Source organism: Demequina sp. NBRC 110053 (assembly GCF_002090095.1).
Classification (GTDB): domain Bacteria; phylum Actinomycetota; class Actinomycetes; order Actinomycetales; family Demequinaceae; genus Demequina.
Window position 1 is genome coordinate 1,457,049 of sequence record NZ_BBRJ01000002.1, and the last position, 57,671, is coordinate 1,514,719.

The 57,671-nt window shown below is 69.7% G+C and carries 46 protein-coding genes (2 of these 46 cut by a window edge); 38 read left to right on the forward strand and 8 right to left on the reverse strand.

The genetic code is table 11. From position 1 onward, the window contains the following. On the forward strand, window positions 1-964 hold the 3' portion of the coding sequence (locus tag B7K22_RS06910) for a sugar transferase (RefSeq protein ID WP_159448794.1). It extends 527 nt beyond the left edge of the window; only the last 964 of its 1,491 coding nucleotides appear in the window; its start codon lies off the left edge, out of view; its stop codon occupies window positions 962-964. A gap of 21 nt (window positions 965-985) precedes the next feature. On the opposite strand, the gene cysC is transcribed toward B7K22_RS06910, so the two are convergent. The 5 genes from cysC to B7K22_RS06935 all read right to left on the reverse strand — a co-directional run bounded on the left by cysC (window position 986) and on the right by B7K22_RS06935 (window position 6,678). Next, window positions 986-2,101 (reverse strand): adenylyl-sulfate kinase, encoded by a 1,116-nt coding sequence (gene cysC, locus B7K22_RS06915; protein WP_084039214.1) that lies wholly within the window; start codon window positions 2,099-2,101, stop codon window positions 986-988. After that, window positions 2,098-3,057, reverse strand: a complete 960-nt coding sequence (locus tag B7K22_RS06920; RefSeq protein WP_084039215.1) for a sulfite exporter TauE/SafE family protein — start codon at window positions 3,055-3,057, stop codon at window positions 2,098-2,100. Before B7K22_RS06920 ends, cysC begins: the two co-directional genes overlap by 4 nt. 33 nt (window positions 3,058-3,090) lie before the next feature. Beyond that, a complete protein-coding gene (locus B7K22_RS06925; RefSeq protein ID WP_084039216.1) occupies window positions 3,091-4,338 on the reverse strand; it encodes a sulfate adenylyltransferase subunit 1 in 1,248 nt (415 codons plus the stop codon). Continuing rightward, window positions 4,338-5,246, reverse strand: a complete 909-nt coding sequence (gene cysD / locus B7K22_RS06930; RefSeq protein ID WP_084039217.1) for a sulfate adenylyltransferase subunit CysD — start codon at window positions 5,244-5,246, stop codon at window positions 4,338-4,340. The genes B7K22_RS06925 and cysD overlap by 1 nt, the downstream gene beginning before the upstream one ends. A 235-nt stretch (window positions 5,247-5,481) precedes the next feature. Beyond that, entirely contained in the window at window positions 5,482-6,678 is a 1,197-nt protein-coding gene (locus tag B7K22_RS06935) for a homoserine O-acetyltransferase (protein WP_084039218.1), read from the reverse strand. A gap of 172 nt (window positions 6,679-6,850) precedes the next feature. Here B7K22_RS06935 and B7K22_RS06940 point away from each other — a divergent pair, with 172 nt between their 5' ends. The 4 genes from B7K22_RS06940 (at window position 6,851) to B7K22_RS06955 (ending at window position 16,343) form a co-directional block, all read left to right on the forward strand. After that, complete coding sequence (locus tag B7K22_RS06940) at window positions 6,851-8,299, forward strand: C40 family peptidase (RefSeq protein WP_084039219.1); 1,449 nt, start codon at window positions 6,851-6,853, stop codon at window positions 8,297-8,299. A 111-nt stretch (window positions 8,300-8,410) separates the two neighbouring features. Next, window positions 8,411-8,935: a hypothetical protein gene (locus B7K22_RS06945; RefSeq protein WP_084039220.1), complete on the forward strand. Its 525-nt coding sequence runs from the start codon at window positions 8,411-8,413 to the stop codon at window positions 8,933-8,935. A 284-nt stretch (window positions 8,936-9,219) separates the two neighbouring features. Next, on the forward strand, window positions 9,220-12,978 hold the full coding sequence (locus tag B7K22_RS12340) for an S-layer homology domain-containing protein (protein ID WP_234983340.1): 3,759 nt from the start codon (window positions 9,220-9,222) through the stop codon (window positions 12,976-12,978). Continuing rightward, on the forward strand, window positions 12,975-16,343 hold the full coding sequence (locus B7K22_RS06955) for an S-layer homology domain-containing protein (RefSeq protein WP_084039222.1): 3,369 nt from the start codon (window positions 12,975-12,977) through the stop codon (window positions 16,341-16,343). The genes B7K22_RS12340 and B7K22_RS06955 overlap by 4 nt, the downstream gene beginning before the upstream one ends. Before the next feature lie 195 nt (window positions 16,344-16,538). On the opposite strand, the gene B7K22_RS06960 is transcribed toward B7K22_RS06955, so the two are convergent. Beyond that, window positions 16,539-17,063, reverse strand: a complete 525-nt coding sequence (locus B7K22_RS06960; RefSeq protein ID WP_084039223.1) for an inorganic diphosphatase — start codon at window positions 17,061-17,063, stop codon at window positions 16,539-16,541. Between the two features lie 64 nt (window positions 17,064-17,127). Here B7K22_RS06960 and dacB point away from each other — a divergent pair, with 64 nt between their 5' ends. The 22 genes from dacB (at window position 17,128) to B7K22_RS07070 (ending at window position 44,247) form a co-directional block, all read left to right on the forward strand. After that, window positions 17,128-18,546 (forward strand): D-alanyl-D-alanine carboxypeptidase/D-alanyl-D-alanine-endopeptidase, encoded by a 1,419-nt coding sequence (gene dacB / locus B7K22_RS06965; RefSeq protein ID WP_144276278.1) that lies wholly within the window; start codon window positions 17,128-17,130, stop codon window positions 18,544-18,546. Window positions 18,547-18,576: 30 nt separating this feature from the next. Further along, window positions 18,577-19,578 carry a tRNA lysidine(34) synthetase TilS gene (tilS, locus tag B7K22_RS06970; protein ID WP_084039225.1) on the forward strand — a complete coding sequence of 334 codons (1,002 nt, stop codon included), beginning with the start codon at window positions 18,577-18,579 and terminating at the stop codon, window positions 19,576-19,578. A 21-nt stretch (window positions 19,579-19,599) separates the two neighbouring features. After that, window positions 19,600-20,136 carry a hypoxanthine phosphoribosyltransferase gene (gene hpt, locus B7K22_RS06975; protein WP_084039852.1) on the forward strand — a complete coding sequence of 179 codons (537 nt, stop codon included), beginning with the start codon at window positions 19,600-19,602 and terminating at the stop codon, window positions 20,134-20,136. A gap of 206 nt (window positions 20,137-20,342) precedes the next feature. Then, entirely contained in the window at window positions 20,343-21,233 is an 891-nt protein-coding gene (locus tag B7K22_RS06980) for a type IV toxin-antitoxin system AbiEi family antitoxin domain-containing protein (RefSeq protein WP_159448795.1), read from the forward strand. 154 nt (window positions 21,234-21,387) lie between these two features. Then, window positions 21,388-23,520 carry an ATP-dependent zinc metalloprotease FtsH gene (gene ftsH, locus B7K22_RS06985; protein WP_084039227.1) on the forward strand — a complete coding sequence of 711 codons (2,133 nt, stop codon included), beginning with the start codon at window positions 21,388-21,390 and terminating at the stop codon, window positions 23,518-23,520. Between the two features lie 141 nt (window positions 23,521-23,661). Then, window positions 23,662-24,318 (forward strand): GTP cyclohydrolase I FolE, encoded by a 657-nt coding sequence (folE, locus tag B7K22_RS06990; protein WP_084039854.1) that lies wholly within the window; start codon window positions 23,662-23,664, stop codon window positions 24,316-24,318. 4 nt (window positions 24,319-24,322) lie between these two features. Continuing rightward, a complete protein-coding gene (folP, locus tag B7K22_RS06995; RefSeq protein WP_234983341.1) occupies window positions 24,323-25,171 on the forward strand; it encodes a dihydropteroate synthase in 849 nt (282 codons plus the stop codon). Window positions 25,172-25,175: 4 nt separating this feature from the next. Continuing rightward, window positions 25,176-26,918, forward strand: a complete 1,743-nt coding sequence (gene folK / locus B7K22_RS07000) for a 2-amino-4-hydroxy-6-hydroxymethyldihydropteridine diphosphokinase (protein WP_084039228.1) — start codon at window positions 25,176-25,178, stop codon at window positions 26,916-26,918. Window positions 26,919-26,920: 2 nt separating this feature from the next. Next, window positions 26,921-27,394 (forward strand): DUF3180 domain-containing protein, encoded by a 474-nt coding sequence (locus B7K22_RS07005; protein WP_159448796.1) that lies wholly within the window; start codon window positions 26,921-26,923, stop codon window positions 27,392-27,394. Between the two features lie 209 nt (window positions 27,395-27,603). After that, the gene (locus B7K22_RS07010) at window positions 27,604-28,083 is read left to right on the forward strand and encodes a PH domain-containing protein (RefSeq protein WP_084039230.1); all 480 of its coding nucleotides are present in this window, start codon (window positions 27,604-27,606) and stop codon (window positions 28,081-28,083) included. A gap of 10 nt (window positions 28,084-28,093) precedes the next feature. Then, a complete protein-coding gene (locus B7K22_RS07015) occupies window positions 28,094-29,785 on the forward strand; it encodes a PH domain-containing protein (protein ID WP_234983342.1) in 1,692 nt (563 codons plus the stop codon). Further along, a complete protein-coding gene (locus tag B7K22_RS07020) occupies window positions 29,782-30,681 on the forward strand; it encodes a Rossmann-like and DUF2520 domain-containing protein (RefSeq protein WP_084039231.1) in 900 nt (299 codons plus the stop codon). The genes B7K22_RS07015 and B7K22_RS07020 overlap by 4 nt, the downstream gene beginning before the upstream one ends. Further along, window positions 30,678-31,538, forward strand: coding sequence for a pantoate--beta-alanine ligase (panC, locus tag B7K22_RS07025; RefSeq protein WP_084039232.1), 861 nt, complete (start codon window positions 30,678-30,680; stop codon window positions 31,536-31,538). Before B7K22_RS07020 ends, panC begins: the two co-directional genes overlap by 4 nt. Then, the gene (panD, locus tag B7K22_RS07030) at window positions 31,535-31,996 is read left to right on the forward strand and encodes an aspartate 1-decarboxylase (RefSeq protein WP_084039233.1); all 462 of its coding nucleotides are present in this window, start codon (window positions 31,535-31,537) and stop codon (window positions 31,994-31,996) included. The genes panC and panD overlap by 4 nt, the downstream gene beginning before the upstream one ends. A 493-nt stretch (window positions 31,997-32,489) precedes the next feature. Next, the gene (locus B7K22_RS07035; protein WP_159448797.1) at window positions 32,490-36,650 is read left to right on the forward strand and encodes an endo-1,4-beta-xylanase; all 4,161 of its coding nucleotides are present in this window, start codon (window positions 32,490-32,492) and stop codon (window positions 36,648-36,650) included. A gap of 395 nt (window positions 36,651-37,045) precedes the next feature. Beyond that, window positions 37,046-38,740 carry an L-aspartate oxidase gene (locus tag B7K22_RS07040; protein WP_084039235.1) on the forward strand — a complete coding sequence of 565 codons (1,695 nt, stop codon included), beginning with the start codon at window positions 37,046-37,048 and terminating at the stop codon, window positions 38,738-38,740. A gap of 260 nt (window positions 38,741-39,000) precedes the next feature. Next, a complete protein-coding gene (gene nadC, locus B7K22_RS07045; RefSeq protein WP_084039859.1) occupies window positions 39,001-39,900 on the forward strand; it encodes a carboxylating nicotinate-nucleotide diphosphorylase in 900 nt (299 codons plus the stop codon). 338 nt (window positions 39,901-40,238) lie between these two features. Further along, entirely contained in the window at window positions 40,239-41,705 is a 1,467-nt protein-coding gene (lysS, locus tag B7K22_RS07050; RefSeq protein ID WP_234983407.1) for a lysine--tRNA ligase, read from the forward strand. 1 nt (window position 41,706) lies between these two features. Then, window positions 41,707-41,910 (forward strand): hypothetical protein, encoded by a 204-nt coding sequence (locus B7K22_RS07055; protein WP_084039237.1) that lies wholly within the window; start codon window positions 41,707-41,709, stop codon window positions 41,908-41,910. A gap of 123 nt (window positions 41,911-42,033) precedes the next feature. Further along, the gene (locus B7K22_RS07060) at window positions 42,034-42,348 is read left to right on the forward strand and encodes an Lsr2 family protein (protein ID WP_084039238.1); all 315 of its coding nucleotides are present in this window, start codon (window positions 42,034-42,036) and stop codon (window positions 42,346-42,348) included. A 67-nt stretch (window positions 42,349-42,415) separates the two neighbouring features. Beyond that, window positions 42,416-43,507, forward strand: a complete 1,092-nt coding sequence (locus B7K22_RS07065) for a beta-propeller fold lactonase family protein (protein WP_084039239.1) — start codon at window positions 42,416-42,418, stop codon at window positions 43,505-43,507. Beyond that, window positions 43,504-44,247, forward strand: coding sequence for a phosphoglyceromutase (locus B7K22_RS07070; RefSeq protein ID WP_084039240.1), 744 nt, complete (start codon window positions 43,504-43,506; stop codon window positions 44,245-44,247). Before B7K22_RS07065 ends, B7K22_RS07070 begins: the two co-directional genes overlap by 4 nt. A gap of 92 nt (window positions 44,248-44,339) precedes the next feature. Here B7K22_RS07070 and phoU read toward each other — a convergent pair whose 3' ends face one another. Further along, complete coding sequence (phoU, locus tag B7K22_RS07075; RefSeq protein WP_084039241.1) at window positions 44,340-44,999, reverse strand: phosphate signaling complex protein PhoU; 660 nt, start codon at window positions 44,997-44,999, stop codon at window positions 44,340-44,342. 143 nt (window positions 45,000-45,142) lie between these two features. Here phoU and B7K22_RS07080 point away from each other — a divergent pair, with 143 nt between their 5' ends. The 6 genes from B7K22_RS07080 (at window position 45,143) to pstB (ending at window position 51,147) form a co-directional block, all read left to right on the forward strand. After that, entirely contained in the window at window positions 45,143-46,285 is a 1,143-nt protein-coding gene (locus B7K22_RS07080) for a cell wall metabolism sensor histidine kinase WalK (RefSeq protein WP_084039242.1), read from the forward strand. Continuing rightward, window positions 46,282-46,977 (forward strand): response regulator transcription factor, encoded by a 696-nt coding sequence (locus B7K22_RS07085; RefSeq protein ID WP_084039243.1) that lies wholly within the window; start codon window positions 46,282-46,284, stop codon window positions 46,975-46,977. The genes B7K22_RS07080 and B7K22_RS07085 overlap by 4 nt, the downstream gene beginning before the upstream one ends. Window positions 46,978-47,133: 156 nt before the next feature. Next, complete coding sequence (locus B7K22_RS07090) at window positions 47,134-48,276, forward strand: phosphate ABC transporter substrate-binding protein PstS (RefSeq protein ID WP_084039244.1); 1,143 nt, start codon at window positions 47,134-47,136, stop codon at window positions 48,274-48,276. 91 nt (window positions 48,277-48,367) lie between these two features. Next, window positions 48,368-49,363: a phosphate ABC transporter permease subunit PstC gene (pstC, locus tag B7K22_RS07095; RefSeq protein ID WP_084039245.1), complete on the forward strand. Its 996-nt coding sequence runs from the start codon at window positions 48,368-48,370 to the stop codon at window positions 49,361-49,363. Next, on the forward strand, window positions 49,363-50,346 hold the full coding sequence (pstA, locus tag B7K22_RS07100) for a phosphate ABC transporter permease PstA (RefSeq protein WP_084039246.1): 984 nt from the start codon (window positions 49,363-49,365) through the stop codon (window positions 50,344-50,346). Before pstC ends, pstA begins: the two co-directional genes overlap by 1 nt. A gap of 21 nt (window positions 50,347-50,367) precedes the next feature. Beyond that, on the forward strand, window positions 50,368-51,147 hold the full coding sequence (gene pstB / locus B7K22_RS07105; RefSeq protein WP_084039247.1) for a phosphate ABC transporter ATP-binding protein PstB: 780 nt from the start codon (window positions 50,368-50,370) through the stop codon (window positions 51,145-51,147). A 121-nt stretch (window positions 51,148-51,268) separates the two neighbouring features. Here the strand turns inward: pstB and B7K22_RS07110 are convergent, their stop codons facing one another. Continuing rightward, entirely contained in the window at window positions 51,269-51,736 is a 468-nt protein-coding gene (locus B7K22_RS07110; protein ID WP_084039248.1) for a hypothetical protein, read from the reverse strand. 163 nt (window positions 51,737-51,899) lie between these two features. Between B7K22_RS07110 and B7K22_RS07115 the strand changes: the two genes are divergently transcribed. The 5 genes from B7K22_RS07115 to B7K22_RS07135 all read left to right on the forward strand — a co-directional run. Beyond that, window positions 51,900-52,382, forward strand: a complete 483-nt coding sequence (locus B7K22_RS07115) for a CarD family transcriptional regulator (RefSeq protein WP_084039249.1) — start codon at window positions 51,900-51,902, stop codon at window positions 52,380-52,382. Next, window positions 52,379-53,050 (forward strand): 2-C-methyl-D-erythritol 4-phosphate cytidylyltransferase, encoded by a 672-nt coding sequence (gene ispD, locus B7K22_RS07120; RefSeq protein ID WP_084039250.1) that lies wholly within the window; start codon window positions 52,379-52,381, stop codon window positions 53,048-53,050. Before B7K22_RS07115 ends, ispD begins: the two co-directional genes overlap by 4 nt. Next, window positions 53,047-53,535 carry a 2-C-methyl-D-erythritol 2,4-cyclodiphosphate synthase gene (gene ispF / locus B7K22_RS07125; protein ID WP_084039251.1) on the forward strand — a complete coding sequence of 163 codons (489 nt, stop codon included), beginning with the start codon at window positions 53,047-53,049 and terminating at the stop codon, window positions 53,533-53,535. Before ispD ends, ispF begins: the two co-directional genes overlap by 4 nt. Window positions 53,536-53,545: 10 nt before the next feature. Further along, the gene (gene cysS / locus B7K22_RS07130) at window positions 53,546-54,967 is read left to right on the forward strand and encodes a cysteine--tRNA ligase (RefSeq protein WP_084039252.1); all 1,422 of its coding nucleotides are present in this window, start codon (window positions 53,546-53,548) and stop codon (window positions 54,965-54,967) included. Between the two features lie 291 nt (window positions 54,968-55,258). Further along, window positions 55,259-57,671, forward strand: the 5' portion of a protein-coding gene (locus B7K22_RS07135; protein ID WP_084039253.1) for a carbohydrate binding domain-containing protein. It continues 776 nt past the right edge of the window; 2,413 of the gene's 3,189 nt are visible here — the first part of the coding sequence; it begins with the start codon at window positions 55,259-55,261; its stop codon lies beyond the right edge, outside the window.

A 57,671-nucleotide genomic window follows, 5' to 3' on the forward strand; every position in this document is an offset into this window, starting at 1 on the left:
GCAGATGATCAGGCGCCTGCGGCATGCCCGCCGCGCCGGGTACAACGTGATCGGCGTCTGCCTTCCGCGCGGCGAGGACAGCCACCTCGCCGACGACGTCGCAGACGTGCCCGTGCTGGGCACGCTCGAGAGTGCCGCGGACCGCGCGAAGGTGGTCGGAGCCGAGTACCTGCTGGTCTCGGGCACCGACGAGCTGTCGCTGCGCGAGGCCCGCCAGCTGGGGTGGGAGCTCGAGGGCAGCGGCGTGGGCCTCATCGTGCTGCCCGCCATGGTCGACGTGGCCGGCCCGCGCATGCGGATGAGCCCGGTCGAGGGCCTGCCGCTGCTCCACGTCGAGACCGCCGGCTTCACGGGCGGCCGCTACATCCTCAAGACCGCGATCGACCGCATGGCGGCGGCCCTGGCGTTGGCGCTGCTGGCCGTCCCGATGCTCGCGATCGCGATCGCTATCCGGCTCACGAGCCCCGGGCCGGTGTTCTTCACGCAGGTGCGCGTGGGCAGGGACCATCGCCTCTTCACCATGTACAAGTTCCGCTCGATGTACCAGGACGCCGAAGGCCAGCGCGACGCGCTCGCGGGCCTGAGCCGCATGGACGTCGGCAACGAGGTGCTGTTCAAGATGCGAGACGACCCGCGCGTCACGCCCGTGGGTCACTTCCTGCGCCGCTACTCCCTCGACGAGCTGCCGCAGCTGATCAACACCCTGCGGGGCGAGATGTCCATCGTCGGGCCGCGCCCGCCGCTGCCGCTCGAGGTCGAGGCCTGGGATGAGTCCGTGTCCCGCCGCCAGCTCGTGAAGCCGGGGATCACTGGTCTCTGGCAGGTGAGCGGCCGCTCGGACCTCACCTGGGAGCAGAGCGTTCAGCTCGACCTGTACTACGCCGAGAACTGGAACCTCGGCGGGGACCTGGTCATCATCTTCCGCACGATCTGGGCCGTCGTGGCGGCGCGCGGCGCGTACTGACGCCAGCGTCCTCGCGGGCGCTCAGATCATGTACGCGGGCGTCTCCTCGCCCGTCAGGTACTGCACGACGCGGGCCGCCGCCGCCTCCGCATCCTCGCCGTCGGCGCCGACCACCACGTGGGCGTCGCGCGGCACCTCGTAGGGGTCGGAGATGCCGGTGAACTCCTGGATCTCGCCAGCCCGGGCCTTGGCGTACAGGCCCTTGCGGTCTCGCGCCTCGCACACCTCCAGCTCGGTCGCCACGTGCACGAGCACGAATCGACCCACCTGCTCGGCCATCTCGCGGACCTCTTGGCGGATCGATGCGTACGGCGCGATGGGCGCGCAGATCGCGAGCCCGCCGTGCGCGCTGATCTGCGAGGCCACCCAGCCGATGCGGCGGACGTTCAGCTCGCGGTCGGCGCGGGAGAAGCCCAGGCCGCTCGAGAGCATCGCGCGCACCTCGTCGCCATCGAGCAGCGTGACGCGCTGGCTCGACTCGGCGCGCAGGCGGCGGGTGACCTGCCGAGCGATGGTGGACTTCCCGGAACCCGACAGGCCGGTGAACAGGACCACGACCCCGTCGCCGGGCGCCCTCTGCTCGCCGCGCAGCACGCGGACGTTCGACGCGAACACCACGGAGGCGAGGTGCTCGAGCAGCGGGCCCTTGTCGGCGGGCGCCACGTGGTCCGCTGCCGGTTCAGGGAGCACCCGGAGGTCGAGACCGTCGGTGCGCAGGCCACGTACCGTCTGAGCGAGCGCGTGCGCGTCGCCGGAGTCGACGACGATCACCGTGCCCTCGAGCCTGCCGCTGCGCCTGCCCAGCAGCAGCGTGGCATCGCTCACGGGCTCCGTGGACGCGAGCGGGCGGAGCTCCGCGAAGGCCGCAGGCGCCGGCTCGCGCAGGATCTCCACGAGCCCGCCGATCCACGTGCCCCGTGAGTCCGTGTGACGCTCGAGCACGCGGACTCGTGCCACGGCGGTCGCCTCGGTGTCGAGCAGGGTCAGCGCGCGTCCGGCGACGGGCTCGGCCGTGCGGAGAGTCGCGGTGTTCGCGCCCTTGCCGGGAAGCTCGTAGCGGAGCGCATGGCCGTAGGCGCCGGCCCGCATCAGCTCCAGCTCTCCCAGCTGTGCCGGGGTGAGGCGGATCTCCGTCATCGCTGCTCCTCATCGAGGGACCTGCCGGTGGCTGCCTTCGCGAGCCGCCTCGCCTGCCAGGTGAAGAAGGGGAACCCCAGCGAACGGCGGATGGCCGCCCACGCGAGCGTACCGCCCACGACCACGACGACGACCGCGACGAGGGTCACCTCGTTCGAGATGCCCAGCAGCTTGAGCCCGGCGACGAACAGCACCATGGCCAGCGCGCGTCGCACCAGCCCGCCGCTCACGCGCGACGACAGCTGCGCGCCAAGGTAGGTGCCCGGCACGGATCCCAGGATGACGGGCAGCGTGATCGACCAGTCGACATCGCCGAACATCAAATGGGCCACGGCGGCGGCGACCACCAGCGGCACGGCCTGCACCAGGTCCGTGCCGACCAGCTGGTTGGCCCTCAGCATCGGATACAGGGCCATGAGCGCGATGATGATCAGCGACCCCGAGCCCACGGAGGTGAGCCCCACCATGAGCCCACCGATCACGCCCACGATGATGGTCGGGACCGGGCGCGGTGTCACCTCGGGACGCTCCGTCGGCAGCGGCGCCGCCTTGCCGTCGCGCACCATGGCGCGCTCTCGCAGGCGCAGGTACGCCCGCACGCCCAGGCCCAGGGAGGCGATGATGAGCACGACCCCGAGCGCATGCTTGACGAACTCCTGGACCTCGGGGCCGGGGCCCATCAGATGGGCGACCAGGACGCCGCCGAACGCCGCCGGCACCGAGCCGTAGACGAGCAGCCTGACCAGCTGCCAGTTGACGGTGCGGTTCTTGATGTGGACCCACGAGCCGGCGGGCTTCATCGCCGCGGACGCCACCACATCGCTCGATACCGCGGTGAGCGGGGGCACGCCGAAGAAGAACACGAGGGCCGGTGTCATGAGCGCGCCTCCGCCCATGCCGGTGAGGCCGACCACGACGCCGATGCCGAGCGCGACCGCGAGAAGCCCTGGATCCATGGCTAGACGCTACCCGTCAGCGCCGGGTGGCGATCACGAGTTGCGCACGACCCCCGCGCCCACGGTCCGGTTGGTGGCCTCGTCGATCAGGATGAAGGAGCCCGTCGTGCGGTTGTCGTCGTAGTCGTCGACGAGCAGCGGAGTCGTGACGCGCAAGGTGACGCGACCGATCGAGTTGAGGCCCAGCTCGGTGCTGTCCGGGTTCCGGTGCAGGGTGTTGACATCGAGCTCGTAGGGGATGTCCTTGACCATGGCGCGCGCCATGCGGCTCGTGTGGAAGATCCCGACCTTGCGACCGACCGTGAGCGCCTGCTGGTCCATCCAGCAGACCATCGCCTCGACGTCCTGCGTGAGGGCGGGGTGGTTGCCCGGCCGGCACAGCATGTCCCCGCGCGCGATGTCGATCTCGTCCTCGAGACGGACGGTGACCGACATGGGCGGGTAGGCCTCCTCCACCGGACCGTTGGGTCCGTCGATGGCGGCGACCCTGGTGGTGAGCCCTGAATGCAGCGCGAGCACCTCGTCGCCCACCTTGAGGATGCCGGAGGCGACCTGACCGGCGAAGCCGCGGTAGTCGCGCGAGTCGGCCTGCTGTGGGCGGATCACGTACTGCACCGGGAATCGCACGTCCTGCAGGTTGCGGTCGGACGCGATGTGGACGTGCTCGAGGTGGTGCAGCAGGCTGGCGCCTCCGTACCACGGCATGTTGGCCGACCGCTCGACCACGTTGTCGCCCAGCAGGGCGCTCACGGGGATCGCGGTCAGATCGGGGATGTCGAGCTTCGCGGCGAAGTCCGAGAACTCCTGGTAGATCTCCTCGAACCGCTCCTCGGACCAGTCCACCAGGTCCATCTTGTTCACCGCGAGCACCACGTGGGGCACGCGCAGCAGAGAGCTGATGGTGGCGTGCCGGCGGGACTGCTCCGTCAGGCCCTTGCGCGCGTCGACCAGGATGATCGCGAGGTTCGCGGTCGATGCGCCCGTCACCATGTTGCGGGTGTACTGCTGGTGGCCCGGCGTGTCCGCGATGATGAACTTGCGGCGCGGGGTGGCGAAGTAGCGGTACGCGACATCGATGGTGATGCCCTGCTCGCGCTCGGCACGCAGGCCGTCGGTGAGCAGCGACAGGTCGGTGTAGTCGTTGCCCCGTGACTTGGACGCGGCCTCGACGGACTCGAGCTGGTCCTCGAAGATGGACTTCGAGTCGAACAGCAGGCGGCCGATGAGCGTGGACTTTCCGTCGTCCACGGATCCAGCGGTGGCGAAGCGCAGCAGGTCCATTAGAAGTACCCCTCCTTCTTCCGGTCCTCCATGGCGGCCTCTGACACGCGGTCGTCGCCGCGGGTCGCTCCGCGCTCCGTGAGGCGCGTGGCGGCCGTCTCCTCGATGATCTTCTCGACGGTGTCAGCCTCGGACTCGACCGCGGCAGTCAGCGTGGCGTCGCCCACGGTGCGGTAGCGCACCTTCTTGACGACCACCTCGTCGCTGTCGCCGGGGACCGCGAACTCATTGGCGGCCATCCACATGCCGTCGCGCAGGAACACCTCGCGCTCGTGCGCGTAGTAGATGCTGGGCACCTCGATCTCGCGCGAGCGGATGTAGTCCCAGATGTCCAGCTCGGTCCAGTTGCTGAGCGGGAACACGCGGATCGACTCGCCCGCGTGCACCTTGCCGTTGTACAGGTTCCACAGCTCGGGGCGCTGGTTGCGCGGATCCCACTGCCCGAAGTCGTCGCGGAACGAGAACACCCGCTCCTTGGCGCGAGCCTTCTCCTCGTCGCGCCGGGCGCCGCCCATGCAGGCGTCGAACCGGTGCGACTCGATGGTCTCGAGCAGCACCGGCGTCTGGATGCGGTTGCGGGAGCCGTTGGGCTCCTCCTTCACCGTGCCCTTGTCGATCGCGTCCTGCACCGAGCCCACCACGAGGTTGAGGCCGTACCGCTCCACGATGCGGTCGCGGAACTCCAGCACCTCAGGGAAGTTCTGACCGGTGTCGATGTGGACCACCGGCATGGGCAGCCGCGCCGGCGCGAAGGCCTTGATGGCCAGGTGCAGCAGACAGATCGAGTCCTTGCCTCCGGAGAACAGCAGCGCGGGGCGCTCCATCTGCGCGACGACCTCGCGGATGATGTGGATGCCCTCCGCCTCGAGGGCATCGAGCTGGCTCAGCGCATGGCGTGGCTGTGTCATGAAGCGTCTCCGTGGTCGGTGGCCTGCGCGATGAGGTCGAGGATCCTCGACGCGAGCACAGGCCGGCACACGACCAGGTCGGGAAGGTAAGGGTCGGCGCCATTGTAGAGGAGCGGCGGAGTCGCGCCTGAACGGGCCGTCGGCATGGACGTGGGCGCCGACCTCGCCGCCCACCACCGCCACGATCGTCATGCCAGCCGACCCCATCGGGACCAGCTCTGCCGCGATGCCGACACTACAGCGCGCGTTCGAACTCCGCCATGAAGGCGTTGAGCTGGCCCGACTCGACCAGGAATCCGTCGTGGCCCACGGGCGAGTGGACCACCTTGACCCCGTCCGAGCCCGACAACGCCGCGTCGAGGCGCTGCGAGTTCTTCAGCGGATAGAGCCGGTCGGAGTCGACCGCCACCACGAGCGCCGCGTCCGTGTAGCGAGCGAGCGCGGTCTCGACGCCGCCGCGCCCACGGCCCACGTCGTGGGACTGGATGGACTGCGCGAGTCGCACGTACGAGTTGGCGTCGAAGCGGCGCGCGAGCTTGCGGGCGTGATGCTGGAGGTAGCTCTGGATCGCGAACTGCCCGCCCTTGCCCAACGGGTCGGAGTCGCCCTGGTACGACCGGCCGAACCGGTCGGCGAGCTCGCCCTCGGAGCGGTACGTCGTGTGCGCGATCATGCGCGCGATGCCGAGGCCCGTGTGGGGGCCGTCGCCATCGGCTGCGTCGTAGTAGTCGCCGCCGCGGAACCGGGGATCGGCGGCGATCGCAGCGAGCTGGGTCGTGGACCACGCGATCTGATCCGCGGTGACGGCGGCCGTCGAGCCCACGGGCGCGATCGCGTTCACGCGACCTGGCGCCATGACCGTCCACTCGATCGCCCTCATCCCGCCCATGGACGGGCCGGCGATGAGCCGCCAGCGGTCGATGCCCAGAGCATCGGCGAGCTTGATCTCCGCTGTGACCATGTCGCGCATGGTCACGTAGGGGAAGCGTGATCCCCACGGCTTGCCATCCTCGGGGTGCGGGCTCGCCGGTCCGGTCGTGCCCTGGCAGCCGCCCACGACGTTGGCCGAGACGATGAAGTGACGCTCGGGGTCGATGGGCTTGCCGGGACCGACCATCGCGTTCCACCAGCCGCCCGTGTGGTGGCCCGGCTCCGCGGGGCCCCACACGTGCATGTCGCCTGTGAGGGCGTGTGCGATGTAGACGGCGTTGTCCTTGGCGGCGTTGAGCTCGCCCCAGGTCTCGTAGGCGAGCGTGACGTCCGGCAAGGTGCCGAGCGGATCCGCCTCGAGGCTCAGGTCACCGATGGGCATGAAGAGGCGGCGCCCAGGGTGGTCGCCTTCCCGCCACGCGGCCGATGCGGGGATGGGAGCTCCTGCTCCCGGCCCCTCGTCGGCTGCCCAGGCGTCGGTCTCGATGCCGTCGTCATCCATGCGGCCACGATAGGGCACGGCCCGGCGTGGCAGGCATGCCGGCTGTGCGAATGCGCACGGAGGGGTAGCCGAACGGCCCGAATGCGTTTACGATCTGACAGGTGAGTCGCATGTGACACATGTGACAAGAGTGACAATGGTCGGCGGAGGCCCACAGATGACGCGAACGGCAATGCCTGGACGCCTGTCTGCGCGCGCACTCGCAGCGCTCCTGCTGTGCGTGCTGCTGTCGGTGATCCTGGTGTCGCTGCCGGCTCCGGCGCGTGCTGCGGACTACCCCGGCCAGGACGAGATCGAGGCCGCGCGCGCCGCGGCGGAGGACGCCGCCGCGGGAGTGAGCCAGCTCGACGCCGCGATCGCGCAGCTCGAGGACGCGCTGCACGAGGCGGACGTGACCGCCCGCCTCGCCGACGGCGACTTCCAGGAGGCCCAGGCCGACAACATCGCGGCCCAGCGCTCGCTGTTCGCTGCGAACGAGCGTGCCGCTGAGGCGGACGCCGCCCTCGCGGATGCCAAGACCGCGCTCGCCGCCGTCGCGATGGCCTCCTACCGCAATGCAGGCGGCTCCAACGACCTCGAGGCGATGGTCACCGCGGACGGCTTCGAGGACGTGGTGCAGCGCGCCGAGGCCATCGACCGCGCGTCAGCCAAGAGCGACGTGACCGTCCAGGAGGTGCGCGCCGCGGAGATCGTCGCGGAGACCACGCGCGGCTACGCCGAGGATGCCGCCGAGGAGGCGGCCGCCGCCGAGCAGCGAGCGAACGACACGCTCGCCGTCGCGCAGGAGGCGCGCTCCGCAGCCGAACAGGCCGTCTCCGACGCCGCCACGGCGCGCTCTGCCGCCGTCGCTCGGGCCGCCGAGCTCCGAGGCGTGACGACGGAGCTGGAGGAGCAGCGCCAGGCGGGCCTCTCCGCCGAGCGCGCGGCCCGCCAGCAGGCCGCGTTCGAGGAGGAGCAGCGTCGCCTCGAGCAAGCCCAGCAGGCGCAGCAGGACGACGACGCGCAGGCCGGCGGCAGTGGCCGACCGACCGCCAACGAGGTCGACCGTCCGGGTGCTGGTGGCTCGAACTCGGGTGGCTCGAACTCGGGTGGCTCCAACTCCGGTGGCTCGAACTCCGGCGGCTCGGCGCCCGACCCGGAGCCGACCACGCCAGCACCGGACCCCGAGCCCACGACGCCCGATCCGGATCCCGAGCCGAAGCCGGAACCCAAGCCCGACCCCAAGCCCGACACGAGCTGGCGTTCGAGCGCCGGTCAGGGCGCATCGGCCGCGAGCTACTCGCTCACCCTCAAGGGCGCGGCCTACGCGTGGGGCGGCAACGGCCCTGCCTACGACTGCTCGGGCCTCACCTCGGCCTCGTGGAGGCATGCGGGGATCTCGATCCCGCGCTCCTCCCGCACGCAGTATGCGGGTGTGTCGCTGCTGCCGTACAGCCAGATCCGCAAGGGCGACCTGGTGTTCTGGGGCTCCGGGAAGAACCCCTCGGCCATCTACCACGTCGCGATCTACATCGGCGGTGGGCAGGTCATGGAGGCGCAGACGTACGGCAAGCCGGCCGCGGTGCGCTCCATGTACGGCTGGGCCGTGGGCGACATGATGCCGTACGTCGGCCGCCCGTAGGCTACGGGGACACGCGCCGCCCAGAGAGGTGCGTCACATGCTGGCGCGTCGCGACGGCCGGTCCCACACTGGTCGCCTGGCGCGTTTCCCAGCCGTGCCGGAGGAGTGGTGATGCCTGATCCTCTGTCCCCAGCCGCGACGCTGCGGCAGCAGGCCGTCCGCGTCGTGCGCTCGCATGCCGGTCCGGCCGTCCCCGCGCGGCCCCTCGGCACCGTGCGACTGCGGCCGGACGCGACGTTCGCGCAGCACGGCATGCTCGGCGCGAAGCATGCGCTGCTCATCCACGTGGGGGTGCAGAACGACGGCGTCGACGTCGCGCCGCTGCCCGAGGTCGACATCGCGTTCGAGATCCGTGACGCGCAGTTCGACGAGTCCGGCGTCGCCAACGCCGGATGGATCACGCGGGAGGCGCACTGGACCTTCTCGGCCGCGCGGATCGTCTCGACGGCCGCGATCACCCTCAGCTATCGGGGGATGCTGGGCGCGGGCTCGACCGCCGAGGCCGTGCTGGGCGTCATGCTCGAGCCCGACGCTCGCCCCGCGCCCATCGAGCTGTGGGCCCACGGGCGCACAGGCCCTGACACCCTCGCCGCATCGACGTCGCTCACGGTCCCCGTGTCGCGCATCGCCGACTGAGGCCCGACGCGTGCAGCGCCCGCGGTTCGTCCGCCCATCCTCAACCGTACGGGCCGGGCGCGACTGTGCGGGCCGTGGCAACCGAAAATGTCGAGAACCAGGCGAGCACAGAGGGTCGCGCCAATGGCTGACAGAGTTTGAGACAAACGCCACAGTCCCTCGGCGAACTTCCTGCTCGATGTCGGATTTGCCCCGTAGACAGCCTCCCGAAGAGCCGCTACTTTCGAGGCAAGCAACGGCCGGCAATGGACGCTGGCGTGCATTCATCCAATAGGGGGATAAGAGTGCCTGACCTAGTTTCGCGCGCCCATGACCGGTTCCTTGCAGGCGTCGCGGTGGCGCTCGTGTCCTCCAGCGGGGTGCTGGTGTCGGCCAGCTCCGCAGTAGCTGACGAGGGCGGGTCCATCTCTGGAGCGGTCACCTTGCCGGTGGGCGCGCCTGCGGCCTGGATGGAGGGCGTTCGGATCGAGGTGGAATCCGAGGACAGCGCGTTCTACTCATCCGTCGAGGTGGATGCGAATGGCACGTTCGTCGCGGAGGAGGTTCCGGCCGGCGACTATTACGTGAGCGCTCAGGTAGGTCACTATTTCGACGTCGAACTCAACGATGGCGCTCGCCCCAATCTCCTGACCGAGTACCACGACGACTCGTGGTTCCGCGAAGACGCCTCGTTGCTGACGGTAGGCGCCGGCGGCGTGCAGGACGTGAACTTCGATCTCGACTATGGGCGCACCATCGCGGGAGAGATCTCTCTCGAGCCCGGCGCGAGCGCGGAGCTATTCGACCAGATGATCGAAGTCGTGGCGACGCTCGACTCAGACACGTACTGGGCGCCGGCCCAGACCGGCATGGAGGGCCCTGGCCCCTTCGAGCTCACAGGCCTGTACCCCATGGACTACGTGCTGGAGTTCCGCGGCGGCTATGGCGACGACGGCCCCGTGAATCTGGTGACCGAGTATTACGATGGTGCGCCGTCCTTCGAGCTCGCGGACAGGATTGATCTCAGTGCCGGGAACCTGACGGGCCTTGATGTGGCGCTGGCCGAGGGCCGGACCATCTCCGGCACCGTGCAGGTGCCCGAGGGAGCACCGCAGGAGTGGGTCCAGGGCGTCAGTGTGAGTGCGCAATGGTCCGACGGCGACATTATCAACAACGTGTACGCGGACCCCGAGACCGGCGAGTTCCGGCTGGTGGGCCTGCCTGCCGGAGAGGTCGTCGTACACGCGGAGCCGTACTCGTACTGGAATGAGGAGGACATCGAGGTCTCGCCCAACCTCCTCGCAGAGTACTTCGATGGCGCTTCCACCATCAGTCAGGCGGACGTCGTGGACATCACGACGAGCTCGGCGACCGGCATCGACTTCACTCTCGAGTACGGCAGCACCATCTCCGGCACCGTGAGCCTCGCGGGCGACGCACCAGCGGCCTGGCTCGAGAGTGTGCAGGTCACGGTCGAGGGCGAGGGCGTTGACGTCTACGAGACCGTCCAGGTCGGCTCCGACGGCTCGTACGTCGTCGCCGGACTCCCTGACGGCGCCTACCGCCTGCGGTTCGACGAGGTCGGCGAGTGGGACGATGAGCTCGGCGAGTACCTGCGCCACGGTCTGGTTGGCGAGTACTACGACGACGCCTACTCGTCGGAAGACGCCGACCTCGTCACGGTCACGGGCGGAGATGTCACAGGCATCGACGCTGAGCTAGCGCTCGGCAAGTCCATCAGTGGCAACGTCTCGCTCGCCGACGGCGCCGACCCCTCGCTGCTTGAGCAGGGCGTGCGCGTCTACGCGCACACCGCCGATGAGGCTAGCGATTGGTGGGACTCCGGCTTCGCTGCGGTAGATGCCGAGACGGGCGACTACGCGATCCGTGGGCTCTTGCCGGGAGAGTACGTGGTGCGCTTCGAGGGCGACTGGCAGTGGATCGAGGAGGACGGCGACGAGTTCGAGGTGAGGACCAATGTCCTGACCGAGTATTACGACGACGCGCGCACCCGAAGTGGTGCAGAGGTGGTCGACATCGCCTCGGAGAACGCAACCGAGATCGATGCCGAGCTCGAAGAGGGAGGGTCGATCTCGGGCACCGTCAGCGTCGAGGCTGGCTCCGACCAGACGCTCATCTCGCAAGGCTTGGTGGTCATCGCCGAGTCCTTCGGAGATGACTATTGGGACTCTGCCGAAGCCCGCGTCAACCCCGAGACCGGCGGGTACACGATCACCGGACTCATGCACGCCGACTACAGGGTGCGTGTCGTAGGCGGGTGGAACGACGACGTCGACCCTGCCGTTCAAGTGAACGTGGTCGAGGAGTACTACGACGGCGCCTACACCTTCGACGACGCGACCGCGGTGCCCGTCGACGGTGCTGAGAGTGGAATCGACATCGAGGTAGGCGAGGGCCGCACCATCTCTGGGACCGTGTCCGTCGACGAGGGGGGTGACCCGGCAGCGCTTCAGGGCGTCACTGTCGAGGCGATCAGCGAGGAGACGGGCGAGTACTACCAGGGCAGCATCGACCCCCGTAGCGGCGCCTACTCCGTCACCGGCCTGCGGGAGGGCTCCTACGCGGTGTACTTCCATGCTTACCAGCACTACTGGGATGACGAGGCCGGCGAAGAGTTCCCCACTCTCCTCACCAGCGAGTACTTCAACGATTCGCCCTCTCTCGATGGGGCCGATGCGGTGGTCGTCGGTTCGACTGACGTCACCGGCATCGACGCTGAGCTGGCGACGATCAGCAATGTCGGCACGAGTCTCGTCATTGAGCTTGACTACGACGGTGAGACTCTGCCGTACGGCGGCACCTTGTGCTTCACGCTCGACTACCTTTCCGGAGGTCCAGGCAACGACGAGCTCGAGTGCATCGACTCCGAAAATGACCTTTCCGTGTCGTTCGACCATGTCGCTGCCGGCACCGCAGAGGTCGTCGCCTACGGCCGAGTCTCGGACATCGTCGCCTCGCAGCGCCTGGGTGGCACCAACTTGCCCAGCACGGGCACCGTGGTGCAGATCAGCGCGGGTGAGTCGAACCTTGTCACCCTGAGTTTGTCGCCCGTGGGCTCGATCGGGGGCACGGTGACGTATGCGGACTCTGCCGAAGGGCCCGACGTCGATTGGGCAGAGGTTCTTGTCTACACCGAGCGCACGCCTGGTGAATGGGAGATCGTGCCCGGCGCGACCGGAGGTTCCGCCTCTCCCTTGCCCACCACGGCTTCCGACACGAACGGCAGCTTCAGTCTGAGTGGCTTGGTTCCCGGTGACTACAAGGTCGGGTTCCGCTCCGCGCTTGCCAATGACATGTACCTTGCGGACGCGCCCGGCGCACCGACAGTGTTCTACGGCGGACTTGAACTCGAGTCCGCTGAGGTGATCACGGTCGAGCCTGGAGGCGCACTCACCAGCATCGACGCGGTGCTGCCGCTCATCAGTGATTCGACGCCTGACCCGGTCGTCCTGACCGATGTCGCTGATGTGCCGAAGGGCTCCCCCGGCTACTCCGAGTTCTACAACGAGATCACGTGGTTCGCGCAGCAGGGAATCACCACCGGCTACCCCAATGGTGACGGAACGAGCAGGTATCGCCCACTCGCCAATGTGACGCGCGATGCGATGGCCGCCTTCCTCTACCGCTATGCGGGGTCGCCCGAGGTCGACCTGCCCGCCACATCGCCTTTCGTGGACGTGACTCCCACGAGCACTGCCTTCTACAAGGAGATCGTTTGGCTATCGAAGCAGGGCATCACGTCGGGGTGGGACGTGGGCGGGGGGAAGAAGGAGTTCCGTCCCACCGAGAAGATCACTCGCGACGCGATGGCCGCATTCCTCTATCGCTACGCCGAGTCTCCGGCGTGGACCGCCCCCCAGACGTCGCCTTTCGTCGATGTGAAGCCCTCCCAGTCGTTCTTTCACGAGATCACATGGTTGGCGGACACTGGGATCACGACTGGGTGGACCGTGGGAGGTAAGAAGGAGTTCAGGCCGTACTCTCCGATCACGCGCGACGCGATGGCGGCGTTCCTCTACCGGTTCGACGGACTCGAACGATGACGGGCTCTCATGCAGCGCTGCGCGCGCCGCGGCGCTGGGCCGCTCTCGCCCTGATCGCTGCCTTGGCTATCGGCTCGATCGTCGCCGATGCCCGACCGTCGCGAGCCGCTGATCCCCTTGACACCGAAGTGGTGCTGGAGTTCGCGGACGTCTTCGAGGACACGCCCTTCGCTCGGGAGATGACGTGGCTGGCGAACGAGGGGGTGTCGACTGGTTGGGTCGTCGACGGCGAGCGCGAGTATCGGCCTCTCAGGTCGATCACACGAGACGCGATGGCCGCATTCTTGTACCGACTGGCGGGCTCGCCCGACGTGAACCTCCCGGCGCAGTCGCCGTTCGTGGATGTCACGCCGGCGTCCTCGGACTTCTACAAGGAGATCGTCTGGCTCAGCCAGCAGGAGATCTCGACGGGATGGGACACGCCGCGCGGCAAGGCGTTTAAACCGCTGTCACCGATCACGCGCGATGCGATGGCAGCGTTCCTCTACCGCTACGCGGAGGTGCCGGGCTGGTCGGCTCCGTCGCAGTCGCCGTTTGCGGATGTGACGACCACGAGCTCGCAGTTCTACGACGAGATTACGTGGTTGGCCAGTTCGGGCATCTCCGCTGGTTGGGTGACCTCACGCGGCAGCGAGTATCGGCCGCTGTCGCCGATCACGCGCGATGCGATGGCCGCATTCCTCTACCGGTTCGAGGCGCGGGTGGCTCAGGCGTCCGAGGAGGAAGAGGTGGTCTTGGCCCCCGAGGCGACCGTGCTCGAGGACGCCGAGGCTCTCGGGGCGATCGTCACCCCAGGAGCTCTCACGCTGACCGAGGAGTCTCAAGTCGACGCCAAGCCCAACGACGTTGTCGTCGCCGGCGTCACGCCGAGCACCCCCGAGGGGCTGCTCGTGCGCGTCACGGCGGTGACGCATCTCGCTGACGGCAGCAGGCGCCTTGAGACGGAGCAGGCTACAGTCGCCGATGCGATCGTTGCCACGGACGGCGCTGTCACCGTGACGGGGCAGTTCACGGGAGACGGAGTGCCGGAGCCTATGGCTTCTGCGCGCATGGCCCGCGCCGCATCGGCCGAGACATCCGTGGACGTTCTGCGCGTGAGCGCCACCTTCGAGCGTGAGATCGCAGTCGACGGCGAGCTCACGCTCGCGGACACCGCGGCGACGACCGCGACGCTCAACGGCGAAGGCTCGGTGAAGCTCGAGTCCCACGGCACCGTCGGCCTGTCGGCCCGCGCGACGATCGAGATCGTTCCGTCGATCAACCCTGTCAAGCAGTTGTCCGTCTCGCTGCGACCCGATGTGGCAGTCGACACCACCGCGACCGTGTCGGGCGAGGTGAGCGGCGAGATGAAGCACGTCTTCGCCCGACTGTCGCCGCAAGTGACCTTCATGGTCGGCCCCGTTCCGGTGGTCGTCACCACCGCAGCATCGCTCAGCGGCTCGGCGAGCTTCACCGGCGAGGCGGCGGTCGAGGTGCGCGCCGAGTATTCGACGTACGCGGACTATGGCTTCGCCTACGCCGACGGTCGCTTCACGCTCCTCGACGGCGACCCGGTCACCGTCGGCCCGGACGTTTCGGTCAAGGCCTCCGCCTCGATCGGCGTGCGTGCGTCCATCGACGTCGACGCGTCGGTCAAGCTCTACGGCCTCGTCGGGTTCACCGCCGGCTTCGGGCCTTACGCGACCGCAGAGATCGCCGTCGACGGCGACGCCATCTCCGGCGAGGTGTCGTGGGACTGCCCGGCGCAGCTGGGTCTCCAGGGACGCGTAGGGCTGGTCGCGGGCATCGAGCTGTGGGGGATGAAGCTCGGCTCCCAGTGGGAGCCAGACCCGATCGTCGTGGACGTCGCCCTCGGCGCGGGCGTCAACTACTGCGAGGGTCGTCAGCCGGAGCTTCCCACTGGTGGCGATTGGCCCCTCAGGGTGGGCCCGCAGGCGCTTGCCGCCGCGGCAGTCGGCCATGGGTACTCCGAGCGGCTGTACGTTAGCGGAGGGATTCCGCCATACGTCGTAGAGGTGCAGGGGCTGCCCGAAGGTCTCGCCGCAGACGATGACGGAACAATTGTCGGGACGCCGGCTACTCCGGGGCGCTTCGACCTCGCCGTGGTCGTCGCGGACGCCGACGGCAAGACACGCTCCGGCTCCGTTTCACTCGTGGTCGAAGATTCCTTCGGTAGCCGAGCGCCGGTACTCGTCTCATCGGACGTGCAAGGTCTGTCCGCGCAGGTGAATGCCGGTGAGTTCGCGGCGTCCGCAGACGGGCGGTACGTGGCGATGGTGCAACCGCGTGCGCGCCATCACGATGGCAAGCACGCTACAGACGTTGTGGTGAAGGACCGTTGGACAGGTGACTTCGAGGTAGTTTCTGCTGTCGCTGGCGACGGCTATACCGCGTACCCATCAGCGCGAGCAGGGCGCGTGGCTATGAGTGCAGACGGCCGTTACGTCGCGTACTCCTCTAGTGCAGGCGACTTGCTGGCGACTTACCCGACGGGTGTCAATCGGGCCGGGGACAATCTCTACGTGCACGACCGCGCCACTGACTCCGTCCGAGTGGTCGACTGGACTCAGGTGGCGCCTGCTGACAGTTGCGGCCTCTCACCCGAACGCCGCTCCGTCGCCTTGAGCGCAGACGGCACGACCCTCCTCTTCTCGCTCGAGTGCTCAGTCTCTGGGCACCAGACAGGCAGACTGCTGCTCTACGACATGGAATCCGTCACGGTACGTGACCTCACTCCCGGCGAGCCTGGATCGGTCGTGGACCTGTCAATCTCTGATGACGGCGCATGGGGGGCGCTCTCGACGAGGACCGGAGACCTTGCTGACGCCTACTTAGTCCGCACGGGCTCGGGCGCCGCACAAAGCGTGCTTGATGCGCCCCACGACGTCAGCGCGCACAATATAGAACCTTGGGCGCTCGTCACACCGGACGGGAGCGCAGTCGTCTATCAGACTCGTGTCCCCAACCGTGGCGTCGATCGGCCGGGGGTGCACTATCGCGAGATTGAATCAGGATCCGCCCGGTTCCTCTGGACCGAGGGCTATCACGACTCCGGGAGCGCGATCATGTCCATCTCCCAGGACAGCACTGCAGCGGTGGTCGTGACGGGTCAGACGTGGTTCGGCAATACCTTCGCCAAGCGGCTGCTGTACATTGACTTCACTTCGGGGACGGCTGTGACTCTGAGTGCCGACGGAGGCGCCAGTCCGCTTGCGCCTAGCCAGATCCCGGCTGTCTTCACGCGCGACGGAACTCACGTCATGTTCACGACCAGCGCGCAGTACGCACCGAGCGATAGCGATGAGGACACGGGCGCGGGGTCGCTCAGCGACATTTACGAGGTTGCGCTTCCGGCATCGCCCTAACACACTCGGCTGCTATTGAGCGCCCAGGGTGAGGCGTACTGGCACTGCGCAGGCCGGCGCCGCTCGTCCTAGAAGCTTCGCACGAAGAGGCCTCTGCCACGCCAGCGCGTCGGAGCGTGGTGTCGCACAGCGTCTCACGGCGGTTGTGGTTCGTACTGTCGAGTCGACCCGGCCCCTTCGTGAGGCGGTGGGACGTCAGTGCCCCGGGGGCGGCACCAGCGGGTTCATGTGGGCGAATGGCGTGCCCTTCGCGCGCTCGAACGAGCGGCGGATCTCCTCCTCGGCGCGCTCGCGGCCCTCCCAGTGGGCGCCCTCGACGGACTTGCCGGGCTCGAGGTCTTTATAGACCTCGAAGAAGTGCTGGACCTCCAGGCGGTGGAAGTCGGACACGTCGGTGAGCTCCTGGCGCCACGCCTGGCGCTGGTCGCCCATGGGTACGCACAGCACCTTGTCGTCGCCGCCCGCCTCGTCGCGCATGCGGAACATGCCGAGCGCACGGCAGCGGATCTGGCAGCCAGGGAACGTCGGCTCCTCGAGCAGCACCAGCGCGTCCAGCGGGTCGCCGTCCTCGCCCAGGGTGCCATCGATGAAGCCGTAGTCATCGGGGTAGCGCGTCGACGTGAAGAGCATGCGGTCCAGCTTGATGCGGCCGGTCTCGTGATCCACCTCATACTTGTTGCGCGAGCCCTTGGGGATCTCGATCGTGACGTCGAATTCCATGGCAGTCCTTGAGTCGGTGAGTGGGTATCTGGGTACTAGTGTGGCCCATGACCGGAGGTGTCGCGTGCGCGGAAAGGTGGTCGCGGGGATCGCAATCCCCGCGCTCGTCCTCGGCGGCGTGGGCGCGTATGCCGTCGCGGACGCGTACGACGTCGTCCCCGGTCTCATCACCAACGAGGCCGCGCCCGTCGCGCCCGCGCCGTTCCTGACGGCGGCCGCGGTCTCGCCCGCGCCGTCACCGTCGTTCCCCGCCTCGTCGGTGAGCGCCGATGCGCCCGTTCCGTCTCGCTCGATCGTCCAGGCGGCGGCGGAGCAGGTGCGGGCGGACGAGCGCACCGGCGAGTCGACCAATGTGTCCGTGGTGGATGCTCTCACCGGCGACGTGTACGCGGATGTCTCGGCCTCCGACGTCCAGGTGCCGGCCTCCACCACCAAGCTGCTGACCGCCGTGGGTGCGCTCGCGGCCCTGGGACCCGACCACCGGATGACGACGTCTCTGGTGTGGGAGCGCAACTCAGGCGTCCTGACGCTGCTGGCCGGCGGCGACATGCTGCTGGCCGCTGGCGCCGGGCATGGCGGGGCCGGCGAGGACGCCAACGGCTTTGCGGGGATCGGTGACCTCGTGGCCGCCGCGCTCCAGTCCGCAGACTTCGCTCCTGGTGCACCTGTCTCCGTCCTGGTCGACGACTCCGCCTTCGAGGCCGAGCCCGTCAACCCGGAGTGGCCTCAGTACGCGCTCGACCAGGGCTACATCGCCCCCGCCACGGGCCTGGCCGTCGACATCGCTCGCATGACCGACGAGCACTATGCCCCGCGCTACCCCGACCCCTCCGTCGCCGCCGGCGACGTCCTGGTCGCCGCGCTGCGCGAAGCGGGAGTGCAGGTGGAGGGGGAAGCCGAGCGCGCATCGGCCCCCGTCAATGGCATCGAGGTCGCCGCCGTTCAGGGCGCGCCGCTGTCCGATGTGCTGTTCCTGCTGCTGCGCGACTCCGACAACACGATCGCGGAGATCGTGGGGCTCGTGAACGCGCTCGAGACCGGGCGCGCGACCACGCCTGCGGGAGCCGCCGAGGCGACGCGCGCAGGGCTCAGGTCGATCGGGGCGCCTGTCGACGGCCTGGTGCTGCTCGATGGGGCCGGATTCTCGGAGAACAACCGCATCGCCCCCGCGCATCTGACGGGCGCGATCGTCGCGTCGCTCGATGCCGAGCCGACTGCGGACCTCCTGGACCTTTTGCCCGTCGGCGGGCTCGAGGGGACGGTGGCCACACGGTTCGCCGGCACCGATGCCGCGGGAGTGCTGCGCGCCAAGACCGGTTCGCTGACTGGAGTGACCTCCCTCGCCGGCACGGTGCAGACCGCCGACGGGCGGCTGCTCGCATTCGCCGTGCTCGCGGACGGCATGCCCTACGGGCAGGCCGCGCCCCGGGCCGCGATGGACGAGCTCATCCAGACTTTGGCAGGATGTGGGTGTGAGGACTAGGACGCCGCGCATGCGCGCTGACGCGCTGCCGTGACCGGCCCGCACCCGTCCGTCGCCGCCGTCCGCAACGCGGTCAGGCAGGCCCTCGACGGCTGTGACATCGGCACCCGCGTGTGGGTCGCCTGCTCGGGAGGGCCGGACTCCCTGGCGCTCGCGGCGGCGACGGGGTACGTGGGCCGCAAGGAGGGCTACCTCACGGGCGCAATCATCGTCGACCACGGGCTGCAGCCCACCTCGGGGACGGTCGCCGAGCGCGCCGCCGCGGAGGTCCGTCGAGCCGGCATCCACACGGTCTTCATCGAGAAGGTCGTCGTGGGGCGCGAAGGCGGGCTCGAGGCGGCCGCGCGCAACGCGCGATACCTCGCCCTCAACGCTCGCATCGATGCCGAGGGCGGGCTGAACCCGCACCTGCTGACGGGTCACACGATGGACGACCAGGCGGAGACGGTGCTGCTCGCCCTCGCGCGTGGGTCAGGAGCGCGCGCGCTGTCGGGGATCCCCGCGCGACGGGGGCGGATCGTGAGGCCGCTGCTGTCGCTCCGGCGCAAGGACACCGTGGCCGCTTGCCAGGCGCTCGGGCTCGACCCGTGGCACGACCCCACCAACAGCCACCCTGACGGGCCCAAGCGGTCGCAGCTGCGCACCAAGGTGATGCCGGCGCTCGTGGACGTGCTCGGGCCTGGAGTGGTGTCCGGGCTCGCGCGCTCCGCCGCGCTGCTGCAGGCCGACGCCGATGAGCTCGAGAGGCAGGCACGCTCCGCGATGGGAGCGTCGGCTTCGACCGTGCGCGGGGAGGAATGGCGCTGCGACATGCTGGCCGCGCTGCCCGATGCGATCCGGACCCGCATGATCAAGATGCTCGCCGAGAATCGCGGCGCGGGCCCCCTGGGGGCGTCCCATGTCGCCGCCGTCGACCAGCTCATCACCGACTACCGCGGGCAGGGCGCCGTCGCGCTCCCTGGCGGCTACGAGGCCCGCCGCGAGTATGGAAGGCTGGTCATCGTCGACCCCCGTCCCCGGTCCAAGGAGTAGCGCGTGGAAGCCCAGTTCGACATGGACGACTTCACCAAGGTGATCGTCAGCGAGAACGACATCTCGCGCAAGCTGGACGCGCTGTCCGAGCAGATCCGTGCCGACTACGCCGGCAAGGATCTGCTCCTAGTGGGCGTGCTCAAGGGAGCCGTCATGGTGATGGCCGATCTCGCCCGGCGCATGCCGCCCACCGTGCAGATGGACTGGATGGCCGTCTCCTCCTACGGATCCGGCACCAAGTCCTCCGGCGTGGTGAGGATCCTCAAGGACCTCGACGCCGACCTCACGGGTCGCCACGTCCTGATCGTCGAGGACATCATCGACACCGGCATCACCCTGCACTGGCTGCTGGGCAACCTGCGGTCGCGCGGCGCCGCCTCCGTCGAGGTCGCCTCGCTGCTGCGCAAGCCCGAGGCCGTTCAGGTCGACGTTCCCGTCAAGTACCTGGGCTTCGACATCCCCAACGAGTTCGTGGTGGGCTACGGGCTTGACTACGCGGAGTCGTACCGCACGCTGCCGTTTGTGGCGATCCTGAAGCCCAGCGTGTACGGCGAGTAGCGACGCCCGCCCCGGGACACTCCCGAACAATCTGAGGCGACACGCCGTCGCGAGACTCACGGACCGCAGCTCTCGCCGGTGTGTCGCGCCGCGCGTGTTCGTGGTTGTCGCCATCGCGCGTCCGCAGAAGGCTGCGACTCGCCGTCGTCCACAGGCCGCGCGGCTGACGCTTGCCACCGCGAGCTTGCGCCCGGTGCACTGCCCGCGTGGACCCGATCGCAGCCCTGCGCGCCAGCGGAGGCGTCGCGCGCTGGACCGAGCTGCATGAGGGAGGCGTCTCGCGCTCGGCGCTCCTCGCTGCCGTCCGCGCCGGGGTGGTGCAGCGCCCTCACCGTGGGTGCTACGCCTTGCCAGGGACGTCGCGTGAGGCTCAGCTCGCGACGATCTTCCGCGCGGGGCTCGCGTGTGTGAGCGCGTGCGTAGCGTCGGGCTTGCCAGTGTTCCCTGATCCTGGCCGAGTGCACCTCGCCGTTCCGCGCGATCGTGGGTGTGGCGAGCCGGGTGTCCGTCCCACCTCCGAGGTCCTCCTTCACCGGGTCCCGACCGAGCCCGCGACACTGGCTGACCACCTCGACCTCACCGCGTGGTGCCTCTCGCCGCGCGAGCAGCTCGCGCTCGTCGACGCTGCCATGCGCAGCGGGCAGATGCGCGAGCAGGACCTCGAGCTCTTCCAGCACGGCACCGTGGAGCGACGTGCGTGGCTTGCAGCGAGGGCCGATGCGCGGGCCGAGTCAATCTCCGAGACGTACGCTCGGGTCGCGCTCGTCGACGCGGGGCTGAGGGTCGTGCCGCAACGCCACTTCCGTGGTGTCGGGCGCGTCGACCTGCTGGTCGAGGGCGGCGTGGTCGTCGAGCTCGACGGGGCCGCGTACCACTCGGATCCACGGGCGTTCAGCGCGGACCGCGCTCGCGACCGTCGGTTGGCGGTTCGAAGCATCCCGACGCTGCGGTACACGTTCATGGACGCAGTGCGCAACCCGGCGGCGATCGTGGCCGACGTCATCGCCGTCCTGTGGCGTCAGGGCCGACTGACTCCGACACTTCGGAACAATCTGAATCGGGCCGCACGCGAGTCGCGATCGTGGGAGACCCTGTGACGGGGTGTCGGGCTCAGGTTGTTCGGAACTGTCCGGGGGGACGAGGCGATGTGGGTGGCGTCCGCGGTTGAGGAGCGCGGCGGGCCTCGAGCGCCAACGCCGTGAGCGAAACCATTCCGGGCCACTTCACCACTCGCGTAGGCTCTAGACCACCATGAAGAAGGTCCTGAATCTGCGCGTCATCATCATGCTGGTCCTGCTTGCCGTGCTCATCGGGTGGATGGTGCAGGGCCTGTTCTCTCCGGGCACGGAGCGCGTGGACACCTCGGCGGGCCTCGAGATCCTCGACACGGGGCTCGTGGACAGCGCGAAGATCGTGGACGGCGACCAGCGCGTGGAGCTGGGCCTGAGCGAGGACTTCGCCGCGAACCTGCCGGAGGACGCCCCCGAGGCGTGGGCCGACTTCCCTGGCACCGTCGAGTTCTTCTACGTGGGGCCGCAGGGCGAGCAGATCGTGGACGCCGTGGTCGATGCGGACCTGGCACAGGGCTACAACTCGGAGATCGCGCGGGCGTCCATCTGGGCCACGCTGCTGCCGACGCTGCTGATGATCCTGGTGCTCGTGGGCGTGTTCTACTTCCTCATGTCGAGCATGCAGGGCGGCGGCGGACGCCTCATGAGCTTCGGCAAGTCCAAGGCGTCGCAGGTGACGCCCGACACCCCGACCGTGAAGTTCGAGGACGTCGCCGGCGTCGACGAGGCCGTCGAGGAGCTCAAGGAGATCGAGGAGTTCCTCGAGACCCCGGCCAAGTTCCAGGCGGTGGGCGCGAAGATTCCGAAGGGCGTGCTGCTGTACGGCCCGCCAGGCACGGGCAAGACGCTGCTCGCGCGCGCCGTGGCGGGCGAGGCCGGAGTGCCGTTCTTCCACATCTCCGGATCCGACTTCGTCGAGATGTTCGTGGGCGTGGGCGCGTCGCGCGTGCGCGACCTGTTCGAGCAGGCCAAGAAGAACGCCCCGGCGATCATCTTCGTCGACGAGATCGACGCGGTGGGGCGCCACCGCGGCGCCGGCATGGGCGGCGGCCACGACGAGCGCGAGCAGACCCTCAACCAGATGCTCGTCGAGATGGATGGCTTCGACCTCAACACCAACGTCATCATGATCGCGGCGACCAACCGCCCCGACATCCTCGATCCCGCGCTGCTGCGCCCCGGCCGCTTCGACCGCCAGGTGGGCGTCGAGGCCCCGGACCTCAAGGGCCGCCGCAAGGTGCTCGACGTGCATGCGAAGGGCAAGCCCATCGCGCCCGAGGTCGACCTCGAGGCGATGGCGCGCCGCACGCCGGGCTTCACCGGCGCCGATCTTGCGAACGTCCTCAACGAGGCGGCGCTGCTGACGGCACGCAAGGATCAGCAGCTGATCGGGCCGCGCGAGATCGACGAGGCGATCGACCGCGTCATCGCCGGCCCGCAGAAGCGCACGCGCGTGATGAACGACCACGACAAGTCGGTGACGGCCTATCACGAGGGCGGTCACGCGCTCGTGGCGGCGGCGATGAACCACACCGACCCGGTCACGAAGGTCACGATCCTCCCGCGCGGGCGCGCGCTCGGCTACACGATGGTGATGCCACAGGAGGACCGCTACTCGAAGACCCGCAATCAGCTGCTCGACAACCTCGCGTACGCGATGGGCGGCCGCGTCGCGGAGGAGCTCGTGTTCGGCGACCCGTCGACGGGCGCGAGCAACGACATCTCCCAGGCGACCGAGATCGCCAAGCAGATGGTCACGGAGTTCGGCATGTCCACCGACGTCGGCTCGGTGCGCCTCGCGGGCAGCTCAGGCGAGGTGTTCCTGGGCCGCGACATGGGACACGGCCGCGACTACTCGGAGGACCTGGCCGCCCGCGTGGATCGCGAGGTGCGCGAGCTCATGGACAACGCGATGGCGGAGGCCACCAAGGCGCTGCAGACCAACCGCGCGGTCCTCGACAGGCTGGCGGCGGAGCTGCTCGAGAAGGAGACCCTGGGCGAGGTCGAGCTCGCGGAGATCTTCGCCGACGTCAAGAAGCAGCCCCGACGCAAGCACTGGGTGAGTGGCGACTGGGCCCCCAAGTCCGCGCCCCGCAAGAAGCCCGTGACCGCGCCGCCGCCTCCCAAGGAGGAGCCGGTGGACGCCATCGTGTCCGAGGCGACGGACGTCAGCAGCGCCGATGCGGCTGCCCCCTCTGTGACGGACGTCACGGGCTCTGGGGTCACCGAGGCCGGGGCAGGGTCGAGCGCTACGGGCGGCGAGTCGCCGCAGCCTGGGACGGGCCCGGCGGCTGACGGGCGCCGCCCCGAGTAGCGTGGAGGCATGAGCGTCGACAGCGTCCAGCCCGGCAGCGATCCCGGCGAGCGAGAAGCGTCCGCGGCCGCCGGAGAGGTCTTCGAGGGTCTTCGCTTGGAGGGCGCGGGCCTCGAGACGCCTCCGTCGGTCATCCCGGCGATGACCACGGAGGGCGAGCCCGGTCCCGGCGGCAGCCCCGACGGCGCACACCGCCCCGTCGACGCCGAGCCCTCGCGTCCGGGCGCGGCGGAGGGCATCGATCACGCTCGCGCGGAGGCGGCGGTCCGGGAGCTGCTGCTCGCGATCGGCGAGGACCCCGACCGCGATGGGCTCAAGGACACCCCGGCGCGCGTCGCGCGGGCCTATGACGAGTTCTTCGCGGGCCTGTCGCAGGACCCGGGCGAGATCCTCAGCACCGTGTTCGAGCTGGGCCACGAGGAGATGATCCTCGTGAGGGACATCGAGCTGTACTCGATGTGCGAGCATCACCTCGTTCCCTTCCACGGCGTGGCACACGTGGCCTACATCCCCGGCGAGGACGGCCGCATCACGGGCCTCAGCAAGCTGGCTCGCCTGGTCGAGGTGTTCGCTCGGCGACCTCAGGTCCAGGAGCGCCTCACCACGCAGGTGGCGGATGCCCTGGTGAAGCACCTCGGAGCCCGCGGCGTGATCGTCGTGGTCGAGGCAGAGCACCTGTGCATGTCGATGCGCGGCATCCGCAAGCCCGGCTCGCGCACTGTGACGAGCGCGGTCCGCGGCGTCATGCGTGACGGCGCCACGCGCGCGGAGGCCATGAGCCTCATCGCGGGGCGCTGACCCCGTGGCATCGCTGCCCAGCGCGCACCGGACCTTGGTGATGGGCATCCTCAACGTCACCCCTGACAGCTTCAGCGACGGGGGCCGATGGTCCAGCACCGAGGCCGCGATCGCGCGCGGCATCGAGCTGGCCTCCGATGGTGCGGACATCGTCGATGTGGGCGGGGAGTCCACCCGGCCGGGCGCCGAGCGGGTGGAGCCCGGCGAGGAGGTGTCGCGGGTGCTGCCCGTCATCGAGGCGCTCGCGAACGAGGGCATCGTCGTGAGCGTCGACACCATGCGCGCCCGCACTGCCCGCGCTGCCGTCGACGCCGGCGCCTGCCTGGTGAACGACGTCTCGGGGGGACTGGCCGACCCCGACATGGCGCGCGTGGTCGCCGAGCTCGAGTGCGACTACGTCGCCATGCACTGGCGTGCGCACTCGAAGGAGATGAACGCGCATGACCACTATGACGATGTGCTGGCCGAGGTCCACCACGAGCTGCTCCAGCGGGCGGTCACGCTCCAGGAGGCCGGGGTCGCGCCCGAGCGCATCATCATCGATCCCGGCCTGGGCTTCTCGAAGGCAGGCGACTCCAACTGGGCCCTGCTCGCGGGCATGGATGTGCTCCGAGGCTTGGGTCCGCGCATATTGATCGGCGCGAGCCGCAAGAGGTTCCTGGGCGCCACCATCGGTGCCGGCGACGGGTCAGCACCGCGAGGGGCGGACGATCGCGATGACGCCACCACCGCCGTGACCACCCTCGCGGCCTTTCACGGCGCATGGGCCGTCCGGGTCCACGAGCCACGACCAGCGCGCGACGCCATCGCCGTCGCGGCCGCTTGGCAGAACGCCACTTCCACGCCAGAGTGAGGACATGACTGTGCACATGCGCCCGTACGTCAAGGACGGCATCGAGCTGGACCAGATCGCGGTCGAGGGGATTCGCGTGGCCGGGTTCCACGGCGTCAACCCCAACGAGCGCGAGGGGGGTCAGCTCTTCTACGCCGACGTGGTCGCCCATCTGTCGACCCGCGCTGCCGGAGACGGCGACGACCTGTCGAAGACCGTCAACTACTCGGACCTCGCCGACCGCGCCGCCGAGATCCTCGCGGGATCGCCCTTCCAGCTCATCGAGGCCGTCGCCGCTCACATCGCGCGCGGTGTCCTCGAGTTCGACGGCGTGCAGTGCGTCGACGTCACCGTGCACAAGCCTCAGGCGCCCCTGCACGTCGAGTTCAAGGACGTCACCGTCACCATCCGTCGTGACCTCAAGGACGGTGGACTGTGGGCCGACAAGCGCATCGGCTCGTCGGCCGGCTTCTCGGACGATCCCGGGGCTCCGGGCGGAGCCCATGCCGCGCGCGACGTCATGGACGAGCGTCCCGCCCAGCCCGCCCGGGCCGTGATCGCCCTGGGCGGCAACCTGGGCGAGGTGGAGCCCACTCTCCGCGAGGCGCTCAACGAGATCCACCGGATCAATGGCGTGACCATTCTCTCGGTGTCGCCCCTGGTGAGGTCCGTCCCCGAGGGTGGAGCCGCGCAGCCGGACTACCTCAACGCCGTGGCGCGCATCGAGACGTCGCTCGCCCCGCGCGAGCTGCTCGCGGCTCTCAACGGCATCGAGATGGTGCACGGCAGGGACCGCACCGTTCCCGGTTCCGCGCGCACGCTCGATCTCGACATCGTCAGCTACGAGGGCGTGGTCGGCGAGACTGCCGACCTCACCCTGCCGCACCCTCGCGCGCACCAGCGCGGTTTCGTGGTGCTGCCGTGGGTGGCGATGGAGCGCGATGCGGTTCTCGAGCCGCACGGCGCGGTCGCAGACCTGGCGCGCAGCGCCCAGTTCGATGGCGTGACGCTCGTCAGCGCCGAATGGCCCCGCGTGCCAGCGCCGGACGCCCTCGCTCACACTGGCGAGCAGGCTCAGGTCCCCACGGTCGGCCTGGGAGAGGCCGATGCGCCCGTCGAGTCGAGCGCGCCCGCAGAGCCGGAGCAGGTCCCGCCGGAGACGGTGGTCCCGAGCTTCGAGACGGAGCCGTCAGTCCCGTCGCTCGCGCCCGACGACGTCGAGCCTCGCACCGCATCGGCTGCGGCGCCGAGCGAGCCCACGCCCATCGTGGATCAGGCACCTCAACAGGCGACGCCCGCCAGCGACCCGCTCGGCTCGTCGCCGTATGCCGCACCCGTCGAGCAGCGTCCGGTGTCGCCGTACGGCGCACCATCGGCTGGGTCGGCCGACGGCTCCGGCGCGTTCCCGAGCGCCTCGCTTCAGGGCGGCTCGGTGCCGTCCGTGTCCGCATCGAGCGTCCCGGCCGCCTCCTCGAGCCCGGAGATCTCGACGCCCGGTGCGGTGCCCGCGGCGAGTGAGCCCGCGGGCGCATCGGCGCCGCCACCGTCAGTGCCGAGCGAGGCGTCCGAGCCCTCGGCCGCCGAGCCGTGGACCGGGCCGAGCGATGTGGAGCCCTCGTCCGACGCCGAGCCCAGCGCGACGCCGCGGTGGGCGCCGGTGGGCGACGCGGACCAGGAGCAGAGGCCGGGCGTGCCCACGCGCACGTCCTTCGGCGTCGCACGCCAGACGCCGCCCGCCGGTCCCGAGGGCGCCGGCTCCGCGCAGTAGCCGTGCAGCAGCTCACGTGGCAGAAGCTCGCAGGCGTGGGTCTGGCGGCGCTCGTGCTCGCCTGGCTCGTCACCGATCAGATCGAGCGGCGGGGAGCGACGCCGCTGCCGGTGCCGTGGAGCTTCGATGTGGTGTGTCTCGCCGCGGGCGCGCTCGCGCTGTGGCTGGGATGGCAGGTCCGCCAGTACCTGCGCGGCAAGCGCCCCAGCCTTGACGGGCTGCGCGCCGCGCGCACCGTCGCCTACGCACAGGCGTGCGCCTACGTGGGCGCGATCATCGCGGGGGCGTGCGGGGGATATGCCCTGGGGCTGCTCGAGTCGTGGGGCCATGGGCCGCGCCGCGACGTGATCATCTCGGGGCTCATCGCGGCAGCATGCGCCGTGGGCATGATGGTCGCGGGCATCGTCGTGGAGCGCTGGTGCCGGCATGGCGGGGATCTCGAGGACGCGGAGTCCGCCGAGCCACAACCCGCCTGACGGCGACCACCGTCAGAGCCCTAGGCCTCGCATCCAGGCCTCTGTCGTACCGCTCAACACACGGCCGGGATTCGTGCCACAGGTGAGACGCAGGAGAATCCACATGCGCACCACCGGCATCATCAGCACCAGGTGTGTGGTGAGTGGCGCGCCCATGGGTGGACCGCCTACGCTCCCGGCTCCGCCCCGACGCCTGGCAGACTGGAGGCATGACGCTCTTCGAGCCCGACGGCGCCGACTGGCAGTACGTGTCCCGCAAGCTGATCCCCGCACGCCTGATCGCTCTGGCCCTGTGGGTCGTGATCCCGCTCGCTGGCCTCACCCTGCTGGGCGTGCTCGCGAGCCCGTGGGTGTTCACCGGCGTGGCCGCACTGCTGCTGATCGCGGCGTGGGCCGCATGGGTCATCTACCGGCAGGTCACCGCGCACGCCTGGGTCGAGCGCGAGGACGACCTCGTGGTCAAGAAGGGCCGGTTGTGGCGCACGGTCACGGTGGTGCCCTACGGCCGCATGCAGTACGTCGAGGTGCAGGCGGGCCCGCTCGCCCGGGCCTTCGGCATCGCGAACGTCCAGCTCCACACGGCCTCGCCGGGCACGGACGCCGCCATCGCCGGCGTCCCGGAGTCAGAGGCTGCGCGCCTCCGCGATCGCCTCACCAGCCGCGGCGAGGCCCAGCTGGCAGGTCTGTGAGCCGCGCGTCGTGACCGACCCGATTCCCGCGATCCCTCAGCGCGGCCCCCAGGTGCTCTACCGCGCGCCGCGCGAGTGGACGCGCATGCATCCCGTGTCGCCACTCCTCGGCGGCTGGGCGGTCATGGCGGTCGCGCTGTCGATCGCCGCATACAACCTGCTGCCCAACTGGCTGAGCTTCGACGAGGGCATGGAGGCGCTGTCGGAGTTCGCGATGCGCTCGATCCTCCTCTTCATCCTCGGCTTCGTCGCGATCCTGGCGCTCGTCCTCGGCTTCGGCTACCTCGCCTGGCGTGTCGACGAGTTCCGCCTGGGTGACGAGGCGATCCACCAGCGCAAGGGCATCCTCTTCAAGCAGCAGAAGCAGGCGCGCCTGGACCGCCTGCAGGCCGTCGACGTGGTGCAGCCCTTGCTGGCGCGCATCTTCGGCTTCGCAGCGCTCAAGATCGAGGTCGCGGGAGGCGAGGGGTCAGGCATCGCGCTCGAGTACCTGCGCCTGGGCGACGCCGAGGCGATCCGCAACGAGCTACTCGTCCTTGCCGCCGGCGTGAAGCGCGCCAAGGCGGACGGGACGAACGCCTCCGTCGAGGCAGTGGCCGATCGCATCGCCGATGCGGGGGCCGAGCCGACATCGCCGGGCGCGGCTGAGGCGGAGCTCGCGGCTGGAGGCCAGCAGGGCAGCGCAGCACAGCCGACCGGCTCGAAGGCCTACGCCGCCGGCGGCTCGCTGCGTGACGTCGCGGGCATGCCTGCGGGCGTCGCCGAGGTGGGCGCGGCGCCTGAGCGCCCGGTCTACGCGGTGCCGACGGGCCGCCTCATCGCATCCATCCTGCTGTCGTGGCCGACCGTGTGGATCGTCGCCATCCCGCTGATGGCGGTCGTCGCCGTCCTGGTGCTGTCGGACGACATCGAGCGCGTGCTGCTCGCGGCCTTCAGCGGCGGCATCGCCGCGATCCTGCCGGCGGCGTTCGCTCTGGTGGGCTACTTCTGGACGCGGCTGAGCGGCGGCTACGGCTTCACGGCCGGCATCTCGGAGGATGGCATCCGCCTCAAGCACGGCCTGACGCAGACGCGGCGCCAGACGGTGCCGCCCGGCCGGGTCCAGGCCGTGCGGTTCGAGCAGTCGCTGCTGTGGCGGGGCAAGGATTGGTGGCGCGTCACCATCAACGTCGCTGGCTATCAGGAGAACCAGGACCAGGTGTCCACGCTGCTTCCGGTCGGCACGCGGCACGACGCCCTCACCGCGCTGTGGTTGGTGCTGCCGGATCTGGGCGACCCGGACCCGGCCGGAACTGTCTCCCTCGCCCTGTCGGGCACGGGGGACGAGGGCGGCTTCACCCCGTCGTCGCGTCGTGCGCGGTTGTTCGACCCCTGGCAGTGGCGCCAGCGAGGAGTGCGCGCGACGGCGCGCGCGCTGATGATCCGGCGCGGCCGGCTGGTGCGCGAGGTGTTCGTGGTGCCGCACGAGCGCACACAGTCGCTGGGCCTGTCGCAGGGACCGCTGCAGCGCGCTCGCGGCGTCGCGACGTTCACGGTCCACTCGACCAACGGGCCCGTCAAGCCCATCGCGGGCCACCTCGATGTCGAGGACGCGCGCGAGCTGCTCGAGGACCAGAGCCGCCGAGCCGCCGAGGGGCGACGGCGCCAGACGCCCGAGCAGTGGATGAGCGCCGTCGGCCTCACGGAGGCGAAGCGTCCATGAGCAGGCCGGGCAGGCTCACCGTCGGCGTCGTCGGCGCGGGCAAGGTGGGCGCGGTGCTGGGCGCCGCCCTCGCGCGCGCAGGCCACCACGTGGTCGCGGCCTCGGGGATCTCGGAGGAGTCGCGCTCGCGGATCGATGCGCTGCTGCCGGGTGCCAAGCACGAGGACCCCGAGGCCGTCGTGCGCGCCGCCGAGCTCGTGCTCCTCGCGGTGCCAGACGATTCGCTCGCGGCGGTGGCGGCGGGGCTCCGCACGCTCGGAGCGTGGCGACCTGGGCAGATCGTCATGCATGCCTCCGGCCGCTACGGCACCGAGGTGCTGGCCGACGCCTCCGCGTCGGGCGCGATCCCTCTGGCGATCCACCCGGCGATGACGTTCACCGGCACGTCGATGGACCTCGCGCGCCTCGCCGACGCGACCTTCGCGGTGTCGGCAGCGACGCCCGTGCTCCCCATCGCTCAGGCCCTGACGGTAGAGATGGGCGGGGAGCCCCTGGTGATCGCCGATGCGGACAGGGCCGCGTACCACGCGGCGCTGGTGCATGGGGCGAACCATGTGGTGACGGCAGTCACGCAGGCGGCGGCGACCCTGGCGCGGATGGGCGTGGACGAGCCTGGGCGTGTGCTCGGCCCCCTCGTCCACGCGTCCGTCGAGGGCGCCCTGAGCGAGGCGCCCGGCGCGGTCGCCACCCTCACCGGCCCTGTGGTGCGCGGCGATGCGGGCACGGTGGCGGCGCATCTCGCAGCGCTCGACGGTCAGCCCGAGACTCTCGCCGCCTACCGCGCCATGGCCCGAGCGACGGCCGATCTCGCGCTCAGCGGCGGACGCATCGGCCCTGCCGCGTACGCGGACATCATCGCGACGCTCGGCGTCGAGGACTGGAGCGCGGGCTCATGATCCTCGCGAGCACGGCCGCCGAGCTGCCGGCGCGCCCCGGGCAGGGGCGCCGCGCCATCGTCATGACCATGGGCGCCCTCCACGAGGGGCACCTGGCGCTCGTGCGCCGCGCGCGCGAGCTGGCGGAGCAGGTGGTCGTGACGGTCTTCGTCAATCCGCTGCAGTTCAACGACCCGGCGGACCTCGAGCGCTACCCGCGCACCCTCGACGCCGACCTCGCGCTGCTCGAGCCGCTGGGTGTCGACGTCGTCTTCGCGCCCGCCGTCGAGGAGATGTACCCGGGTGGCGAGCCGGTCGTGACGGTCAGCGCAGGTCAGATCGGCCACGTCCTCGAGGGCGCGCACCGCCCGGGTCACTTCGACGGCATGCTCACCGTGGTGCTCAAGCTGCTCCAGCTCACCCAGCCGGATGTGGCCCTGTTCGGAGCCAAGGACGCCCAGCAGGTGATCGCGGTGCGGACCATGGTGCGCGACCTGTCGGTGCCGGTCGAGATCGTGGCCGTGGACACGGTGCGCGAGGCCGATGGGCTCGCGCTGTCGTCGCGCAATGTCCACCTCAGCGAGCAGGAACGCCGCGAGGCGCTTGCGCTGTCGCGAGCCCTGCTCGCTGCCAGCGACGCCGCACGGAATGGCGACCCCGCGAGGACCGTTGTCGAGACTGGGCGAGCCGTGCTCGAGGAGGCGGCCAGCGCATCGGCCCTCATCGAGGTGGACTACCTCGAGGCGATGGACCCGCAGTCCGCGCAGCCGGTGCCGGACGACTATCGTGGTGAGGCCGTGATCGCGGTGGCCGCGAAGGTGGGCGCGACGCGGCTGATCGACAACGTGACCGTGACCATAGGCGAGGAGGAGCGATGACCAGCCTCCAGCGACCCATGATGATCTCCAAGATCCATCGGGCGACCGTGACGCAGGCAGACCTGCACTACGTGGGGTCCATCACGATCGATGCGACGCTGCTTGAGCACGCTGACATCCTGCCCGGACAGCAGGTCGACATCGTCGACGTCACCAACGGCGCGCGGCTCACCACCTACGCCATCCCCGGCGAGCCGGACAGCGGGCAGATCTGCATCAACGGCGCCGCCGCGCACCTGGTGAACCCCGGCGACCTCGTCATCGTGATCGGCTACGGCATGCTCGCCGACGAGGAGGCGCGCACCTTCGAGCCGCACGTGGTGTTCGTGGACCACGACAATCGGATCGTCCAGGAGTGTGACGACCCCGGTTCCGTGCCGGACGGCTACGGCCTCGAGCGGTCGGGCGTGCCGGTGCACGAGTTCCACGAGCACGGCTGGGACGCCTTCCGCCGGTGACGCGCCGCGAGCGCGGCGTGTGTGCTCATCAGCGCCGCCGTTCCTGGCAGCGCGCACCCGATCCCGTGTCGCGACGCGGTGCATGCCGGACGGGCCGGACGAGCGAGTCGAGGTATGGCCGGATGAGTGTCCCGCAGTCCCCGAAGTCGGCGAGCGAGTGCGCCAAGATGGCATCGGTGGTCGTAGCGCACAGCCGATGCGCTCGCCCGTCGGTTTCGAGGCATGTGGGCGGGCGTGCTCGCCACGTCAATCGTTCCGAGTCGTCCTAGCAGGGGTGATGCTTCGAAACTCGGTTTCGGAGCCCAGCGCTGATGTCGAAAGCCCTCACGGTGTGATCGCTCTCATTATCGAAAACGGCACCTGGGCTTGACCTCGAAAACGTTAGCGATATCGTTTTCGAAACGAGGCGGTGCGGCCTTTCCTGTCGCAGCGCCGTCGCAACGAAGCGCCTCGACAGGTTCAGGGAGTATCGATGAAGCTACGCACCCGCGGGATGGCACTGACTGCCTCGCTCGCACTGATCGCCACGATGGGACTGGCGTCCCCCGCGTCGACCGCCACGACGGTCACCGACCTCGAGGCGACGTTCGACGACGAGTCGCTCGGCGGCCTCCAGCAGAGTGGAGGCCCGAGCCCGGCGGGCGAGTTCTTCACGTACGTCGCCGATCCGGACGACGAGTCGAACACCGTGCTGCAGGTCACGGACAGGGCGAACGACTTCGACGGGGTCTCCACGGTCGAGGGACTCCTCGATCCAGGCATCGAGTACACCGTGTCCGCGCGCGTCCGGCTCGCGGACGGCGTCGCGCCCACGAACGTCAAGCTGGTGCAGGTGCCCGGATACTCCACGGTCGGCTCGGAGACGGAGGTCACGTCTTCGGCGTGGACGACGCTGACGGGAACCCTGACGCCATCGGACGGCAGCCACCGCGTGTACATCGGCACCGCGCCAGTCGCGGACGACCCCGACACGACCGAGATCGACGAGAGCGCCACCCCGTACTCGTACCTGGTCGACGACGTCACCGTGACGCACGTCGAGGCCGACGAGGAGCCGGTCGACCCTGAGCAGCCTGTTGACCCTGAGCAGCCAGTCGACCCAGAGGAGCCGGGCGAGCCGGAGGTGTGCGAGCCGGTCGAGTCGGTGGACTTCGAGGGCGGCTCGATCGCTCCGTGGGAGGCCAACAACGCGACGGTCGCCGTCGAGGAGGACGGCGCGGATGCGTCCAACCAGGTGGCGGCGGTCTCTGGCCGCACGCAGACCTGGCAGGGCATCCAGTCGGCTGTGGGCGCCTACGACGAGGGCGTGCAGTACACGTTCTCCGCCCAGGTGCGCCTGACGGAGGCGGCCGACGTGCGCTTCATCGCGAACGAGCCCGGCGCGGCCAACGAGTACGCGTGGGTGGGCAACACCGCTGGCGTGCCTGCCGGCGAGTGGACCACGATCACGGGAACCCACACGTTCGGCGCAGGAGCTTCGGGCGCGAAGATCTCCGTCGAGGTGTCGACCACGCAGGACTACGACGTCGATGACATCACCGTGACCGCGCCGTGCGACGACCCCGATGGCCCTCCCGGTGGAACGGTCGCCTTCTCGACCGACTTCGAGAACGGCGGCCTCGACGGCTGGGAGTTCCGCGACAACGGCACCGAGGTGCCCGACGGCGCGCCCACGCCGGGAGTCGAGCTCAGCACCGACTACGCCGCGAGCCCGTCGCACTCTGCCGCGGTCGTCAACCGCACCTCTCAGGGACACGGAATCCGGTTCGAGGTGACCGAGGCTCTCGAGGCCGGCGTGGCCTACGAGGTCACCGCCTCACTGCGCTTCGCCGAGGGCGAGGAGGCAGGAGACATCTGGATGTCCCTCCAGAACGGCGCCGAGTCCTTCAGCACGCTCGCGCAGTTCACGGGCATGTCGAACAGCGACTGGGTGACGGTGACCGGTTCGTTCACCATGCCGGCCGTCGCCGACGGCGATCAGGCGTGGCTCTACTTCGAGACCGCGTACGACGGTGGAGCTGCGGGCAACACCTCGACGTTCTATGTCGACGACATCGCTGCCGTGGTGCCCGAGCCTGCGGTGATCCAGGACCTCACGCCCATCAAGGACACCGTGGCCTTCCCGGCGGGCGTGGCGATCGACAGCCGCGAGACGCTGGGCACCGGGGCGGAGCTGCTGCTCAGGCACTTCGACCAGGTGACGGCCGAGAACCACATGAAGCCCGAGGCGTTCTACAACGAGGAGCAGGAGTTCGTCCTGCATCCGCAGGCGGTGGCCATCATGGACTTCGCCCAGGCCAACGACCTCGCAGTCTATGGCCACGTGCTCGTATGGCACTCGCAGACCCCGGCGTGGTTCTACGAGGCTCCCGGCGGCGGCGTGCTGACCGACAGCCCGGCCGACCAGGAGATCGCCAAGCAGCGCATGCGCGACCACATCTTCAACGTGGCCGAGGCCCTGCACGACGAGTACGGAGACTTCGGTTCGGAGACCAACCCGCTCAATGCATGGGACGTGGTCAACGAGGTGATCTCGGACTCGGGCGAGTTCGAGGACGGGATGCGCCGCTCGGAGTGGTACCGGATCCTCGGCGAGGAGTTCGTGGACTACGCGTTCCACTACGCGGACGAGGCCTTCAACGAGGTCTACGCCGCGCCCGGCACGAACCGCCCGGTGACACTGTTCATCAACGACTACAACACCGAGCAGACGGGCAAGCGCGCCCGCTACCAGGCCCTCATCGAGCGCCTGATCGAGCGCGGCGTGCCCATCGACGGCGTGGGACACCAGTTCCACCTCAATCTGTCCTTCCCCGTCGAGGAGCTCGACGCGACGCTGGCTCAGCTCGCGCCGCTCGGCCTCGAGCAGGCCGTGACAGAGCTCGACGTCACCACCGGCACGCCGGAGTCCGAGGCGAAGTTCATCGACCAGGGCTACTACTACGAGCGTGCCTTCGAGATCTTCCGGAGCTACGACCTCTACTCGGCCACGATCTGGGGTCTGATCGACTCGCGTTCGTGGCGCGACGCGAACGGAGGCCCGCTGGTGTTCGACGACGGCTTCCAGGCAAAGCCCGCCTACTACGGCATCGTCGGGGGCGACCTCCCTGCGCCGCTGCGCACCGCCGCCTCCTTCGCAGGCGACGTGGCGCTCGACGGCGACGCCGCCGCATCGGCCGAGTGGGATCGTCTCCCGCTCCTGCCCGCCGGAGCCGACGGTCGGTTCCAGACCCGGTGGACCAGCGACCACCTGACGGTGTTCGTGACGGTGGACGACGCCACGGACGGAGCGGGTGACGGCGTGGAGCTCGTGCTGGGCGAGACCACCTACACGGTGAGCCGTGATGGCTCGACATCCGACGGCGCCGATGCGGTGGTCACCGAGCGCTCGGGCGGCTACGACGTCGTGGCTCACCTGCCGCTCGGAGGGGCCGCCGAGTCCGACCAGGTGCAGCTGGACGTCCGCACCGTCTCCGACGGCGCGTCCGACGGCTGGAACGCGGAGGGTGTCACCGGCACGGTGACGCTCGTCGAGGAGCTGTCCTTCACCGGGACCGTCGAGGCGGCCGCTGCGCCGGCGATCGACGGCAGCGTCGAGGCCGCCTGGTCGACCGCGAACGCGATCACGACCTCGAAGGCGACCTCTGGCGCCCCCGACGCGGTCGGCACCTTCCGCACCCTGTGGAAGGACCAGACGCTGTATGTGCTCGCTGAGGTCGATGACCCGGTCATCGACTCCACGGGATCGGACCCGTGGACGCAGGACTCGGTCGAGATCTACGTGGACGCGGGCAACGCCAAGAACGGCTCGTACCGCTACGACGACACACAGATCCGCATCGGTGCGGACGGAGCCGTCTCGTTCGGCACCGGCGATGAGGCGTTCCAGGCGAACCGGGTCGACTCGGCCGTCACGGTCGTCGACGGCGGTTACGTGGTCGAGGCGGCGATCAGCCTTCTCGAGTACGGCGGCCTGGGCAGCTTCCAGGGCCTCGACGTCCAGGTCAACGACGCTGCAGACGGCGCCCGCATCGGCATCGCGAACTGGGCCGACCCCACCGGTGCCGGCTACCAGTCCACCGCACGCTGGGGCGTGACCGAGCTGGTCGCCGCCGAGGATGGCGGATCGGGCGGCGATGGTGGCTCGGGCGGCGATGGTGGCTCGGGTGGCGATGGTGGCTCGGGTGGCGATGGCGGCTCGGGCGGCGATGGCGGCTCGGGTGGCGACGGCTCCGGCCCGCTCGACGAGGACGAGGTCACGGCCCAGCCCGACGGCGGCATCACGGCGCCCGGGTCGGCGCGAGCCGGCGAGACCATCACGATCGGGCTCGGCAGCGACCACGCAGGCGAGGACACCTCCGCCTACATCTACTCGGAGCCCACGCTCATCGGCACGCCCACGGCTGATGGCGCGGGTGACATCCGGGTGACGATCCCGCTCGACACGACTCCCGGGCCGCACACCCTCGCGGTGTACGACGCTGATGGCGCGCTCATCGGATGGGTGTCGATCGAGATCCTCCCCGCTTCGGAGCTGTCCAGCACGGGCGCAGATGGCTACCTGCCGTTCTTGGTGGCGGCAGCGATGCTCGTGCTGATCGGATCCGCGGCGGTCGCCCGCTCGCGTGCGAAGGTGGCAACCGTGCGCACGTGAGCTCGAGGAGCGGCCGGTGTGCTCGGCTCGCGTTCCGCAGCGGCCCACCGCGCATCGGGCCGCTCGAGAAGCGCGAATCCCAGGGCGCGGGGAGACAGGGCCCCGCGACCAGGGTGACGTACCGGCCGCTCCTCCAGGCACCCGATGAGGGTGTCGCGCGGCCCCGGCGCTTGTGGCGCGCCGGGGCCGCTTCACGTCCGTTCGGGCAGCCGATTACCGCATCGGCGCCGCCGCCGGTGTGCCAGCTCCTCGAGCCGACGACGCTCTCGAGCCGCCGCAACCCTCCGCGTTCCGGAACCAGTGGTTCACACTGTCGGGGCGTCGAGGGGCCCGGACGTCGATGTGTGCAGGCGCCGGGGACGGGCGGGTCGCGAGCGGGCCGCTAGGTTGAGCCCATGACCCGCTACGTCCGCCATCTCGCCGCGCCCGCGCCCGGCTGGACCATCGATGCCGACGTGATCGTGGTCGGCTCGGGGATCGCCGGCCTCACCGCCGCCCTCGAGCTGCGCGCCAAGGTCGATCGCGTGCTCGTGGTGACCAAGGGCGAGCTCAGCTCAGGGTCGACGGTGTGGGCCCAAGGAGGGATCGCCGCGGCGCTGCACCCCGAGGACACGCCGCAGGAGCACCTCGAGGACACGCTCACGGCGGGCGCGGGTCTGTGCTCGGAGCAGGCGGTGCGCGCACTGGTCACCGAAGGCCCCGACCGCGTGCGCGAGCTCGTGGCGCGCGGCGCGAACTTCGACACCGGCCCCGACGGCGACATCACCCTGACCCGGGAAGGCGGACACCACCGCGACCGGATCGCGCACGCGGGAGGCGATGCGACGGGCGCCGAGATCTCCCGAGCGCTGGTGGCTCAGCTCGACGCGATCCGCAATGACCCCGGCATCGAGGTCATCGAGAACGCGATGGTGGTGGACCTGCTGACGGCCGCGCCCGACGGGGACGGGCGTCCCGGGCCCGTGTGCGGGGTCACGCTCCACATCATCGGCGAGGGCTCGCGCGACGGCGTGGGCGCCGCTCTCGCGAAGTCCGTGATCATGGCGACGGGCGGCATCGGCCAGATCTACCGCTCCTCCACCAACCCCTCGTCCGCGACCGGCGACGGGCTCGCAGCCGCTCTGAGAGCGGGCGCAGCCGTCGCCGACATCGAGTTCGTGCAGTTCCACCCGACCGTGCTGTGGCAGGGATCGGCCGCGCGCGGCCAGCAGCCGCTGATCTCGGAGGCGGTGCGCGGCGAAGGCGCCTACCTGCTGAACGGTGCTGGCGAACGGTTCATGGTCGACCGGCACGCGATGGCGGAGCTTGCGCCGCGCGATGTGGTCAGCAAGGGGATCGTCGCGATGATGGACGAGGAGGGCTCGGACAACGTGTTCCTCGACTGCCGCCACCTCGGACGATCCTTCCTGCGCGAGCGCTTCCCCACCATCTGGGAGCGCTTGGGGGAGCGCGGCATCGACATGGCCGAGGACCTCATCCCGGTCGCGCCCGCCCAGCACTATCATTCTGGCGGCGTGCTCACCGACCTGCGCGGGCGATCGACGCTGCGGGGCCTGCATGCCGTGGGCGAGGCGGCCTGCACCGGCGTCCACGGAGCCAACAGGCTCGCCTCGAACTCGCTGCTCGAGGGCCTGGTGTTCGCCTCGCGCGCGGCGACCGACGCCGCCGCGGCCGTCGCGGACGGCACCGTGCGTCAGCTCGAGCCCGTGACCCGTCCCGGCCCGGCCGCCCTGGTCCCCGCGACCATGCGCGCTCAGGTCCAGTCCATCGCACACCGGGGCGCCGGGCCGGTGCGTACGGGCGCCGGTCTCCTCCATGCATCCGAACGCCTGGCGGCGCTGCGTGCTCGCTTCCACGATCCGGAGCCCGTGCCCGCGCTCCCTCAGACCGCGGAATGGGAGACGAGCAACGTGCTGACTGCCGCATCCGCGGTGGTCGCGACCGCGCTCGCGCGGGAGGAGACCAGGGGAGGGCATCTGCGCGATGACTTTCCCGACAGGGACGATGCGCGCTGGGCCGTGCGTCTGGCCGCCACCCTCGACGGGGACGGCGAGCTGCAGCTCCAGAGGGCGCCGCTCGAGCTGGGCTGATTCGGGGGCGCACCCGCCGGCACGCCGAGCACGCGGGCGGCGCCCGTGCGCGGTGCGCGCTCGGACGCCGCCTCGCGCTCACCCCCCAGCGTTCACCCCTCAGCGTTCACCCCTCGGTGCCGCCTTGCGGCGGAAGCGTCAGAACTGGCTGCGACTCCGCGGCAAGCCCCTAGTGTGACACATGTCACTCCGGCGCGCCTAGTGGTGAGTGGACGGGTCCGCGGATGCGCCCGACGGGACTACGCTTGTGCGCCGTGAGCATGCCAGAAGACCTGCCTCAGGACCGTCCGCTGCGCGCCTCATGGCTCGCCTCCGCCGTGGGTGAGGCCCTCGATGAGGATCTGGGCGCCGATCCGGGGCGCGACGTCACCACCCAGGCGACCATTCCGGCCTCCGCGCAGGTGAGCGGCGCGATCGTGATGCGCGAACCGGGGGTCATCGCCGGCATCCCGGTCATCGCGGAGGCGCTCGGCCAGGTGGCCGAGCGGCTGTCGCTGCCTCAGCCGGTGCTGGAGGTGCGCGCGACGGACGGCGACCGTCTCGACGCCGGCGCCAAGGTCGCGGAGCTCTCCGGCGCGGGCCACGTGATCCTCATCGCCGAGCGCACGATCCTGAACTTCCTGTCGCGTGCCACGGGCATCGCGAGCCACACCCGGCAGTGGGCGGATGCGCTCGAGGGCACGGGCGCGCGCGTGCTGGACACCCGCAAGACCACGCCGGGGCTGCGCGAGCTCGAGAAGTATGCGGTGCGCGTGGGCGGCGGCGTCAACAAGCGCTCAGGGCTGCACGACTGCGCGATGGTGAAGGACAACCACATCCTCGCGGCGGGCTCGGTGGGCGCAGCAGTGCTGGCGATCCACGCCCGCTTCCCCGACGTGCCCGTTCAGGTCGAGGTCGAGTCGCGCGAGCAGGCGCGCGAGGCCATCGACGCCGGCGCGCGGTTCCTGATGATCGACAACATGGCCCCGGACGCGATGCGCGCACTGGTGCTCGAGGTCCGCGAGCTCGAGCCCGAGGTGGGCCGCATCCGTCTCGAGGCGACGGGCGGCCTCATCCTCGCCACCGCGCGCGAGGTCGCCAGCACGGGAGTGGACTACATGTCGGTGGGCGCGCTCACCCACTCGAGCCCCATCGTCGACCTCGCGCTCGACGTGAGCTGAACCGAGCGCGCGAGGAAGGCCCCGGCCGGCGCATCGGCGCTCCAGCTCCGTACCGCTCGACACACGCCTGGGGCGACTGTGGTCCCTGTGATGGCACACCAATCGCGCGAATGCGACTCGCCCCAGACGTGTGCTCACGGGCGCGCCGACAGTCCCGAACATCGGCGCTCGCGACGCCCCGGCGGACACCGCACGCGCGACCGCCGTACCCGCGTGTCGCGCTCGGGATGTTCGGAGGTGTCGGGTGGGCAGGCGCAGGAGGAGGGGCGCCCGCACCCGCCGGTACCCTAGTGGGCGTGACTGAAGCGCCCGAGACCGAGATCGACGTCCCCGAGCAGATGCGCGTGCGCCGTGCCAAGCGCGACCGCATCATCGCGGCCGGCGGCGAGGCGTACCCGGTGGGCGTCGCCCGCACACACGACATCGCGGCCGTCCGCGCGCAGTACGACAATGCGCTCGAGGCTGGCGAGGAGACCCAGGACGTCGTCGGCGTCGCCGGGCGCGTGGTGTTCGTGCGCAACACGGGCAAGCTGTGCTTCGCGACCATTCAGGATGGCGCGGGTGAGCGCCTGCAGATCATGTTGAGCCTCGCGGAGGTGGGAGAGGAGTCGCTCGCCGCGTTCAAGGCCGACGTCGACCTGGGCGACCACCTGTTCGCGCACGGCCGCGTCATCAAGTCGCGCCGCGGCGAGGTGTCGGTGTTCGCTGACGACTGGGCCATCGCCGCGAAGGCGCTGCGCCCCCTGCCGGTGCTACACAAGGACCTCGCCGAGGACACCCGCGTCCGTCAGCGCTACGTCGACCTCATCGCACGACCCCTCGCTCGTGACACGGTGCGCCATCGCGCCTACGTCACGCGAAGCCTCCGGGAGAGCCTGCACACGCGCGGGTTCCTCGAGATCGAGACGCCCATGCTGCAGACGCAGCACGGCGGCGCTGCGGCGCGCCCATTCCTGACCCACATGAATGCGTTCGATATCGATCTGTATTTGCGCATCGCGCCCGAGCTATTCCTCAAGCGGGCCGTCGTGGGCGGCATCGACAAGGTGTTCGAGATCAATCGAAACTTCAGGAATGAGGGCGCGGATTCCTCCCACTCGCCGGAGTTCTCGATGATCGAGATCTATGAGGCGTACGGCGACTACGACACCATGGCCACGCTCACGCGCGAGCTCATTCAGGGCGCGGCGCGCGACGTCTTCGGCACCGAGGTCGTGACCCTCGCGGATGGCACCGAGTACGACGTGTCGGGCCAGTGGACCGAGCTCACCATGTACGGCTCCCTGTCCGAAGCGCTCGGGGAGGAGATCACGCCGCAGACCTCCGTCGAGCGCCTGCAGGCGCTGTGCGACGCGGTCGACGTCTCGGTGGACCCCAAGCGCGTCAACCACGGGAAGCTGGTCGAGGAGCTGTGGGAGCACTACGTGGCGGACTCGCTCGTGGCGCCCACCTTCGTGCGTGACTTCCCCGTCGAGACCAGCCCCCTCACCCGCGACCACCGCACCCAGGAGGGCGTGGTCGAGAAGTGGGACCTGTACGTGCGAGGGTTCGAGCTCGGCACGGCGTACTCCGAGCTGGTGGACCCCGTCATCCAGCGCGAGCGCTTCGAGCAGCAGGCGCGGATGGCGGCGCAGGGCGACGACGAGGCGATGCCCATCGACGAGGACTTCCTCACCGCGATGGAGTTCGCGATGCCTCCGTCGGGCGGCATGGGCATGGGGATCGACCGCCTGCTGATGGCGCTGACGGGCCTGGGCATCCGGGAGACCATCACCTTCCCCCTCGTGAAGCCCACGGAGGACTGACATGCCCACGTGGCAGCTGGTGGCGATCGGCCTCATTCCATCGATAGCGGTGGGTGTGATCTTCTGGCTCGCGATGCGCGCGGTGGTGCGCGCCGATCGCAACGAGCGTGCCGCGCTGGCGGCGATCGAGGAGGCCGATGCGCGAGCGGGGTCGAGCGCCGATGCGCCCGAGGCCGGGAAACAGTCGCCAGGATCGGTTTCCTGAAGTCACGCGCGGGCCCATTGTTCGCGCACAGCACGTGGGGCTCACGCAATGCGACGAATTCTCCATTGACGTTGAAGCACCATTGTGTGAATCTGAGCGTGCTTCTTCAAGAAAGGACGTGCGATGGCACAGAAGGTGCAAGTGGTGCTCGTCGACGACATTGACGGCGGCGAGGCGACGCAGACCGTGAGCTTCGCGCTCGACAATGTGTCCTACGAGATCGACCTCTCGGAGGACAACGCGGCGAGGCTGCGGGAGGAGCTCGGCTCCTGGGCGTCGAAGGCGCGCCGCGTGTCGACGTCGAAGCGGGGGACCGGGCGCCCGCGCCGTGCCGACTCCGTCAAGGTCCGCGCGTGGGCGAAGGACAACGGCTACGACATCTCGGAGCGTGGCAGGATCTCCACGGAGATCCGTGAGGCGTACGCCGCGGCGCACTGACCGACGAGACCGATCGGCGGCTCCGCTCCCTCCAGGGAGCGGAGCCGCAGCGCTGTGGGAGGCGACGATGACCCAGACGACGTGGTGGGGAACCTTCCCCGCTGCAGGCAACGGCACGCCCGTGGGACGAGGCGAGGGCCTGTGGCGCCAGCGCGGAGAGGATGTCCAACTGGTGCTCGAGCTGCCCGCTCCGGCGTTCGTCATCGCGCATCCAGGCAGGCCGCTGCTCTACGCGATCACAGAGTCCGACGACTCCGCCGTCCACGCGATCGACGTGAGCGACCCAGACGCCCCTGCGGTGATCGCCACCGTCCCCACCGGAGGACGTGCCGGCTGCCACCTGAGCCTCGCCCCCGGCCATCGCGCGCTCTACGCGAGCCACTACATGAGCGGCGACGTCGCGGTGATCGCGCTCGGGGAGACTGGAGCTCCCGTCGGCACGACGCCGGCTCAGGTGTTCGGCCACGAGGGAAGGGGTCCGCGCGAGGACAGGCAGGAGGCTCCCCATGCGCACTTCTCAGGGCTCGCGCCCGGCGGGCGGCATCTGCTGGTGTGCGACCTCGGCACCGACGAGCTGCGGCGCTACTCGATCCGGCCCGACGGCCTGCTGGACGACGACGGCATCGCGGCGGTCCTGCCCGCCGGCGCGGGGCCGCGCCACTTCGCCGTCCGCGGCGACCTCATCTACGTGACGTGCGAGCTCGACAACCGTCTGAGGGTGCTGCGGTGGGACGGCGCGAACGCCGTCGCGGACGTCATCGAGGACCTGCCGTCGACGACCGCTGTGAACCGCACGGGCGAGGCGGGCCTGCAGGACGGGCACATCCTCATCCACGGTGACGTGGTGCTGGTGGCGGTGCGCGGAGCGGACGTGATCGCGCTGTTCGACCTCGGTCCGGAAGGGGAGGCACGGTACCGGACGTCGTTCGACGTGGGCGAGTGGCCGCGCCACTTCGCCATCGCGCACGACCGCCTGCTCGTCGCCTCGGAACGCGGCCATGACGCCCGCTGGTACCCCCTCGCCGAGGTGCTCGCGCTGCCTCCCGAACGGGAGGTGGGCGAGATCGCCACGGTGCCCCACGCATCGGCGCCCATCCCGAGCGCGGCCTGCGCCTGCCCCGAACTGGGCCCCCGCATCGGCGCTACGCTGAAACCATGACCTACACACTGATCCTGCTCCGCCACGGCGAGAGCGACTGGAACTCGAAGAACCTGTTCACCGGCTGGGTGGACGTCGAGCTCAACGAGAAGGGCTGGGGCGAGGCCATCCGCGGCGGCGAGCTGCTCAAGGAGGAGGGCATCCTCCCCGACGTGGTCCACACGTCGCTGCTGCGCCGCGCGATCATGACCGCGAACCTCGCGCTCGACGCCGCGGACCGCCACTGGATCCCCGTCAAGCGCGACTGGCGCCTCAACGAGCGTCACTATGGCGACCTGCAGGGCAAGAACAAGGCGGAGACCCTCGAGCAGTTCGGCGAGGAGCAGTTCATGACGTGGCGCCGCAGCTACGACGTGCCGCCGCCGCCGATCAGCGCCGAGAACCAGTACGGTCAGGCCGGCGACCCCCGATACGCCGGCGAGCCCGTCCCCGAGACGGAGTGCCTCAAGGACGTGCTCGAACGCGCCCTGCCTTACTGGGAGGGCGAGATCGTGCCGGACCTCAAGGCCGGCAAGACCGTCCTGGTCGCAGCGCACGGCAACTCGCTGCGCGCCATCATCAAGCACCTCGACTCCGTGGCGGACGACGACATCGTGGGCGTGAACGTGCCCACGGGCATCCCGCTGGTCTACGAGCTCGACGAGGACACGCTCGCGCCCGTCAAGGCGGGCGGCACCTACCTCGACGCCGATGCCGCGGCCGCCGCGATCCAGGCCGTCGCCAACCAGGGCAAGAAGTAGAGGCGCTCGGTCACCCTCTCATCGCGTGGCCGACAGGGGCCCTCGCCGTTCGCGGCGGGGGCCCCGTTCTCATGCCGGGGGACGATGCGCGGTCAGGCGCGCGAGCGGTCGCCCGTGTGGTCGCCCGTCACCAAATAGACGATGCGTCGCGAGACCGCCACGGCGTGGTCGCCGAACCGCTCGAAGTAGCGAGCCAGGAGGCTGATGTCGAGCGTCTCCTGCGTCGACCCTGTGTAGGACTCGTCCAGGAGCGTCTTGTACGCGCGGGCGTGGAGCTTGTCGAGGTCGTCGTCGTCGGAGACGATTCCTGCGGCGGTGTTGAGGTCGCGGGTCTCGAGCAGCTCGCTCACCTCGGCGGCCGCCTTCTTCGCGGCCACGGTCATCTCTTCGATGATCTCGGTGTGCTCGCTGGGGATCGCGGACCCCGGGTAGGCGCGGCGGGCGGCCTCGGCGATGTGCTGCGCGAGGTCGCCCATGCGCTCGAGCGACTGCGAGATGCGCAGCGCGGAGATGATGGTGCGCAGGTCCAGGCCCACCGGCTGCTGCTGGGCGATGAGCAGCACGCAGCGCTCGTCGACCGTCTCCTCGAGGTCGTCGAGCTTGGCGTCGTCGGCGATGACTGCCTGCGCGAGCTCGACGTTCTGCGTCAGCAGCGCCTCGGAGGCGCGGCTGATGGCGGACTCGACGTGGCGGCTCATGGCCACCAGGTCGCCCGCGAGCTCGGACATCTCGGCAGTGAACAGGGTGCGCATGGTTCTCCTCAACGGTCGTGCGTCCTCCCTAGTGTGGCATCGCCACCCAGCGACCGGCCCGATGCGCACCATCGGAACGGTGAACATTGGGTGCTGTCGCTGAACTTTGGGTGAACTCGGATATCCGTCGTTACTGTGACCACATGAGCCCCGAAACGTGGCTGCTCGCCCTCCTCGCCCTCCTCGTCGGCGCGGGCGTCGGCGCCCTCCTCCGCCCCCGGCCATCGGAGGCGGCGACAGGTGCCGGCACGCTCGTCCCCCACAGGACCCGAGAGGTGCTGTCCGTCCTCCAGTCCGGCGCGGTGATCGTGCGCCGCGACCGCCGCAGCGCGTTCGCGAACACCACGGCCCATGCCCTGGGCGTGGCGCGCGCTGACGGCGCCCTGCACGGCTCGGTCGCTGACCTGGCTGAGAAGGCATGGAAGGCGGATGCGCCGGTCGAGGACGAGGTCGAGATCAAACGCGGAGTGCTGGGCACGTCGAACTACGTTCATGTCCGCGTCACTCCGCTGAACGACGAGCTCGCCCTCGCGGTCGCCAACGACAACACCGAGCAGCGCGCGGCGGAGGCCACGCGCCGGGAGTTCGCGGTCAACGTCTCGCACGAGCTCAAGACGCCCGTGGGCGCGCTGTCGCTGCTCGCCGAGACCATCGAGGACAACGCGCAGGACACCGCGATGGTGGAGAAGTTCGCCGGCAAGATCCGCAAGGAGACGCGGCGGCTGTCCAAGCTGATCCAGGAGATCATCGAGATCTCGAGACTGCAGGGCGGCGAGTCCGTCATGGACTATGACCTCGTCCCGCTGGACGGGGTGATCGACGAGGTGCTCGAGTCGGTCCGCATCGCCGCCGAAGGCAGGCGCATCACCCTCGTGCGAGAGGTGACCGCCTCGCCCGCCGTGATGGGCGACCGCGACCTCCTGGTGATGGCGATGCGCAACCTCGTCGACAACGCGATCAACTACTCGGAGCCGGCCGGGCGGGTGACGGTGTCGCTCGCCGCCGAGGGCGACGTGGCGCGGGTGGCCGTCATCGACCAGGGGCTCGGCATCGCCGAGGAGGACCAGGAGCGCATCTTCGAGCGCTTCTACCGCACCGATCCGGCGCGCTCGCGCGACACGGGCGGCACCGGCCTGGGTCTGTCGATCGTCAAGCACGTGGTGGCCCAGCACTCGGGCACCGTTCATCTGTGGTCGCAGCCCTCGGTGGGCTCGACGTTCACCATCCGCCTGGCGATCGAAGGCCAGGTGGACGACGCGGCTTCGGCCGACGAGGAGGAGTCATGACCGAGGGGCGCGTGCTCGTGGTCGAGGACGAGGAGTCGTATCGCGACTCGCTCAAGTATCTGCTGAGCCGTGAGGGCTTCGACGTGCTGCTGGCCGAGACGGGCCCGCAGGGCGTCGAGGCATTCCAGCGCGACGGCGCGGACGTGATCCTGCTGGACCTCATGCTCCCTGGCATGTCCGGCCAGGAGGTGTTCCGGGCGATCCGGGAGCGCTCGGACGTGCCCGTGATCATGGTGACGGCCAAGGACGACCAGGTCGACAAGATCATCGGCCTGGAGCTGGGCGCGGACGACTACGTGACCAAGCCGTACTCGGGCCGCGAGCTCGTGGCGCGGGTGCGGGGTCTGCTGCGTCGCCAGCAGCTGGCCGCGTCCGGCATCCCTGACGAGCCCGAGCGGCTCTCCGTGGGCGGGCTCACGCTCGACCCCGAGCGCCTGTCCGTCACGCGGGGGGACGAGGTGCAGTCGCTGCCGCCCAAGGAGTTCGCCCTCCTGCACCTGCTCGCTCAGAACGCCGGACGGGTGCTGCCGCGCCAGGTGATCATCGACCGTGTCTGGGGCGCCGACTACTTCGGGGACACCAAGACGCTCGACGTCCACATCAAGCGGCTGCGAGGCCGGATCGAGGCGGATCCGTCGGAGCCGCTGCTCATCCAGACCGTCCGAGGTGTGGGCTACACGTTCGAGGCGTAGCGTCTCACGAACGGCCCTTCCGGTCCGCGTGCGCGTTCACGGATTGTTCACCGAGTGTTCAGTCTGGGCCCTCGGCCTCGTTACCTGCCATCCCTAACTTTGAGAGCGTCCGGCAGGTTGCCGGGACCCCATCAATCCAAGTGAGGAAACTCGACTGTGAAGATTGCACTGCGTACCGGCGCCGTGGCCTCGGCCGCCGCGCTGACCTTCGTGCTCGCGGCCTGCTCGCCCTCGAACGAGCAGACGACCGACTCGTCGGACGAGCCCACCGCCGCCGGCACCGAGTCCGCGGCCGGCGAGCCCACGTCGCTGTCCGGCAACCTGCAGGGTGCCGGCGCATCGTCGCAGGAGTCCGCGATGGACGCCTGGCGCGCCAAGTTCCAGGAGGCCAACCCCGAGGTGACCGTCGGCTACGACCCGGTGGGCTCTGGCGGCGGCATCGAGCAGTTCCTCTCGGGCGCCGTGCCCTTCGCCGGCTCCGACGGCCTGCTCGAGGACGCGGAGTACGAGCAGGCTGTCGAGCGCTGCGACGGTGACGGCGGCGCCTACCACCTGCCCATGTACATCTCGCCCGTCGCGGTGATCTTCAACCTCGAGGGCGTGGACTCGCTCAACCTCGACGCGGCGACCATCGGCGCGATCTTCAACGGCGACATCACGACGTGGGACGACGAGGCGATCGCCTCGCAGAACGAGGGCGTGGAGCTCCCCGGTGACACGATCACCGTCGCGCACCGCTCGGACTCGTCGGGCACCTCGGAGAACTTCACCGACTACCTCGAGCAGGCGTCGGACGGCGCGTGGCCTCACGAGGCCTCGAAGGAGTTCCCCGAGACCGCCGCGCAGCGGGTGGGCTTCGACGGCACCTCGGCTCTCGTCGAGGGCGTCACCGCCACGGCAGGCTCCATCGGGTACGCCGACGCGTCGCGCGCCGGCTCGCTCGGCACGGTCGCGATCAAGGTGGGCGAGGAGTACGTGCCGTTCTCCCCTGAGGCCGCCGCGAACATCGTCACCGCATCGCCGCTCGCGGAGAACTCGAACGGTGAGAACGACCTCGCGTACGCCATCGACCGCACCACGACGGACTCGACCGCCTACCCGCTCACCCTGGTCTCGTACCACATCGTCTGCTCGCAGTACGACGACGAGACGGAGCGCGCGCTGGTCACCGGCTTCGAGAAGTACGTCGCGTCGGAGGAGGGCCAGGCGATCTCCGCCGAGGCAGCCGGCTCCGCCCCGCTCTCGGCCGACCTGAGCGCGCAGATCACCGCGATCCTCGACGAGATCGCGGCGGGCTGACCCCAACCCCTACAGTGGCAGTGGGCTCATCCAGTCGGGGTGAGCCCACTGCCCCTGTCACCAGTGACGCACTAGCGAGGGAGACTCGAGCGTGACGACCACCACGTCGCCGCAGCCGGCGACCGAGGACGACTACGGGACCCACCCAGGGGCAGCGGCCAACCGCTTCTTCAAGGGGCTCTCGACTGGCGCGGGCGCGCTGATCCTCGTCACCCTCGCGGCCGTCGCGACCTTCCTCCTGCTGGAGGCATGGCCGGCGATCACGATGAGCGCGGCGGAGCTGGGGGAGTCCGTCTCCTTCATCAAGCCCGAGGACGGCCAGAGCCTCATCGAGATCATCGGGTATCTGGTCTACGGCACCCTGCTGATCTCGATCATCGCGCTGCTGCTGGCGACCCCGGTGTCGATCGGCATCGCGCTGTTCATCTCGCACTATGCGCCGCGCAAGCTCGCGCAGGGCCTGGGCTACCTGATCGACCTGCTCGCCGCGGTCCCGTCCGTGGTCTACGGCCTGTGGGGCGTCGCCGTCCTGGTGCCCGTGCTCACGCCGTTCTATCAGGTCCTCGCGGACTACCTGGGCTTCATCCCGCTGTTCGCGCCACCGGAGTCGGGAGAGATCTTCACCGGACGTGTCGCGATGAGCGCCGGCATCGTGCTCGCGATCATGATCATCCCGATCATCACCGCGGTCAGTCGCGAGGTCTTCCTGCAGACGCCCACTCTCCACGAGGAGGCGGCGCTCGCCATGGGCGCCACCCGGTGGGAGATGATCAAGATGGCGGTCTTCCCGTTCGGCCGCTCGGGCATGGTCGGCGCGACCATGCTGGGCCTGGGTCGCGCACTCGGCGAGACCATGGCCGTGCTGATGATCATCGGCCCCGGCCTCAGCTACTCCGCCCACATCCTGCAGCCCAACCAGCACAACACCATCGCCGCCTACATCGCGCTCCAGTTCCCCGAGGCCAACGCGCTCGGCGTGAACTCGCTGATCGCGATGGGCCTGGCGCTGTTCCTCATCACCCTGCTCGTCAACATGCTCGCGCGCTGGATCGTGTCGCGTCGCAGCGAATTCTCGGGAGCGAACTGATGGCCGTCACGACGCAGTCCCCCGCGCCCGTCAGGGAGGTCACGCCTCTCGGGCAGATCTCGCGCTCGCGGCGCCTCAAGAACCAGGCGATGAGCGCGGTCATCTACGGCGCCTTCATCGTCGCTCTGATACCGCTGGTGTGGCTGTCGGTCACGGTGGTCGTCAAGGGCATCGACCGGTTCATGATCTCGGATGCCGAGGGGCTCGATGCGGGCTTCAACCTCGAGTTCCTCAACCAGACCATGCGCGGCATCTTCGGCGCCGACGCGCCCTTCGGCGGAATCTCGCACGCAATCGTCGGCACGCTCATGATGACGCTCGCCGCGACGGTGATCTCCGTGCCGGTGGGACTGCTCACGGCGATCTATCTGGTCGAGTACGGCGAGGGCTGGCTCAAGCGCGCGATCACCTTCTTCGTCGACGTCATGACCGGCATCCCCTCCATCGTGGCCGGCCTGTTCGCGTACGCACTGTTCGCGCTGACGCTCGGACCGGGGACCAAGCTCGGCATCGTGGGCGCGATCGCGCTGTCGGTGCTGATGATCCCCGTGGTGGTGCGCTCGAGCGAGGAGATGCTCAGGCTCGTGCCCAATGAGCTGCGCGAGGCGTCCTACGCGCTGGGCGTGCCCAAGTGGCTGACCATCCTCAAGGTCGTCCTGCGCACCTCGATCGCCGGCGTGACGACGGGCATCACCCTCGCGATCGCCCGTGTGGTCGGCGAGACCGCTCCGCTGCTGGTCGCGGTGGGCGTCGCGGACTCGCTCAACTGGAACCTCTTCGAGGGCCGCATGATGAGCCTGCCCGTCTACATCATCTCGGAGTACGAGAAGGGCGTGCTGCCGTGCAGCACCGACGCCTGCATCGGCGAGATCACCGAGTACCGCGCGTGGGGAGCGGCCCTCGTGCTGATCCTCATCGTCATGAGCCTCAACCTCATCGCCCGACTGATCGCCAAGTACTTCTCCCCCAAGACCGGCCGCTGAGCCTGAAGAACCGGAGCACCCGTGTCCAAGCGCATCGACATCAACAACCTCAACGTGTACTACGGCAGCTTCCTCGCCGTGGAGGACGTCTCGCTGGCCATCGAGCCCAAGTCGGTGACGGCCTTCATCGGCCCGTCCGGCTGCGGCAAGTCCACCTTCATCCGCACGCTGAACCGCATGCATGAGGTCATCCCAGGCGCCCGCGTCGAGGGAGAGGTCCTCATGGACGGAGTCGACCTGTACGGCTCGGACGTCGACCCCGTGACGGTGCGCCGCCACGTGGGGATGGTCTTCCAGCGGCCCAACCCGTTCCCCACGATGTCGATCTCGGAGAACGTGCTCGCCGGCGTGAAGCTCAACAACAAGCGCATCAGCCGCTCCGACGCCGACGACCTGGTGGAGAGCTCGCTGCGCGGCGCGAACCTGTGGGCGGAGGTCAAGGATCGCCTCGACAAGCCAGGCTCCTCGCTGTCGGGCGGGCAGCAGCAGCGCCTGTGCATCGCCCGCGCGATCGCGATTAAGCCTGACGTGCTGCTCATGGACGAGCCCTGCTCCGCGCTGGACCCCATCTCGACGCTTGCGATCGAGGACCTCATCCAGGACCTCAAGGAGCAGTACACGATCGTGATCGTGACGCACAACATGCAGCAGGCGGCGCGCGTGTCGGACCGGACCGCGTTCTTCAACATCGCGGGAACGGGCAAGCCAGGCAAGCTCATCGAGATGAACGACACCCCGACCATGTTCTCGACTCCCGTCGAGAAGGCGACGGAGGACTACATCTCCGGTCGCTTCGGCTGAGCCCCGACCTCAACGCCGCGAGGCGCCGTCACCCGCGAGGGGGCGGCGCCTCGTGCGTACCCGGCCCGCGCATCGGCCTTGCCACGGACAGTACGAACCACTCTGAGCGCGACGGGGGGGCTCAGCCGAGTTCGGCGAGCACATCCGCGTACTCGGGCAGGGTGCCGTCCATGACCGGCACCTCGACGGTGAAGGTGCCGTCGGTGCTCGACATGAGCGCGGCTTCGGTGGTCAGCCCTGGGAGCACCTCGGTCGTGCCCGGCACCTCGGTCGCGCCGTCGGCGGGCCCGAGCTGCTGGTTCTGGCCCGCGGGGACCGTGACCGTGGTCATCGTCTCGCCGTCGAAGGTGACCTGGACGTCGATGTCCTCGGCGGAGCTGTTGTGGAGGGTCCCGATGAGAGTCCCCGGCTCGCCGGCGCCGGGCGACACCACGATGAGGTTGAGGCCTTCGACGGCCCCCATCTGCACCTGCGAGCCGTCGGAAGCCGCGTAGTTCTCCTGTGTCGTGATCGGGTTCACGTACGAGCACCCGGCGAGGGCCAGTGCGGCGAGAGACGCGAGGGCGCCGGTGGCGAACGAAGTCTTCACGGCGGAGCATTTCCTTTCGAGGGGGACAGCGCACCAGAAGGATACCGGTGACGGGCGCATCGGCTCCACCGGCGCGTCGCTCCAGGGCAACGCGCAGACGTCCTGTTAATGCGGCGTGTCGCGGTGGTAGAATGGGAATCCGCGAAGAAGGGCTCAACCCACAATGAACTTTGTCGTCGGCGAGACCGTCGTCTACCCGCACCACGGTGCGGCGCAGATCCAGGACATCAAGAAGCGGACCATCAGGGGCGAGGAGAAGACGTACCTCAAGCTCAAGGTGGCCCAGGGAGACCTCACCATCGAGGTGCCCGCGGAGAACGTCGATCTCGTGGGTGTCCGCGACGTCGTCGACGAGGCCGGTCTGGAGAAGGTGTTCGGCGTGCTGCGCGAGCCGTACATCGAGGAGCCCACCAACTGGTCCCGCCGCTACAAGGCGAATGTCGAGAAGCTCGCCTCCGGCGACGTGATCCGCGTGGCCGAGGTGGTCCGCGACCTGTCCCGCCGCGACACCGACAAGGGACTGTCCGCCGGCGAGAAGCGCATGCTGCACAAGGCGCGCCAGATCCTCGTCAGCGAGCTCGCGCTCGCCGAGAAGTGCGACGAGGCCGCCGCAGAGGCTCGCCTGGACGAGGTCCTCGCCTCGTGACCACCGCGGCGGTCGTCACGGCCGCCGGCTCGGGCACTCGCCTGGGCGCAGACGTGCCCAAGGCGCTCGTGCACATCGAGGGCCGCGCGCTCGTCGCCTGGGCTGTGTCGCGCGTCCTGCAGATCGCCGATGCGGTGGTCGTGACGGCGCCCGCATCGCACCTGGATGCGTTCCGCGAGGCGGTGGACGGAGCCGCCCGCGTGGTCGCCGGTGGCGCCACGCGCCAGGAGTCCGTCGCCGCAGGGCTCACCGCCCTCGCCCTGGACGATGACGACGTGGTGCTGATCCACGACGCGGCGCGCGCGTTCCAGGATCTCAGCGTCATGGCCGCGACCGTCAGGGCAGTGGAGGCCGGTGCCGACGGGGCGGTGCCCGTGGTTCCGGTGACGGACACGCTGGTCGCCGCGCCCGCCGCGGACGGCGGGTTGGGCGCGCCGCTCGACCGAGCGACGCTGCGCGCCGTGCAGACGCCCCAGACGTTCCGCGGGCGCGTCGCCCTCGATGCGCACCGCAGCACAGGCGTCGACGCCACTGACGATGCGAGCCTCGCGCGCGAGCTCGGCTACCGCATCGTCGCTGTGGACGGCCACGAGTGGGGCTTCAAGGTGACGCGCCCGAGCGACCTCATCCTCGCCGCCGCGATCGCACCACAGGTGGAGGCGTCATGACGACTCCCCGCACCGGCCTCGGGGTCGACGTCCATGCCTTCGGCGACCCGGACGGCGCCGACCTCGCGCTCGCGGGCCTGTTGTGGCCGGGTGAGACTCCGCTGTCCGGGCACTCCGATGGCGACGTGGCCGCTCACGCGGCGTGTGACGCGCTGCTGAGCGCTGCGGGCCTGGGCGACCTGGGCTCGACCTTCGGGACCGACCGACCCGAGCTGGCGGGCGCATCGGGCGTGGCGCTGCTGCAGGAGACCGCCCGGCTGGTGCGCGCGGCCGGGTTCGAGGTCGGCAACGTCGCGGTGCAGATCATCGGCAATCGCCCCAAGGTCGCCACGCGACGCGCCGAGGCCGAGGGCGTGCTGTCCGACGCCGTCGGCGCCCCGGTGAGTGTCAGCGCCACCACCACCGACGGATTGGGACTGACAGGGCGCGGCGAGGGCCTCGCGGCGCTGGCCACCGCGCTCGTCTTCCCTGCGTCCGACCGGTAGCCTGGCTCGCGTGACGCTGCACCTGTTCGACACCGCGACCCGCACCGAGCGCGCCTTCGAGCCGCTCGAGCCCGGCAGGGTCGGCATCTACCTGTGCGGCCCCACCGTCCAGGCGAGCCCTCACGTGGGTCACCTGCGCAGCGCCGTCGCGTTCGACGTGCTGCAGCGCTGGCTCGAGCGCACCGGTCACCGCGTCACCATGGTGCGCAACGTCACCGACATCGACGACAAGACGCTCGCGAAGGCCGCAGAGGCCGACGTGCCGTGGTGGCAGTGGGCCCTCCGATTCGAGCGCGAGTTCCAGGCCGCCTACGCGGCCGTGGGCGTGCGGCAGCCGGCCGCGGAGCCGCGCGCGACGGGACACATCCCGGAGATCATCGCCCTCGTGGACGCGTTGATCGACAGCGGTCATGCCTACGAGCACGAGGGATCGGTGTACTTCGACGTGCGCTCGTTCGCCGAGTACGGCTCCCTCACGCGCCAGGCGCTCGAGGACCTCACGCCCGCGCCCGACGCCCCATCAGAGGCGAAGCGCGATCCGCGCGACTTCGCGTTGTGGAAGGCGACGAAGGCCGGTGAGCCGTCGACCGCCGCGTGGGACTCGCCGTGGGGTCCCGGGCGGCCTGGCTGGCACATCGAGTGCTCGGCGATGGCGCGTCGCTTCCTCGGACCGGAGTTCGACATCCATGGGGGCGGGCTCGACCTGCGCTTCCCGCACCACGAGAACGAGCAGGCGCAGTCGCGAGCCGCCGGAGATGGCTTCGCGCGGCTGTGGATGCACTCCGCCTGGGTGACGCAGTCCGGCGCCAAGATGTCCAAGTCCCTCGGGAACGGCCTGCTCGTGTCCGAGGTGCTGGAGCGCTATCCAGCGCCCGCACTGCGGCTCGCGCTCGCGCAGGTGCACTACCGGTCGATGCTCGAGTACTCGGAGCAGACCATGGAGGACGCGACGGCGACCTGGGGCAGGCTCGCCGGCTTCGTGGCGCGGGCTGCCGAGCGCGTGGGGGACCGCGACAGTGCGGACGTCACCACCGTCGAGCTGCCCGAGCCATTCGTCGAGGCCATGGACGACGACCTGTCGGTGCCTCGTGCTCTCGCCCATGTGCACGAGACGGTGCGGGCCGGCAACGCCGCGCTGGCCTCCGGCGACGACGGGGCGCTCACGGCTGCCCTCGTGTCCGTGCGCGCGATGCTCGACGTGCTGGGGCTCGACCCTGCCTCGCCCGAGTGGGCGGAGACCGGCACCGGATCCTCGAGCGCCATGACGGCGCTGGACTCGCTCGTCCGCGCGGACATCGAGGCGCGTGCCGCCGCTCGTGCCGCCAAGGACTGGGCGACCGCGGACGAGATTCGGGACCGGCTCGCCGGCGCGGGAATCGTGATCGAGGACGCCGCGGACGGCGCCCGCTGGTCGCTCGCTGCTGAGAGCTGAGCCCTCCGGACCAGCGCGCCGACTACGCCGGACCTGTGGGGGACGGCCGCGCGGCACGAGTCGGACGGGTGCGTATCCGGCGTCGTGACACCCCTGGTGATGGGTGTCCAAAAATCGAAACGGTTCGTTGCTTCCCGCTAGCGATCTCCTGACTTAGAGTGCTTGGCAACGCTAGTTGTTCACGCTAACATCGCACTATTGCCTGTCGATTGAACGTTAACAGTCGGCTCTCTCGGCGGGCGTCAGCACGACTCATCAGCAGGACAGCTTCTCGCGATCAATGGAGATCTCATGAGTTGGAACGTCGCGGCGCCTCGCCGTCGCTCGGCCCTCGCCGTCATCGGCGCCGTCGCCCTCGCCAGCATCGCCCTCCCTTCGCCTCACGCCGAGGCGGCCGTGGACGACCCCGAGGACGTCATCGTGAACGGGACCTTCGAGGACGGGATCGCGGGGTGGACCGGCGATGGCAACGCGGAATCGACGATCGCCGCGGTCGACACACCAGTGCACGGCGGCACCGGCGCGGTGGGCGTGACGGATCGGGCCGCAACGGGAGCGGGTCCCTCGCAGGACCTGAGCGGACTGCTCGATCAGGGGCGCTCGTACGACATCAGCGCGTGGGTGCGCTTCGACGAGGGTCCGGCCACCAAGCAGTTCAACGCCACCGTGCGCTATGGCTCCGCGACCTGGGACGACTTCGCCAGCGTCGTGGCGACGCGCGGGGAGTGGGCGCAGATCACGGGCACGCTCGAGGTGGGGGCGACGGCGAACGTCGCCGACGTCACCCTGTTCTTCGAGACGCCGTGGACCTCCTCGCCGGACCCGGTGAACGACCTCATGGACTTCTTCGTCGATGACGTCTCGCTGATCGGCCAGCCCTTCACGCCGCCCACGCCTGAGGCCGGCCCCGCCATCCGCGGCCTCACGTCGACCGCGCGCGATGACGGCACCTTCGAGAACTCCATCCTGAAGGCGGACGTGCCCGACGTGAGCACGATCATGGTGCCCAAGGAGGACACCGGCGCCGAGCACGACGCCTACTACATGGTGTCCACCACCATGCACCTGTCGCCCGGCGCGCCCATCATGAAGTCGATCGACCTCGTCAACTGGGAGATCGTCAACTACACGTACGACATCCTGTCGACCGGCGACACGGACTCGCTCAGGGGCGGCACCAGCGCCTACGGGGAAGGCCAATGGGCGACGTCCCTGCGGTACCACGACGGCAAGTACTACGTGTTCTTCAACACGAACAACAACGGGCACGCGTACCTCTTCATCACCAATGACATCGAGAGCGGCGAGTGGGAGCGCATCGAGTACGACCGCACGTTCCACGATCCGTCGCTCTTCTGGGATCCGACCGACGACGACAAGCCGTATGTGCTCCACGGATACAACGGCCTGACGATCACGGAGCTCACCGAGGACCTCACACGGGCGGCGCCGGGCGGAGTCAACGCGACCCTCATCAACCAGTCGATGTACGAGGAGACGCTGGGCAGCGGCTTCGAGGGCGCTCACGCCTACTACATCGATGGCACCTACTACGTGGTGATGATCACCTGGATCCAGGGCCGACGTCAGACTCAGCTGTTCCGCAGCGACGACCTGCTGGGCCCGATCGACGGCGGTGACCCCTATGAGTACGAGGTCGTTCTCGACTCGAACGGCATCGCCCAGGGCGGACTGATCGACGTCCGGCACGAGGGCGGCGAGGTGGACAGCTACGCGATGCTGTTCCGCGACAACTACCCGCTCGGGCGCATCCCCACGTTGGTGCCTGTCGAGTGGCCCGAGCCTGGGTCCGATGCATGGCCACAGTTCGGCGACGAGAACGGGGACGTCGACCTGCCGGGCGACCTCGAGATCCCGGTCGACCTGACTCCCGCCCAGCAGCACCGCGAGAACCTCCGCCAGATCGTGACGTCGGACGACTTCGCCAACGACGCGCCCGCGCGTGCGTTCAACGACGAGGCGCACGAGGGCTACGAGGAGGAGTGGGCGAACAACGGATCCGAGCTCGCTCTCGAGTGGCAGTGGAATCACGCGCCGCACAACGAGCACTGGTCGCTCACCGACCGGGAGGGCTGGCTGCGCATCGAGAACTTCGACGTGGTGACGGGACAGGCGCAGTTCCGCAAGAACCCCATCGCCGCCAACCGACTCACCTACTTCGAGGAGACCCGCAACACGCTCTCGCAGCGGACCTTCGGACCTCGTTCGTCAGCGGAGACCCGGCTGGACATCTCGGGACTCAACGAGGGTGACGTGGCCGGCCTCGCCGTCTACACCCGCGAGTTCGGATACGTGGCGGTTCAGGACAACGGTGACACCCGGACCGTGGGGGTGGTCCACCGGACCCGCACGGGCGGCGCCTACGAGGACGACGTGAGCGCCGTCGAGAACTTCGAGCCGGGCACCACCGCGGACCTGCCCGCCGATGCGACCGACGTGTACCTCAAGGCCGACGTCGACTACACCGGACCCGGCCGGATGGCGTTCTACTACAGCCTCGACAACGAGACCTGGACGCTGCTGGGCGATGGCTACTCCATGCCGAACGACTCGTACCAGGGGCACTTCATGGGGTACCGGTTCGGACTGTTCACCTACGCGACGCTGAACGAGGGGGGCCACGCCGACTTCGACTACTACTACCTGTCGGACACCCTCACGGCCGGCTCCGACGAGCTCGACA

Excerpts from the sequence above, each read along its gene's own strand:
- cysC (WP_084039214.1), bottom strand. The coding sequence starts at position 2,101 with ATGACGGAGATCCGCCTCACCCCGGCACAGCTGGGAGAGCTGGAGCTG.
- B7K22_RS06920 (WP_084039215.1), bottom strand. The coding sequence starts at position 3,057 with ATGGATCCAGGGCTTCTCGCGGTCGCGCTCGGCATCGGCGTCGTGGTC.
- B7K22_RS06925 (WP_084039216.1), bottom strand. The coding sequence starts at position 4,338 with ATGGACCTGCTGCGCTTCGCCACCGCTGGATCCGTGGACGACGGAAAG.
- cysD (WP_084039217.1), bottom strand. The coding sequence starts at position 5,246 with ATGACACAGCCACGCCATGCGCTGAGCCAGCTCGATGCCCTCGAGGCG.
- B7K22_RS06935 (WP_084039218.1), bottom strand. The coding sequence starts at position 6,678 with ATGGATGACGACGGCATCGAGACCGACGCCTGGGCAGCCGACGAGGGG.
- B7K22_RS06940 (WP_084039219.1), top strand. The coding sequence starts at position 6,851 with ATGCCTGGACGCCTGTCTGCGCGCGCACTCGCAGCGCTCCTGCTGTGC.
- B7K22_RS06945 (WP_084039220.1), top strand. The coding sequence starts at position 8,411 with ATGCCTGATCCTCTGTCCCCAGCCGCGACGCTGCGGCAGCAGGCCGTC.
- B7K22_RS06955 (WP_084039222.1), top strand. The coding sequence starts at position 12,975 with ATGACGGGCTCTCATGCAGCGCTGCGCGCGCCGCGGCGCTGGGCCGCT.
- B7K22_RS06960 (WP_084039223.1), bottom strand. The coding sequence starts at position 17,063 with ATGGAATTCGACGTCACGATCGAGATCCCCAAGGGCTCGCGCAACAAG.
- hpt (WP_084039852.1), top strand. The coding sequence starts at position 19,600 with ATGGACGACTTCACCAAGGTGATCGTCAGCGAGAACGACATCTCGCGC.
- ftsH (WP_084039227.1), top strand. The coding sequence starts at position 21,388 with ATGAAGAAGGTCCTGAATCTGCGCGTCATCATCATGCTGGTCCTGCTT.
- folE (WP_084039854.1), top strand. The coding sequence starts at position 23,662 with ATGACCACGGAGGGCGAGCCCGGTCCCGGCGGCAGCCCCGACGGCGCA.
- folK (WP_084039228.1), top strand. The coding sequence starts at position 25,176 with ATGACTGTGCACATGCGCCCGTACGTCAAGGACGGCATCGAGCTGGAC.
- B7K22_RS07010 (WP_084039230.1), top strand. The coding sequence starts at position 27,604 with ATGACGCTCTTCGAGCCCGACGGCGCCGACTGGCAGTACGTGTCCCGC.
- B7K22_RS07020 (WP_084039231.1), top strand. The coding sequence starts at position 29,782 with ATGAGCAGGCCGGGCAGGCTCACCGTCGGCGTCGTCGGCGCGGGCAAG.
- panC (WP_084039232.1), top strand. The coding sequence starts at position 30,678 with ATGATCCTCGCGAGCACGGCCGCCGAGCTGCCGGCGCGCCCCGGGCAG.
- panD (WP_084039233.1), top strand. The coding sequence starts at position 31,535 with ATGACCAGCCTCCAGCGACCCATGATGATCTCCAAGATCCATCGGGCG.
- B7K22_RS07035 (WP_159448797.1), top strand. The coding sequence starts at position 32,490 with ATGGCACTGACTGCCTCGCTCGCACTGATCGCCACGATGGGACTGGCG.
- B7K22_RS07040 (WP_084039235.1), top strand. The coding sequence starts at position 37,046 with ATGACCCGCTACGTCCGCCATCTCGCCGCGCCCGCGCCCGGCTGGACC.
- nadC (WP_084039859.1), top strand. The coding sequence starts at position 39,001 with ATGCCAGAAGACCTGCCTCAGGACCGTCCGCTGCGCGCCTCATGGCTC.
- lysS (WP_234983407.1), top strand. The coding sequence starts at position 40,239 with ATGCGCGTGCGCCGTGCCAAGCGCGACCGCATCATCGCGGCCGGCGGC.
- B7K22_RS07055 (WP_084039237.1), top strand. The coding sequence starts at position 41,707 with ATGCCCACGTGGCAGCTGGTGGCGATCGGCCTCATTCCATCGATAGCG.
- B7K22_RS07060 (WP_084039238.1), top strand. The coding sequence starts at position 42,034 with ATGGCACAGAAGGTGCAAGTGGTGCTCGTCGACGACATTGACGGCGGC.
- B7K22_RS07065 (WP_084039239.1), top strand. The coding sequence starts at position 42,416 with ATGACCCAGACGACGTGGTGGGGAACCTTCCCCGCTGCAGGCAACGGC.
- B7K22_RS07070 (WP_084039240.1), top strand. The coding sequence starts at position 43,504 with ATGACCTACACACTGATCCTGCTCCGCCACGGCGAGAGCGACTGGAAC.
- phoU (WP_084039241.1), bottom strand. The coding sequence starts at position 44,999 with ATGCGCACCCTGTTCACTGCCGAGATGTCCGAGCTCGCGGGCGACCTG.
- B7K22_RS07080 (WP_084039242.1), top strand. The coding sequence starts at position 45,143 with ATGAGCCCCGAAACGTGGCTGCTCGCCCTCCTCGCCCTCCTCGTCGGC.
- B7K22_RS07085 (WP_084039243.1), top strand. The coding sequence starts at position 46,282 with ATGACCGAGGGGCGCGTGCTCGTGGTCGAGGACGAGGAGTCGTATCGC.
- pstA (WP_084039246.1), top strand. The coding sequence starts at position 49,363 with ATGGCCGTCACGACGCAGTCCCCCGCGCCCGTCAGGGAGGTCACGCCT.
- B7K22_RS07115 (WP_084039249.1), top strand. The coding sequence starts at position 51,900 with ATGAACTTTGTCGTCGGCGAGACCGTCGTCTACCCGCACCACGGTGCG.
- ispF (WP_084039251.1), top strand. The coding sequence starts at position 53,047 with ATGACGACTCCCCGCACCGGCCTCGGGGTCGACGTCCATGCCTTCGGC.